The sequence below is a fragment of the Streptomyces sp. NPDC051020 genome (assembly GCF_040683105.1).
Classification (GTDB): domain Bacteria; phylum Actinomycetota; class Actinomycetes; order Streptomycetales; family Streptomycetaceae; genus Streptomyces.
This window is the reverse complement of record NZ_JBFBCG010000040.1, coordinates 1-55,749: the sequence shown is the minus strand read 5'-3', so window position 1 is coordinate 55,749 and position 55,749 is coordinate 1. Positions and strand designations below refer to the sequence as shown.

At 69.0% G+C, this 55,749-nt stretch carries 50 protein-coding genes and 13 pseudogenes (1 of these 63 only partly in view); 20 read left to right on the top strand and 43 right to left on the bottom strand.

Features of this window, described 5'->3' with window-relative positions; translation table 11 throughout:
• The 8 genes from AB0N06_RS22210 to AB0N06_RS22175 all read right to left on the bottom strand — a co-directional run.
• Positions 1–146, bottom strand: partial view of an ornithine cyclodeaminase family protein gene (locus AB0N06_RS22210; RefSeq protein ID WP_366136404.1) — the 5' portion only. It extends 802 nt beyond the left edge of the window; 146 of the gene's 948 nt are visible here — the first part of the coding sequence; the start codon lies at positions 144–146; its stop codon lies off the left edge, out of view.
• A 10-nt stretch (positions 147–156) separates the two neighbouring features.
• Positions 157–1,179 (bottom strand): proline racemase family protein, encoded by a 1,023-nt coding sequence (locus tag AB0N06_RS22205; protein WP_366136403.1) that lies wholly within the window; start codon positions 1,177–1,179, stop codon positions 157–159.
• Positions 1,176–2,177, bottom strand: coding sequence for a proline racemase family protein (locus AB0N06_RS22200; RefSeq protein WP_366136402.1), 1,002 nt, complete (start codon positions 2,175–2,177; stop codon positions 1,176–1,178). Before AB0N06_RS22200 ends, AB0N06_RS22205 begins: the two co-directional genes overlap by 4 nt.
• A gap of 26 nt (positions 2,178–2,203) precedes the next feature.
• Positions 2,204–3,115, bottom strand: a complete 912-nt coding sequence (locus tag AB0N06_RS22195) for a dihydrodipicolinate synthase family protein (protein ID WP_366136401.1) — start codon at positions 3,113–3,115, stop codon at positions 2,204–2,206.
• A 119-nt stretch (positions 3,116–3,234) separates the two neighbouring features.
• Positions 3,235–4,674 carry an FAD-dependent oxidoreductase gene (locus AB0N06_RS22190; protein WP_366136400.1) on the bottom strand — a complete coding sequence of 480 codons (1,440 nt, stop codon included), beginning with the start codon at positions 4,672–4,674 and terminating at the stop codon, positions 3,235–3,237.
• Positions 4,655–4,975 (bottom strand): (2Fe-2S)-binding protein, encoded by a 321-nt coding sequence (locus AB0N06_RS22185; RefSeq protein ID WP_366136398.1) that lies wholly within the window; start codon positions 4,973–4,975, stop codon positions 4,655–4,657. The genes AB0N06_RS22190 and AB0N06_RS22185 overlap by 20 nt, the downstream gene beginning before the upstream one ends.
• Positions 4,972–6,138 carry an FAD-dependent oxidoreductase gene (locus tag AB0N06_RS22180; RefSeq protein ID WP_366136397.1) on the bottom strand — a complete coding sequence of 389 codons (1,167 nt, stop codon included), beginning with the start codon at positions 6,136–6,138 and terminating at the stop codon, positions 4,972–4,974. The genes AB0N06_RS22185 and AB0N06_RS22180 overlap by 4 nt, the downstream gene beginning before the upstream one ends.
• A gap of 60 nt (positions 6,139–6,198) precedes the next feature.
• A complete protein-coding gene (locus tag AB0N06_RS22175) occupies positions 6,199–8,529 on the bottom strand; it encodes a collagenase (protein WP_366136396.1) in 2,331 nt (776 codons plus the stop codon).
• A 130-nt stretch (positions 8,530–8,659) separates the two neighbouring features.
• Here AB0N06_RS22175 and AB0N06_RS22170 point away from each other — a divergent pair.
• A pseudogene (locus tag AB0N06_RS22170) lies at positions 8,660–8,944 on the top strand (aminopeptidase P N-terminal domain-containing protein); the annotation flags it as partial.
• Between the two features lie 100 nt (positions 8,945–9,044).
• Here AB0N06_RS22170 and AB0N06_RS22165 read toward each other — a convergent pair.
• The 3 genes from AB0N06_RS22165 to AB0N06_RS22155 form a co-directional block, all read right to left on the bottom strand.
• Complete coding sequence (locus AB0N06_RS22165; RefSeq protein WP_366136395.1) at positions 9,045–9,770, bottom strand: dienelactone hydrolase family protein; 726 nt, start codon at positions 9,768–9,770, stop codon at positions 9,045–9,047.
• A 93-nt stretch (positions 9,771–9,863) separates the two neighbouring features.
• Positions 9,864–11,117, bottom strand: coding sequence for an alanine racemase (locus AB0N06_RS22160; protein WP_366136394.1), 1,254 nt, complete (start codon positions 11,115–11,117; stop codon positions 9,864–9,866).
• A 207-nt stretch (positions 11,118–11,324) separates the two neighbouring features.
• Positions 11,325–11,750 (bottom strand): amino acid permease, encoded by a 426-nt coding sequence (locus AB0N06_RS22155; RefSeq protein ID WP_366136426.1) that lies wholly within the window; start codon positions 11,748–11,750, stop codon positions 11,325–11,327.
• 248 nt (positions 11,751–11,998) lie between these two features.
• Here AB0N06_RS22155 and AB0N06_RS22150 point away from each other — a divergent pair, with 248 nt between their 5' ends.
• Both AB0N06_RS22150 and AB0N06_RS22145 read left to right on the top strand, forming a co-directional pair.
• The gene (locus AB0N06_RS22150) at positions 11,999–13,645 is read left to right on the top strand and encodes a helix-turn-helix domain-containing protein (protein ID WP_366136393.1); all 1,647 of its coding nucleotides are present in this window, start codon (positions 11,999–12,001) and stop codon (positions 13,643–13,645) included.
• A gap of 132 nt (positions 13,646–13,777) precedes the next feature.
• The gene (locus AB0N06_RS22145) at positions 13,778–15,013 is read left to right on the top strand and encodes an aminotransferase class V-fold PLP-dependent enzyme (RefSeq protein WP_366136425.1); all 1,236 of its coding nucleotides are present in this window, start codon (positions 13,778–13,780) and stop codon (positions 15,011–15,013) included.
• A gap of 189 nt (positions 15,014–15,202) precedes the next feature.
• Here the strand turns inward: AB0N06_RS22145 and AB0N06_RS22140 are convergent, their stop codons facing one another.
• Positions 15,203–15,406, bottom strand: a complete 204-nt coding sequence (locus AB0N06_RS22140; protein WP_366136392.1) for a hypothetical protein — start codon at positions 15,404–15,406, stop codon at positions 15,203–15,205.
• A gap of 42 nt (positions 15,407–15,448) precedes the next feature.
• Between AB0N06_RS22140 and AB0N06_RS22135 the strand changes: the two genes are divergently transcribed.
• Positions 15,449–15,727, top strand: coding sequence for a beta-galactosidase (locus AB0N06_RS22135; RefSeq protein WP_366136424.1), 279 nt, complete (start codon positions 15,449–15,451; stop codon positions 15,725–15,727).
• Here the strand turns inward: AB0N06_RS22135 and AB0N06_RS22130 are convergent.
• The 3 genes and pseudogenes from AB0N06_RS22130 to AB0N06_RS22120 all read right to left on the bottom strand — a co-directional run.
• Positions 15,724–16,596, bottom strand: a complete 873-nt coding sequence (locus AB0N06_RS22130; protein WP_366136391.1) for an LLM class flavin-dependent oxidoreductase — start codon at positions 16,594–16,596, stop codon at positions 15,724–15,726. The two genes, AB0N06_RS22135 and AB0N06_RS22130, sit on opposite strands and share 4 nt — an antisense overlap.
• A 91-nt stretch (positions 16,597–16,687) precedes the next feature.
• Positions 16,688–17,062, bottom strand: a pseudogene (locus AB0N06_RS22125) (RNA polymerase sigma factor); the annotation flags it as partial.
• A gap of 518 nt (positions 17,063–17,580) precedes the next feature.
• Positions 17,581–17,719 (bottom strand): annotated as a pseudogene (locus AB0N06_RS22120) (LysR family transcriptional regulator); the annotation flags it as partial.
• Positions 17,720–18,009: 290 nt separating this feature from the next.
• Between AB0N06_RS22120 and AB0N06_RS22115 the strand changes: the two are divergent.
• The 3 genes and pseudogenes from AB0N06_RS22115 to AB0N06_RS22105 all read left to right on the top strand — a co-directional run.
• Positions 18,010–18,135, top strand: a pseudogene (locus AB0N06_RS22115) (Appr-1-p processing protein); the annotation flags it as partial.
• A 77-nt stretch (positions 18,136–18,212) separates the two neighbouring features.
• Complete coding sequence (locus AB0N06_RS22110; RefSeq protein WP_366136427.1) at positions 18,213–18,506, top strand: hypothetical protein; 294 nt, start codon at positions 18,213–18,215, stop codon at positions 18,504–18,506.
• A 124-nt stretch (positions 18,507–18,630) separates the two neighbouring features.
• On the top strand, positions 18,631–20,280 hold the full coding sequence (locus AB0N06_RS22105; protein WP_366136390.1) for an ADP-ribosyltransferase domain-containing protein: 1,650 nt from the start codon (positions 18,631–18,633) through the stop codon (positions 20,278–20,280).
• Positions 20,281–20,467: 187 nt separating this feature from the next.
• Here the strand turns inward: AB0N06_RS22105 and AB0N06_RS22100 are convergent.
• Positions 20,468–20,650 (bottom strand): annotated as a pseudogene (locus AB0N06_RS22100) (ISAs1 family transposase); the annotation flags it as partial.
• A gap of 24 nt (positions 20,651–20,674) precedes the next feature.
• Here AB0N06_RS22100 and AB0N06_RS22095 point away from each other — a divergent pair.
• A complete protein-coding gene (locus AB0N06_RS22095; protein WP_366136389.1) occupies positions 20,675–20,887 on the top strand; it encodes a hypothetical protein in 213 nt (70 codons plus the stop codon).
• A gap of 68 nt (positions 20,888–20,955) precedes the next feature.
• On the opposite strand, the gene AB0N06_RS22090 is transcribed toward AB0N06_RS22095, so the two are convergent.
• Together AB0N06_RS22090 and AB0N06_RS22085 are read right to left on the bottom strand one after the other, a co-directional pair.
• On the bottom strand, positions 20,956–21,429 hold the full coding sequence (locus AB0N06_RS22090; protein WP_366136388.1) for a hypothetical protein: 474 nt from the start codon (positions 21,427–21,429) through the stop codon (positions 20,956–20,958).
• A 266-nt stretch (positions 21,430–21,695) separates the two neighbouring features.
• Positions 21,696–21,863, bottom strand: a pseudogene (locus tag AB0N06_RS22085) (ISL3 family transposase); the annotation flags it as partial.
• Positions 21,864–22,010: 147 nt separating this feature from the next.
• On the opposite strand from AB0N06_RS22085, the pseudogene AB0N06_RS22080 reads away from it, so the two are divergent.
• A pseudogene (locus AB0N06_RS22080) lies at positions 22,011–22,361 on the top strand (hypothetical protein); the annotation flags it as partial.
• Between the two features lie 219 nt (positions 22,362–22,580).
• Positions 22,581–23,261, top strand: a complete 681-nt coding sequence (locus tag AB0N06_RS22075; protein ID WP_366136422.1) for a DUF5701 family protein — start codon at positions 22,581–22,583, stop codon at positions 23,259–23,261.
• Between the two features lie 10 nt (positions 23,262–23,271).
• Here AB0N06_RS22075 and AB0N06_RS22070 read toward each other — a convergent pair.
• Positions 23,272–23,457 (bottom strand): annotated as a pseudogene (locus AB0N06_RS22070) (IS5/IS1182 family transposase); the annotation flags it as partial.
• Positions 23,458–23,462: 5 nt separating this feature from the next.
• On the opposite strand from AB0N06_RS22070, the pseudogene AB0N06_RS22065 reads away from it, so the two are divergent.
• A pseudogene (locus tag AB0N06_RS22065) lies at positions 23,463–23,711 on the top strand (carboxymuconolactone decarboxylase family protein); the annotation flags it as partial.
• A 294-nt stretch (positions 23,712–24,005) separates the two neighbouring features.
• Here the strand turns inward: AB0N06_RS22065 and AB0N06_RS22060 are convergent.
• Positions 24,006–24,911, bottom strand: a complete 906-nt coding sequence (locus AB0N06_RS22060) for a hypothetical protein (protein WP_366136387.1) — start codon at positions 24,909–24,911, stop codon at positions 24,006–24,008.
• Positions 24,912–25,136: 225 nt separating this feature from the next.
• Positions 25,137–25,874 carry an aminotransferase class I/II-fold pyridoxal phosphate-dependent enzyme gene (locus AB0N06_RS22055; protein WP_366136386.1) on the bottom strand — a complete coding sequence of 246 codons (738 nt, stop codon included), beginning with the start codon at positions 25,872–25,874 and terminating at the stop codon, positions 25,137–25,139.
• Between the two features lie 63 nt (positions 25,875–25,937).
• Between AB0N06_RS22055 and AB0N06_RS22050 the strand changes: the two genes are divergently transcribed.
• Positions 25,938–27,128, top strand: a complete 1,191-nt coding sequence (locus AB0N06_RS22050; protein WP_366136385.1) for an aminotransferase class I/II-fold pyridoxal phosphate-dependent enzyme — start codon at positions 25,938–25,940, stop codon at positions 27,126–27,128.
• Between the two features lie 188 nt (positions 27,129–27,316).
• On the opposite strand, the gene AB0N06_RS22045 is transcribed toward AB0N06_RS22050, so the two are convergent.
• Together AB0N06_RS22045 and AB0N06_RS22040 are read right to left on the bottom strand one after the other, a co-directional pair.
• A complete protein-coding gene (locus tag AB0N06_RS22045; protein ID WP_366136384.1) occupies positions 27,317–28,120 on the bottom strand; it encodes an alpha/beta hydrolase in 804 nt (267 codons plus the stop codon).
• An 81-nt stretch (positions 28,121–28,201) separates the two neighbouring features.
• Positions 28,202–28,564, bottom strand: a complete 363-nt coding sequence (locus AB0N06_RS22040; protein ID WP_366136383.1) for a MerR family transcriptional regulator — start codon at positions 28,562–28,564, stop codon at positions 28,202–28,204.
• Between the two features lie 76 nt (positions 28,565–28,640).
• Between AB0N06_RS22040 and AB0N06_RS22035 the strand changes: the two genes are divergently transcribed.
• The 5 genes and pseudogenes from AB0N06_RS22035 (at position 28,641) to AB0N06_RS22015 (ending at position 32,186) form a co-directional block, all read left to right on the top strand.
• The gene (locus AB0N06_RS22035; RefSeq protein ID WP_366136382.1) at positions 28,641–29,873 is read left to right on the top strand and encodes an MFS transporter; all 1,233 of its coding nucleotides are present in this window, start codon (positions 28,641–28,643) and stop codon (positions 29,871–29,873) included.
• Between the two features lie 333 nt (positions 29,874–30,206).
• On the top strand, positions 30,207–30,533 hold the full coding sequence (locus AB0N06_RS22030; protein ID WP_366136381.1) for a hypothetical protein: 327 nt from the start codon (positions 30,207–30,209) through the stop codon (positions 30,531–30,533).
• Positions 30,526–31,065, top strand: a complete 540-nt coding sequence (locus AB0N06_RS22025) for a hypothetical protein (RefSeq protein WP_366136380.1) — start codon at positions 30,526–30,528, stop codon at positions 31,063–31,065. The genes AB0N06_RS22030 and AB0N06_RS22025 overlap by 8 nt, the downstream gene beginning before the upstream one ends.
• Positions 31,066–31,106: 41 nt before the next feature.
• Positions 31,107–31,340, top strand: a pseudogene (locus AB0N06_RS22020) (IS982 family transposase); the annotation flags it as partial.
• Between the two features lie 351 nt (positions 31,341–31,691).
• On the top strand, positions 31,692–32,186 hold the full coding sequence (locus AB0N06_RS22015; RefSeq protein ID WP_366136421.1) for a hypothetical protein: 495 nt from the start codon (positions 31,692–31,694) through the stop codon (positions 32,184–32,186).
• Between the two features lie 333 nt (positions 32,187–32,519).
• Here the strand turns inward: AB0N06_RS22015 and AB0N06_RS22010 are convergent, their stop codons facing one another.
• The 5 genes from AB0N06_RS22010 to AB0N06_RS21990 all read right to left on the bottom strand — a co-directional run bounded on the left by AB0N06_RS22010 (position 32,520) and on the right by AB0N06_RS21990 (position 35,414).
• Positions 32,520–32,813, bottom strand: coding sequence for a hypothetical protein (locus tag AB0N06_RS22010; protein WP_366136379.1), 294 nt, complete (start codon positions 32,811–32,813; stop codon positions 32,520–32,522).
• Positions 32,814–32,865: 52 nt separating this feature from the next.
• Positions 32,866–33,417, bottom strand: coding sequence for a hypothetical protein (locus tag AB0N06_RS22005; RefSeq protein WP_366136378.1), 552 nt, complete (start codon positions 33,415–33,417; stop codon positions 32,866–32,868).
• Positions 33,418–33,872: 455 nt separating this feature from the next.
• On the bottom strand, positions 33,873–34,373 hold the full coding sequence (locus AB0N06_RS22000) for a hypothetical protein (protein WP_366136377.1): 501 nt from the start codon (positions 34,371–34,373) through the stop codon (positions 33,873–33,875).
• Between the two features lie 105 nt (positions 34,374–34,478).
• Positions 34,479–34,715, bottom strand: coding sequence for a hypothetical protein (locus AB0N06_RS21995; RefSeq protein ID WP_366136376.1), 237 nt, complete (start codon positions 34,713–34,715; stop codon positions 34,479–34,481).
• Between the two features lie 78 nt (positions 34,716–34,793).
• On the bottom strand, positions 34,794–35,414 hold the full coding sequence (locus AB0N06_RS21990) for an XRE family transcriptional regulator (RefSeq protein WP_366136375.1): 621 nt from the start codon (positions 35,412–35,414) through the stop codon (positions 34,794–34,796).
• 107 nt (positions 35,415–35,521) lie between these two features.
• Between AB0N06_RS21990 and AB0N06_RS21985 the strand changes: the two genes are divergently transcribed.
• Complete coding sequence (locus AB0N06_RS21985; protein WP_366136374.1) at positions 35,522–36,865, top strand: MFS transporter; 1,344 nt, start codon at positions 35,522–35,524, stop codon at positions 36,863–36,865.
• A 413-nt stretch (positions 36,866–37,278) separates the two neighbouring features.
• A pseudogene (locus tag AB0N06_RS21980) lies at positions 37,279–37,449 on the top strand (ATP-binding protein); the annotation flags it as partial.
• Between the two features lie 101 nt (positions 37,450–37,550).
• Here the strand turns inward: AB0N06_RS21980 and AB0N06_RS21975 are convergent.
• From AB0N06_RS21975 to AB0N06_RS21960, 4 genes are all read right to left on the bottom strand, one after another.
• Complete coding sequence (locus AB0N06_RS21975) at positions 37,551–37,802, bottom strand: hypothetical protein (protein WP_366136373.1); 252 nt, start codon at positions 37,800–37,802, stop codon at positions 37,551–37,553.
• A gap of 219 nt (positions 37,803–38,021) precedes the next feature.
• Positions 38,022–39,194 (bottom strand): aromatic acid exporter family protein, encoded by a 1,173-nt coding sequence (locus AB0N06_RS21970; protein ID WP_366136372.1) that lies wholly within the window; start codon positions 39,192–39,194, stop codon positions 38,022–38,024.
• Between the two features lie 195 nt (positions 39,195–39,389).
• Positions 39,390–39,806 (bottom strand): SsgA family sporulation/cell division regulator, encoded by a 417-nt coding sequence (locus AB0N06_RS21965; protein WP_366136371.1) that lies wholly within the window; start codon positions 39,804–39,806, stop codon positions 39,390–39,392.
• A gap of 85 nt (positions 39,807–39,891) precedes the next feature.
• The gene (locus AB0N06_RS21960; protein WP_366136370.1) at positions 39,892–40,293 is read right to left on the bottom strand and encodes a hypothetical protein; all 402 of its coding nucleotides are present in this window, start codon (positions 40,291–40,293) and stop codon (positions 39,892–39,894) included.
• Between the two features lie 470 nt (positions 40,294–40,763).
• Between AB0N06_RS21960 and AB0N06_RS21955 the strand changes: the two genes are divergently transcribed.
• Entirely contained in the window at positions 40,764–41,351 is a 588-nt protein-coding gene (locus AB0N06_RS21955; RefSeq protein WP_366136369.1) for a hypothetical protein, read from the top strand.
• A 238-nt stretch (positions 41,352–41,589) separates the two neighbouring features.
• On the opposite strand, the pseudogene AB0N06_RS21950 reads toward AB0N06_RS21955, so the two are convergent.
• From AB0N06_RS21950 to AB0N06_RS21900, 11 genes and pseudogenes are all read right to left on the bottom strand, one after another.
• Positions 41,590–41,778 (bottom strand): annotated as a pseudogene (locus AB0N06_RS21950) (transposase); the annotation flags it as partial.
• A 107-nt stretch (positions 41,779–41,885) separates the two neighbouring features.
• Positions 41,886–43,043, bottom strand: a complete 1,158-nt coding sequence (locus AB0N06_RS21945) for a nuclear transport factor 2 family protein (RefSeq protein WP_366136368.1) — start codon at positions 43,041–43,043, stop codon at positions 41,886–41,888.
• Positions 43,044–43,499: 456 nt separating this feature from the next.
• Positions 43,500–44,531 carry a hypothetical protein gene (locus AB0N06_RS21940; RefSeq protein ID WP_366136367.1) on the bottom strand — a complete coding sequence of 344 codons (1,032 nt, stop codon included), beginning with the start codon at positions 44,529–44,531 and terminating at the stop codon, positions 43,500–43,502.
• Positions 44,532–44,881: 350 nt separating this feature from the next.
• On the bottom strand, positions 44,882–46,954 hold the full coding sequence (locus AB0N06_RS21935) for a discoidin domain-containing protein (protein WP_366136366.1): 2,073 nt from the start codon (positions 46,952–46,954) through the stop codon (positions 44,882–44,884).
• A gap of 1,517 nt (positions 46,955–48,471) precedes the next feature.
• Positions 48,472–49,260: a VOC family protein gene (locus AB0N06_RS21930; RefSeq protein WP_366136365.1), complete on the bottom strand. Its 789-nt coding sequence runs from the start codon at positions 49,258–49,260 to the stop codon at positions 48,472–48,474.
• A 170-nt stretch (positions 49,261–49,430) separates the two neighbouring features.
• Positions 49,431–49,946, bottom strand: coding sequence for a transposase (locus AB0N06_RS21925; RefSeq protein ID WP_366136364.1), 516 nt, complete (start codon positions 49,944–49,946; stop codon positions 49,431–49,433).
• A gap of 126 nt (positions 49,947–50,072) precedes the next feature.
• A complete protein-coding gene (locus tag AB0N06_RS21920; RefSeq protein ID WP_366136363.1) occupies positions 50,073–53,510 on the bottom strand; it encodes a phosphocholine-specific phospholipase C in 3,438 nt (1,145 codons plus the stop codon).
• Positions 53,511–53,589: 79 nt separating this feature from the next.
• Positions 53,590–53,862, bottom strand: coding sequence for a hypothetical protein (locus AB0N06_RS21915; RefSeq protein WP_366136362.1), 273 nt, complete (start codon positions 53,860–53,862; stop codon positions 53,590–53,592).
• Between the two features lie 75 nt (positions 53,863–53,937).
• Positions 53,938–54,477 carry a helicase associated domain-containing protein gene (locus AB0N06_RS21910; protein ID WP_366136361.1) on the bottom strand — a complete coding sequence of 180 codons (540 nt, stop codon included), beginning with the start codon at positions 54,475–54,477 and terminating at the stop codon, positions 53,938–53,940.
• A gap of 460 nt (positions 54,478–54,937) precedes the next feature.
• Positions 54,938–55,414 carry a hypothetical protein gene (locus AB0N06_RS21905; RefSeq protein ID WP_366136360.1) on the bottom strand — a complete coding sequence of 159 codons (477 nt, stop codon included), beginning with the start codon at positions 55,412–55,414 and terminating at the stop codon, positions 54,938–54,940.
• Positions 55,415–55,474: 60 nt separating this feature from the next.
• A pseudogene (locus tag AB0N06_RS21900) lies at positions 55,475–55,749 on the bottom strand (hypothetical protein); the annotation flags it as partial.

Genomic DNA, 55,749 nt, shown 5'->3' with positions numbered 1-55,749 from the left:
CCCGCCGGTACCGGGACGCCCGCGCGGGGCGGGCAGGTCTCCGGGTCGAGGCCCGCCCTCAGGACCTCCGCCACGGCGTCGGCCGCGGCGGAGGGGGACAGTGCGCGGGCGATGTCGTCCGCGTCGATGAACAGGAGGTCTTTCACGGCCGGCCCCTCACAGCAGGAATCCGGTCGCCAGGCTGTCGCCGGGCTCCACTACGAAGGTGTGCTCCCCGGTCCGGTGCGCGGTGCCGGTGACCTCGGTGACGATGCCTTCGCCCGTACCGGGGACGACCCGGCCGGTGAAGACGGTGCCGATGACCGACTCGTGGTGCAGGGTGTCGCCCGGGCGCAGCCTGCCGTCCTCGGCGAGCAGAGCGAGGCGGGCGGAGGTGCCGGAGCCGCAGGGCGACCGGTCGATCTGGCCGTCGGCGAAGACGGTGACATTGCACTGCGCGGGGCCCAGGGGGGTGTCGGGCAGCTCCTCGTACAGGATCACGCCGTAGACGCCGGACAGCAGCGGGCTGTCGGGGTGCCAGGTGGCGGGGTGGCCGGCCAGCGCTGCCCGGATCTCCTGGCCGGCGCGCACGAGCTCGTCCAGCGAGGCGACGTTCACGTCGAGGCCGAGCTGCGCCGCGGGCACCGAGGCGTAGCAGGCTCCCGAGTGCGCGATGTCGACGTCGGCCATGCCCCGGCTGGTGGCGACGGGGATCTTGCGGGCGGCCACCCTGGCCGGGACGTTGCGGAAGGTGATGCCGGTGGTGCGCCCGGCCGCGCGGTGCACGGTGGCGGACACCCGGCCCGAAGGAACGTCGATACGGACCTGGACGGAGCCGTCGTCGGGCGCGGCGACCAGTCCGCTGTCCACCGCCCAGGCACCGAGCGCGATCGTGCCGTGTCCGCAGGCGGTGGAGAAGCCGTCCTTGTGCCAGAAGAGGACGCCGAGATGGGCGCCGTCGTCGTCGGGCGGGACGACGAACCCGCCGTACATCCCGGCGTGGCCGCGGGGTTCCTGGACCAGCAGCCGGCGGATGTCGTCGAGCGGGCCGGAACGGGGGGCGGTGCCGGATCCGCCGGCGCCGATGGTGTTGGCGCAGCGCTCGGCGACCGTGTCGCCGGGGATCGCCGGCAGCCCTTCGGAGACGATGCGGAAGGGTTCGCCCGCGGTGTGGTAATCGGTGGTGCGTACGACGGTCACAGCAGGAAGCCTCCGGGGAACGGATCGCTCGGATCCAGGAAGTACTGGGCGGTGCCGGTGATCCAGGCCCGTCCGGTGACGGTGGGGACGACCGCGGGCAGTCCGCCGACGGTGGTCTCCTCGATCAGGCGGCCGGTGAACTCGGTACCGATGAAGGACTCGTTGACGAAGTCACGGCCGAGCGGGAGCTCGCCGCGGGCGTGCAACTGTGCCATACGGGCCGAGGTGCCCGTACCGCACGGCGAACGGTCGAACCAGCCCGGGTGGATGGCCATGGCGTGCCGGGAGCGGACGGCATCGGAGCCAGGGGCGGCGAGATAGACGTGCTTGACGCCGCTGATCTCCGGGTTCTCCGGGTGGACGGGCCGGTCGGTGGCGTTGATCGCGTCCATGATGGCCAGCCCGGCGGCAAGGAGGTCGTCCTTGCGGGCACGGTCGAAGGGCAGGCCGAGGGAGTCGAGCTGGACGAAGGCGTAGAAGTTGCCGCCGTATGCGATGTCATAGGTGACCGTGCCGTGTCCCGGCACTTCCACCTTGCGGTCGAGCGCAACGCAGAAGGCCGGGACGTTGGTGAGAGTGACGGACTTCGCCGCACCGTCCTCGACCCGCACATCGACGCTCACCAGTCCCGCCGGGGTGTCCAGGCGGACCGTGGTGACCGGTTCCACGACCGGCACCATGCCGGTCTCGACGAGCACGGTGGCGACGCCTATGGTCCCGTGGCCGCACATCGGCAGCAGCCCGGACACCTCGATGTAGAGCACGCCGTAGTCGGCGTCGGGCCGGGTGGGCGGCTGGAGGATCGCGCCGCTCATGGCCGAGTGGCCGCGGGGCTCGTACATCAGCAGGGTGCGGATGTGGTCGAGGTGTTCGATGAAGTGCAGCCTGCGCTCGGCCATGGTGGCGCCGGGGATGACACCGACGCCGCCGGTGATGACGCGGGTCGGCATGCCCTCGGTGTGCGAGTCGACGGCATGGAAGACGTGACGGGTACGCATGAAGTCCCCTTCTCGGCCGGTTGTTACTACTTGAGGCCCTCGGCGAGTGCCTTCTCGGTGGCGGCGCGCACGGACGCTTCCTGCGCGCCGGTGAGCGGGAATCGCGGCGGTCGGACGGCGCCGCCGGTGCGTCCCGCGATGTCCATGGAGAGCTTGATGGCCTGGACGAACTCGGTCTTGGAGTCCCAGCGCAGCAGCGAGTGCAGGGACTTGTAGAGCGGCAGCGCGGTCTCCAGGTCGCCGGCGACGGCGGCGTGGTAGAGGGTGGCGCAGGTGGCGGGCAGGGCGTTGGGGTAGCCGGCGATCCAGCCGACCGCGCCGGCGAGGGCGAGTTCGAGCAGGACGTCGTCGGCGCCGATCAGCAGGTCGAGGCCGGGGGCGAGTTCGGCGATCTCGTAGGCCCGGCGGACATCGCCGCTGAACTCCTTGACGGCGACGATGCTGCCTTCCTGGTGGAGCTGGGCGAGCAGGGCGGGCGTCAGGTCGACCTTGGTGTCGTACGGGTTGTTGTACGCGACGATGGGCACACCGGCCTTCGCCACCTCGCTGTAGTGGGCGCGTACGGCGGCTTCGTCGGCGCGGAAGGCGTTCGGCGGGAGCAGCAGAACGGAGCCCGCACCGGCCTCGGCGGCCTGCTCGGCCCAGCGGCGCGACTCCGCGCTGCCGTATGCGGCGACACCGGGCATCACGCGGGATCCGTCGCCCGCGGCCTCGACCGCGGTACGGACGACGCGGGCGCGCTCCTCGCTTGTGAGCGTCTGGTACTCGCCGAGGGAGCCGTTGGGCACGACGCCGTCGCAGCCGTTGGCGATGAGCCAGGCGACGTGCTCGGCGTAGGCGTCGTAGTCGACGGAGAGGTCGTCGCGCAGCGGCAGGGTCGTGGCGACCATGATTCCGCGCCAGGGGTGGTTGCGGGAGGCGGTGGGCTCTGCGGTCATGACGTGAGACTCCTACTCATCATGTGAGGTGTGACATTTTATTAGGGGTGCGCGGAGGCCACAAGGACCCGCCGTGCCCGCACGGCCGCCACGGTGAGGCGGCCGCAGGCTTCTCGGCGTCAGTCCTCCGTGCCGGCTTCCGCCGGGGGCGGCAGTTCGGCGAGGTGCTTCAGCGGTACCGGGCAGGACAGCGGGCGCCGGTCCGCCGCGGGTTCCTCCCCTGCCAGACACGCCACCGCCTGACCGCACATCCGGCCCTGGCACCAGCCCATGCCGGCGCGGGTCAGCAGCTTGACGGCCCGGGCGTCACGCGCGCCCAGTTCGGCCACGGCCTCCCGGATGCTGCCGGCCGGGACCTCCTCGCAGCGGCACACATCGGTGGCGTCGTCCAGCCAGTCGGTCCAGCCCGGCCGCGGCCGGTGCGCGGCGGCCATCGCGTCGGAGAAGGCGCGCAGTCGTGCCCGTCGCCGGGCGAGCCCGGCGGCGGCCCGCGGGTACGGCGTGCCGTGCAGCTCGTGGGCGATGGACGCGGCGGCCAGTTCGCCCTCGGTCAGGGCGAGTTCGGCGCCGCCGATGCCACCGGTCTCCCCCGCCGCCCAGACACCGGGAACGGAGGTGCGCTGGTCACCGTCGAGTTCCAGGGCGAGGGTGCCGTCCGGGGTGCGACGCGTGGCGCAGCCGAGGCCGGTGGCCAGTTCCAGCTGGGGGACCAGACCGTGGCCCACCGCGAGCGCGTCGCACGGAATGCGCCGGCCGGTGCCGGGCACGGGCCGCCAGTCATGGTCGAGGCGGGAGACGGTGACGGCCTCGACCCGGTCCTTGCCGTGGGCGGCGGTGACCGCGTGCCGGGTCAGCAGTCGGACGGAGTGCCGCAGCAGGCCGCCTCCGTGCACGGCGCCCTCGACGAGCTTGCCCGGGTTGCGTACGAGGGAGGGGACTTCACGCGCGTACGCCGTGTAGGAGGCGGCCTCCACGACGGCGGGCACCCGGGCCCCGGCGGCGGCGAGCGAGCCCGCCACGGCCAGCAGCAACGGGCCGCTGCCGGCCACCACGATCCGCTTGCCGGGAAGCACCAGGCCGGACTTGAGCATGGCCTGCGCGCCGCCCGCACCCACGACCCCCGGCAAGGTCCATCCGGGGAAGGGGAGTTGCCTCTCGTACGCGCCGGTGGCGAGCAGCACCGCGGAGGCACGGACCGTGGCGGCCGTCTCCTCGGGACCGGCGACGGCGTGCAGCCGCCAGCCGTCCGGGTCGCGAACGACCGTCCACACATGATGGGCCGTCAGATGAGTGACCTTGCCGTACCGCTGGTGATCCCGCAGCCTGTGCGCCCGTCCGGCGAAGGCGCGCCAGCCGTGGTGCAGGGCTTCCGGGCGCCGGGCGCCGAGACCGGGCGCGGGGTGGCGGTAGAACTGCCCGCCGGGTCGCTCTCCCGCGTCGAGCAGGGTGACGCGCAGGCCCAGGTCGGCCGCCGCGACGGCGGCCGCGAGCCCTGCGGGGCCCGCGCCCACGACGGCGAGGTCGGTCGGCGCGGTCGGTTCAGACGGCGAGGTCGGCATGGCCGGTCCCCTCCTGGGTGGTGAGGATGTCGCCGGGCCGGGCGGGGACCAGGCAGGCACGCTGATTGGGGCGGCCGTTGACGGTGAGCAGGCAGTCGTAGCAGGCTCCGATGCCGCAGAACGCTCCGCGCGGCGCACCGCTGCCCCGGGTGGTGCGCCAGGCGAGGATGCCGGCGTTCCAGAGCACGGCGGCGAGGCTCTGCCCGGGCAGCGCGGTCAGCGGACGGCCGTCGAAGATGACCTCGAACGACGCCTCCGGTTCCGCCCGTACGAGCGCCTGCGGTGAGGGGTCGGGGCTCATCGGTCGGCTCCTTGACGGTCAAAGCGTTCCGGGCGGAACGGGGTCAGGTCCAGGTCGGGCCTCTCGCCGCGCAGTACGGAGGCGATGAGCAGCCCGGTGGCCGGGGCCAGGCCGATGCCGGCTCCCTCGTGGCCGCAGGCGTGGTGAAGGCCGGGCACCCGCGGGTCGGGGCCGATCGCCGGGAGGTGGTCGGGGAGATAGGGGCGGAAGCCGTGGTAGACGCGCATCGCGTGGACGTCCGCGAGGACCGGGAAGAGGGCGGCGCCCTGGGCGGCGAGGCGGCGCAGCGCCTCGGTGGACAGAGTCCGGTCGAAGTCGACGCGTTCACGGGTGGCGCCGATGAGCACGGGCCCCGAGGGGGTTCCCTCGACGACGGCGGAGGACTGCAGGGCGGCGGAGCCGCTGGCGACGTCGGCGATGTAGTCCGCGGCGTACACCTTGTGGCGGACGACCCGCGGCAGCGGTTCGGTGACGAGGACGAAACCGCGGCGGGGGAGTACCGGCAGGTGTGTGCCGGCGAGTCCGGCGAGCTGTCCGCCCCAGGTGCCGGCGGCGTTGACGACGGCCGGGGCGAGGAGTTCGCCGCGCGGGGTGCGTATGCCGCGAACGGCGCCGTCCGGGCCGGTCAGGACTTCGGTGACCTCTTCGCCGAAATGCAGCCGGGCACCGTGGCGGCCGGCCGCGCGCAGCAGTTCGGCGGCGGCCCGGGCGGGCTGGACCTGGGCGTCCTGGGGGTAGTGGAAGGCCCCGGCGAGGCCGGGGGCCAGATGGGGTTCGAGGTCGTGGAGCCGGTCCGTGGTGACCTCGTGGGCCTCGACGCCCGCCCCGCGCTGGCCTTCGGCGAAGGTGCGCAGGGCGGACAGGGTGGCCTCGTCGGGCGCCACGACGAGGCCACCCTTGGGCTCGTACTCGGTCTCCGGTGGGAGGGCCGAGCGCAGTTCGCGCCAGAGTCGGGTGGACAGCAGCGCGAGGTCGAGCTCGGGGCCCGCTTCCTTGTCGGAGACGAGCAGATTGCCTTCCCCCGCGCCGGTGGTGCCGCCCGCGACGGGACCGCGGTCGACGACGGCGACGCAGAGGCCGGAGCGGCTCGCGTAGTACGCGCAGGCGGCTCCGACGACGCCGGCACCGACGATCACGGCGTCCAGGGAGTGTCTCTTGGGCACGACAGTAATATGTCACATTGCCATGTGCCCGCCAAGGGTTTCACACCGCGGATCTCGCGATCAGCTGCGCAGCGGACCGTCACAGGAGTAACTGGACGTTCCGGCGGCGCCGTTGGTCCAGATCTCGACCGGGCCGAAGGAACAGTTCATGTCGGCCAGGTTGTTGGCCGCGGCCCCGGCGCGCTCGAGGATGAAGTAGTCGACCGTCTCGGACATGTCCTTGAAGACCTGGTCCGGGTTGCGGGAGTCCTTCAGGTTCGCCGTGATCCTGCCGGTGCAGATGAAGCGCCGCTTGCCCGTGTCGCCGTTCTCGACGCAGTCGGGGTTGTTCCAGGTGGCCGAGGAGAAGGTGGAACGCACCGACTCCAGCGAGGAGTCGCGCAGCTGCCCGTTCGGCGTGAAGGTCGTGTTGGGCACGAAGAGCTGGTCGACCTTGGCGATCTGCGCGTCCAGGAAGCGGTCGTAGTCGCGCTGCAGATAAGGGTCCGCGCCGAGCCGGTTGCGCCAGTCGTCGAAGCCGGCCGGGTCGTTCGCGCGCAGGTGCCCGTACATCTCCCGCAGCAGCGAGGGCCGCTCGGTCCACAGGAACTCGAAGAAGGTGCCCGCGTACGAGTAGAAGCGGAAGCCGTCCCTGTCGTAGGTGGCGTGCAGCAGCTGGTCGACGGTCATGCGCGGGCGGCCGCCCGCCGTGTCGTCGATGACGGAGCGCACCAGGGACTTGCGGACGGCGATGCCGTCGTCGCGGGTCGCGCCGTCGAAGAACTCGGCCGTGCCCTCGTCCATGGCGGTGGTGCGGTCCCCCTGGTACCAGGGGCCCTCGCCGAAGTTGCCGGGCACCGCGAAGCGGCCGTTGAGGTAGTGCACGTACTCGTGGCGGAAGAGCTCCTCGAGGGTGAGGGAGGAGTCCTGCGGGACCCGGCGCTGGTAGGTGTAGAAGGTGGCGCCGCGCTCGATGTAGATGCCGCCGTTGTTGGTGCCCATATCCGTGAGGATCGGGTGGTAGTTCTCGTAGTCGGCGCGGGAGGCGTACAGCACGATGTTCAGCGTGGAGTTGGTGTCCCCGGCGAGCGGCTGGTCGGAGCCGACCACCCGGTGGAACTGCGCTTTGACGCGCTTGCTCGCGTAGTAGAGCTGGTCGACGGTGGCCCGGTCGAGTGCGGTACGGACCTTGATGGCGCCGTTGTCGTACGCGTACGTGTAGGGGAAGAGCTGCTTGTCGATGTCCTCCTTGCACACGCCGTACGGCTTGCACGCGTCGTAGTAGTTGAGCCAGGACACGACCTTGGCCCACTGCTCGCTGCCCGCGCCGAAGGTGGACTTGGCGGTGTCCAGCACCTGGCCGAGGCCGGCGACGGTCTCGTCCCTGAGTGCGGCGATCTGGCCGAAGCGGCCGAACTCACTCAGCGCGTCGCGCGCCACCCAGGCGTTGGCCGTGCCCTTGAGGTGGCCGTATCCCGCGAAGGCCTTGAAGACAGCCCGGTACGAGGCGTCCTGGGCGACCGCGGCATGGAACGCGGTGTCGTTGTTGCCCGGGTAGACGCCCAGGTAGTTCACGGACAGCGCGGCGAGGGCGGCTCCGGCCCAGTTGCTGTCGAGGTTGGTGGCGGTGTGGCCCGGGTCCATGGTGGCCAGGACCTTCTTGATGAGCCCGAGCTGGTGCTGGCGCAGACCGGGGGCGCTCGCCGCGTAGAGGGCCTCGCGCAGGGTGTTCGCGTTGGCCGGGGTGACGTCGAAGGTGCGGGCGGCGTTGCCGAAGTCGGCCACCGCGGCGCGCATGGCGTCGACGGTCGGTGCGTCGGTGACGTCGATCTCGCTCCGAGAGAAGTCGTGGTACGCCACCGCGTGGAGATAGGTGAACATCTCCTCGAGGTGCGTGCCGTTACGGCCGTCGTGGGAGGCGGCCAGGCTGGATATCCGCCGGGAGACCGCCTGGACATGGGCGTCCGACATGACGTTCGCGAGACGTGCGTCCCAGGTCCAGATCAGGTCGCGCAGACAGCCGTCGGCGGTGACGGCCGGGTCCGCGAGGAAGTCCGCGAACTGCTCCGGGCTCAGGTTTTTGATGCCGTCGAGGGTGCAGGGGACCCCTGCGGCGAGGGCGGTGGAACGAGGTGCGGCCGGGGCCTTCCCGGGAGTGACGGCCCCGGGGATACGGCCCGCGGGCCGGCCGCCGGGCGCCGGGGCGGGTGCGACGGTGACCTGGGGGGCCTTGGCGAGGTGTTCGACCTCGTCGAAGGGGTTGGGTGCGGCCGGGCCCGGCCGCGCGGCGAAGGCCGCCGGGACACCGGCCGGTGCTTCGGCCGCCTGGACGGCGGGGGCGGCCGGCAGGGCGCAGGCCACCGCGACGGCGGTGGCGAGCAGGGTCGTGCGCACGGTTCTGAGCTGGGACACCGAATGCTCCTGTGTGGGAGGTGATGTGGGGGTGTGCAGCGGTGCGAAAGGTGCGGATGGCGCAGAAATGGCCGGTGACCTAGGGTCCGGCCACGCCATGTGACCCGTAACATAGTAATGTGAAATTGCACTGACAACCCCTCAGTCAACATCCGGGCGATCCCATGGCCGAAAGCCCCACCGGTACACCGGCAGTCACGACCTCCCCGTCTCGCCCGAACTGGCCGCATTCTTGGGTGAGATCCGGTCGGCGACGCCGCTTCCCACGGACGCGCGCGTGGTGGGCCACTCCGTCACCCCGGCCCGCCGCGCCCGGCTCTCCGCCCGCTTCCCCGGCGAGCGGCTCATCATCCCGGCCGGCGAGCTGAAGGTCCGCTCCAACGACTGCGACTACCGCTTCCGCCCGCACAGCGCCGTGGTGACCGGTAAGCACTGGTCAGTGGGTGGCCAAGCTTGGTAAGTGGTGACGGTCGACCGGCGTGGTTCGCGGTCCGGAATCGCAGTTGCCGACCAGATCACTCCGTTACGGGCAGGCACTCGGCGAGCAGGTCGACGACGTCGCGCCAAGCTCGCTGCGCGTGCCGTGGGTGGTAGCCGACGCCGGGGAGCACGGTGTGGTCGACCGGTGGATGGTGGAAGGCGTGCAAGGCGCCCCCGTAGACCACGAGGCGCCAGTCGACGCCCGCGGCCTGCATCTCGGCGGTGAATGCGTCCCGTTGCGCGGGCGGCATGATCGGGTCTTCCGACCCGACCCCGGCCCACACCGGGCAGCGAATGCGCGCCGCCTCGCCCGGTCGGCCCGTGGTCAGTGCGTTGACTGTCCCGATCGCGCGCAGGTTGACGCCGCCGCGCCCGAGTTCCAGCGCGATGGCGCCCCCGGTGCCATAGCCGACGGCGGCGATCCGGTCGGGGTCGGTCCGCGGTTCGGCGCGGAGCACGTCGAGCGCCGCATGGCCGATGCCTCGCATCCGCTCGGGTTCGGCGAGCAGCGGCATGCAACGGGCCAGCATCTCCCCGGGGTCGCCCAGATAGCGCCCGCCGTGGAGGTCGAAGGCCAGCGCCACGTATCCCAGCTCGGCGAGCGCATCGGCCCGGCGGCGCTCGACGTCGCTGAGCCCCATCCCCTCAGGCCCGACCAGGACCGCGGGCCGGCGGTCGACACCGGCCGGGAGTGCGAGGTGCCCGGTCATCGTCAGGCCGTCGGCCGGGTATTCGACCGTGCGCGTTGTAACCGTCGTCATAAGCCTGGACTGTAGTGATCGCCGAGCCCGGTCGGGCCGGTGTTCTGCCGCTGGCAGAAGGCAGGTCTCTGGCGTATTCCGGTCCCACCCCCGTCAGCGGTTCAGCTGAGCCGTCAAGTCCCGGTCCGCGGAGCGTGCGGCGGCGAGGTTCTCGTCGTGCTCGGCGAGTTCGGAGCGGAGGTCGAGTCTTCTCGCCGACTCGCTGAGTGCTGTGGCGATCGACGATCGGCGGAAGTCGGAGCGCCAGACGTCGATCACATCACCGTGGTCGTTGGTGATGAGGTACTCGGGCCACCGGTCAAATGCTGAGCACGGGTGCGAGATCCCGAACTCGACGACATCCGTCACCTCAAGATTCCATGCGTCGGAGAGCACGGTGTGGTGGTCGTACAGCGCGCGCACACGTCCGCGGACATCGGACTTGTCCCGTCCGGCCGCCGTGCTGGCGGACAGAAGGATCGGCGTCTCGGTGTCGTAGGGAAGGTCGCGCTTCCCGGCTCCGACCACGGCGGTGCCGTCCTCGGCGGCGGACACGACGACCGCGCGCACGGCCAGGGCTGGGACGAGGCCGGGAATCGGGCTTACGCGGGCGTAGACGCCATGATCGTGCGTGACATAGCAACCGGACCTGAGCAACCGGATTGTGCCCGGAACGTCGTCATCCGTCGGGAGGAAGTCGACGACACGGTCAGGAAAGGCCGATCCGCCCATCGAGTACACGGGGCGGTCGGTCTCGAAGAGTCCGGCGACGTCGACGTAGACGTCGCGGACCCGGCGGCAGTGTTCGTCCACGGCCGCAAGCGTTTCGTCGGTCCTTGTGTTCGGGGCGACGCCTTCGTACCCGGCGACTCCCACGAGCCGGAGTCCGGGAGCCGCTCGGACGAGCTCCGCTGTGCGGCGGGCCTGCTCCGGGTCGCGGATACCGGTGCGGCCACCCGGGGTGCCGATGTCCAAAAGCACTTCGAGAGCGGGGCCGTGCGCGCCGAACACCTGTTTCGCTGCGGCGATTCCGGCCGCGGAGTCGACGAAGCACCGGATCTTCCGTTCCGGCTCGGCGGCGAGCCAGGCCCGAAGTCGCGCCAGTCCGAATGGATCGACGATCTGGTTCGCGATGAGGACGGTGTTGTGTCCCCAGCCGAGCACGGTCGCGACCTGGTCGACGGTGGCAACGGTGACGCCGACGGCGCCGGCCGCGATCTGTCGTTCGATGATGGGAGCGGACATCGTAGTCTTGACGTGGGGAGCAAGCGCGACGTCATGGGTCTTGCACCAGTCGGCCATGACGCGGATGTTGTGGTCGAGGGCGGCGGCGTCGAGACGCAGCTGGGGGTATGCGGCGGGAATCACGGCTGTTCCTTCAGGTGGCTGCTCGGCAGGGTGTCAGCGCAAGTGGATGGACTCAGGGCTTACAGCGCGCTCGGTGCCGGGCCGGGACGTGCTCCTTGCGGGCGGCGTTTCGCGACGACATCCGGTAGCCGCCGATGAGAATCGCTGCCCAGACCGGCAGGGCGTACAAGGCGATGCGCCGGCCCTCGTCGAACGCGAGGAGAATCGTCAGAGCTGCGAGGAAGGCGAGGGTGGCCCAGCACAGGGGCTTGGCGTAAGGGGGCCGGAACGTACTCGCGGGTGCCTCACCGCGTTCGACGCGACGTCGGTAGACGAGGTGGCAGACGACGATGACATCCCAGCTCCAGATTCCCCCGAGGGTGGCGACCGACGAGATGTACGAGACGCCTTCTCCGGGTCGATCGCGTTGACCGCGACGCCGACGAGCATCAGAGTGCCGGAGGCGATGATGGCGGCCGCAGGCACGTGACCACGGCTGGTCTTCTCGAACACCTTGGGTGCGAGCCCGTCCTCGGCGAGCTTCTTGAGTAGGCGTCCGTTGCTGTACAGCCCGGCGCTGCACGCCGACAGAGCGGAGGCGAGGACGACGAAGTTCATGACGCCGGCGGCCGCGAGGCGAGGCTTTCCGCCCATGACGACATGGACGACATGGACGACGCGGAGACAGCGCACCGCGCGTCGCCGGATGTACCGGTGGTGGATGGGGTCGTGAACATGTAAACACTGCCTGCTTTCGGGGGTGGGGTGTCGATGTGCACCAGCGTGCTGCACGTCACCACGGCCTGCATCGTGCGGCCGCACCAATCACGACCGACGTGTGGTGCGGATTCACGAACGACGTACCGTTGGGTGCGGCAGGAAGCAAACGAAGGGTGCCGATCATGACCAGCCCTGGGGCCAGGCTCGACAACGTCGTGAGCAACCTCGCCGGCACCCTGCTGGAGGTTCTTGCGGGGACCGTCGACGGAACGACGTTGATCACCGACGTCGTCGTCGACGATCCGCGGGAACAGGTACCGGTTCGCCCCGGGGCCATGCTTCTGTGTACCGCCGCCGACGTCCGAGATCTGCCGGCCTTGCTGGATCGTGCGGTCACACGCCAGGCGCCCGCCCTCGTGGTGCGTGCGCCGCTGGATCTCGAGCCGGAGCTGCGTGCTCGCGTCGAACGCAGCGGTGTGGTCCTGCTCGGCCTCGCCGGAGGAGCAACGTGGGCACAGTTGGTCGTCCTGCTCCGCTCGCTGCTCTCCAGCAGTGCGAGCGGCGAGGAACTGCTGGCCGGAATGCCCGCGGAAGACTCGTTCGCCCTGGCCAACGCGATCGGATCACTGCTCGACGCGCCGATCACCATCGAAGATCGCGACTCACAGATTCTGGCGTTCTCCGATCGCCAGAATGAGGCTGATCAAACACGGATCGAGACGATTCTCGGACGTGTCGTCCCCCAGCACGCTCGCCTCGCGCAGGAACGAGCGGGCGTCTACAAACGGCTCTACGCCAGCGAGAAACCTATCTTCATCGACACACCGCAGATCGAAGGAGTGCCAGGTCTTCCGCGCGTGGCGATAGCCGTACGAGCAGGTGACCAAGTGCTCGGCTCGATCTGGGGGGCTGTCCCTGGGACTCTGAGCGACGAGAAGGAGCAAATACTCGTCGATGCCGCGAAAGTGGTTGCGCTGCAGCTGCTGCGGCACCGTATCGGTGTAGACATCGACCGGCAGGTTCGCGCGGACCTCATCGCAACCGCATTGACGGGAGGCGCCCCGGCGTCGGGCGCGATCGAGCGTCTTGGACTGGCGCACCGGACCGTGACGGTGCTCGGCCTGTCCCTCCCGAAGGGGAACTCGGCCGACACTGCCGTCTCAGGGCAAACGCGACGGCAGACCTTGGAACGGATCACCGACTCCTTCGCATTTCACCTGTCGGTCGCGGCACCCGGCGCGGTTGCCGCATTGGTCGGCGACGTGTGTTATGCGATCGTGCCGGCGCCGATCCGGAAAGGAAAAGAAAACGTCACGGCCATGGCCCAGCGGGTTTCGAACGATTTCCTCAACCGTGCACGGGACAGACCTGGAGGAGTGGCGATCGGCATCGGTCGCGACGGCTCGTCATCCGATCCGGCCGACCTCGCTCGCTCGCGGCACGATGCGGACAGAACCCTACGTGTCCTGCGCCAGGAACCAGCCGGCCGAGTCGCGATGTTCGCCGACGTCCAACTCAATGCACTCTTGCTGGAGATCGGTGACCAACTGCACAATGAGGGCGGACTGCTGGACGGCCCCATCGCCCGGCTGCATCACCACGATCGAGAACACGGAACCACGATGGCGGAAACCGTGGCCCAGTGGCTCGACCACCTCGGCAACACCCTGAACGCGTCTGCGGCCATGGATGTGCACCCCAACACATTCCGATACCGCCTTCGCCGAGCGGCAGAAATCGCGCGACTGAACCTGAATGATCCCGACGAACGCTTTGCGGCGATGCTCGAGTTCCGGCTCATTCGGCAACGACCGTGCCCTTGGGGATAACCCCGTCTGCGCAGGTCATGCGGCATGCTCGTACTCGTGGACGCAAGTCATCAGACCTCTTTCTGCAACTGTCCGATGTGTTGACCGTGGCGTCCGCCGAGTCGACGAAGCCAAGGGGAGATCTTGAACCACCTGAGCGAGACCCGTGTCATCATGGCGCCCCGCCCCCTGCTGCTGGCCGACGGCCGGCCGGCGATCGAGGCGTGGTCGCTGCTGGCCGCGCACCAGCACCTCAACCACGGGTCGTTCGGGGCGGTCCCGCTCATCGCGCAGCAGGAGCAGGGCCGGCTGCGCGAAGAGATGGACCGCTCGCCCGGCACCTGGTTCCCGGCCCTCCCGGCACGCGTGGCGGCGGCGCGGACGGAGATCGCCGCGTTCCTGCGGGTCCCCGCCAACGACCTCGCCCTCGTGCCCAACGCGAGCGGTGGCGCGAGCGTGGTCTACGCGAACGTCCCGGCGAGGCCCGGCGGCGAGATCGTCGTGACCGACCACGGCTACGGCGCGGTGACCATGGGCGCCCGCCGTCTCGCACGCCGCTGGGGCGGCACCGTCCGGACCGCGCGGGTCCCGCTCGACGCCGGCGAGGACGAGGCGTACGAGGCCGTGGCCGCCCAACTCACCGGCGTCACCGGGCTGATCGTCCTGGACCACATCACCTCGGCCACCGCCCGCTGGATGCCGGTGGAGCGGATCGGCGCGCTGGCGCGGGAGCGCGGGATTCCGCTCCTCGTCGACGGCGCGCACGTGCCCGGCCTCGCCGAAGACCCGCTCGCGGGCCTGGACTGCGACGCGTGGATCGGCAACCTGCACAAGTTCGGCTGCGCGCCTCGCGGTACGTCGGCCCTGGTCGCCCGGGGACCGCTGCGGGACGCTCTCTACCCGCTGATCGACTCCTGGGGCGCCGAGGAACCGTTCCCGCACCGCTTCGACACCCAGGGCACCATCGACGCGACGAGCTATCTCGCGGCCCCGACCGCCCTCGACTTCATCGACGGCGTCTGGGGCTGGGACACGGCCCGTACGTACATGACGGAACTCGCGGACTACGCGGAACGCCTCATCGCTGATGCCTTCGCCGAGGCCACCGGCGTCGGCGCCGCCGTGGACGTCGGCATGCCGGTCAACGCGCTGCGCCTCGTACGGCTCCCCGACGGTCTGGGCACGACCCACGCCGCGGCCGACGCGCTGCGCGACCGGGTCGCCGCCGAACTGGGCGTCGAGGCCGCGTTCACGAGCTTCGGCGGCGCCGGGTACTTCCGCCTGTCGACGCACGTCTACAACACCGCCGCCGACTTCGAGGACTTCGTCGAGCGCTGCGTTCCCGTGCTCGTCGACTGGGCCCGCGCCCCACAGGCCATGTCCCAGTGACCTCCGTCGCCCCCGCAGATCCCTGACCTACATCACCGTCACCGATCCCCTGGAACCGGTAGGACAACAGTGTTGAGCAGAAGAAAGACCGCCACGGCGCTCTGTCTCGCCGCCGGAAGCGCTCACCGCACTCAAGACGTACTTCGCCCTGTTCAAGAAGGCGTCGCCGCCATCGTCCGTCGCCTGGGGCTACCCGGAGATGGTCGCGGGCTTCTGCAACGGCTCGACGGCGTTCCTCCTCCAGGACCCGGAGGTCATCGCGGCGCTCGGCGAGTCGAAGGCGATCAGCCGGCAGCAGTGGACCACGGCGCCGCTGCTCACCGGGCCCAGCGGCAAGGCCGTCCAGCCGGTGGCGACCGCGGGCTGGGGGATCGCCGCGGGCAGCAAGCACAAGGCCGGAGCCGCTCGACGTGACGGCGTGACCGTCCGGCGGGCATCGGGGAGTACCCGGGCTATCGGTTCCGGCGGGAGAACTGGGCGCCCAACCTGCGTGAGCTGCGGGGCCGCAGCGTGGACGTGGTCTCCTTCTACCTCCCGCGGTGCTTCCACGAGGTGAACAACGGGCCCACGCCGCGCTACGACTTCACCGCTGCCACCAACCCGCAGCGTGACGTGCATGCGCTACTGGCCGCCGCAGCCGAAGCGGATCCGGGTGTCCTGACGAAGCCCGGGCCGTTCATCCACCTGGAGCTGACCTCTCAAGTTGACAGCTAGCGCGCAAGCGCGCCCAACACGGTCCCGAGCTGCCGCACAGGCTCGGGGCCGACCATCCGCAACACGACCGTTCCGGCTCCGACCGCTGCCAGCTCGCGGACGCGTTCTGCCGCGTCCGCGGCGCTACCGGAGACGGTGAACACCTGCTCCGGCGGACGGCCGAGCCAGGCGCCGTGGCCCTCGACACTGGGCCGCAGTATCTGCGCCACCTGCTCGGCGTCGTCTCCGACGCAGCAGAAGGCGAGCACCGTCAGACTGTGGGCGGCGGAGGCTCCGCCCTTGTGGATCAACGCCCGCGCGCTCTCCACATCATGCGGTCCGTGGCCCTCGGCGATCAGCGTGCCGTCCGCGACTCGCCCGGACAGTTCCAGTGAGCGAGGCCGCACCACGCCCGCGATCACGGGCGGCGGCTCGACGGGTGGATGTACCAACTGGATGCCGTCCAGTCGCACCTCCCGCCCCTTCAGCTCGACCAACTCCCCACGCAGCAGCGCGCGTACCGCGTTGATCGTCTCCTCCAGCAGCGCGAGCGGCGAACGTGCCGCGACGCCGACCGAGGCCATCCACTCGGGCACCCCGTGCCCGATGCCGGCCACAAGCCGCCCAGGGAACACCCGCGCCAGCGTCGCCAGCTCCATCGCCAGCAACGCCGGACTGCGCAACGGCGCAGGCGTGATCCCGATGCCCACCCGCAGTCGCTTCGTCGCTCCCAGCGCCACGGCAGCCGCCGCCACGCCGCCGTTCCACCCGAGGTCCTCGACCACCCAGAGGTCGTCCACCCCCAGCGCCTCGACTTCTCGCGCGAACCCCGGCAACGCTTCCGGGGCCCAGTCGCGGTCGTACATCACGCCGATTCGAACAATCGTCATACGCCGTAACCTATGCCCCGTCCGGGCGAGGGCGGGTGAGACTGCGGCAAAGGCACTCGCTCCGAGGCTGGCCGACGCCCGCTGGTCGCCGTGCGGCGGCGACCCGCTCGGCGTCCAGTTGCCGCAGGACCGCGTTCTCCGCGGAGGGTGCCGGCTCGCTGCTGGCCTCTTCGGTGGCCGACATCGAGGTGAGCAGTCGTAGGTGCCGCAGGCATTCATTGCGTACGATGCGGAACATCCAGGAGGCCAGGGCGCCGGAGGCGCGGAGCGTGCCGATCTTCCGGTAGAGGATGATCAATGCTTCCTGTGCCGCGTCCTCGGCGTCCTGCGGTGTGGCACACAGCGACAGTGCGAACCTGCGCACGTGGGGCTGCGATTCCATGACCACGGCGGTCAGAGAGGTGATATCGCCGTCCTGAGCAGCCTTGATCAGCCGCTCGTCCGGCCAGGAGTAGCTTCGGCTCATGTGCCCTTCTCGTATCGGTGATCCGCCGCGATGACCAGTGCGGGTCAACCACGGCTCCGGCTCCTCCGCTTGAGCAGCGTCACGCTGCAGATGCAGACGAGCAGTACTCCGGCCACGGCAATGATCGCGATCATCATGCTTCGTTCCTCCTGGTATCTACCGGCCCGCGCGGCCGGTCCATGGACAAGAGGCGGCGGAAGCGGAAAAGGATTCAGCTCCGCTGCGGCCTGATGGCGCTCGATGATCTGGCCAGGCTTGCTCGCCCTGATCTCTTGGTCCGGTTGAGGCGGTTCATACCGCGATGGCCTCGGGACGCTCCACGAGGTGACCGCGTTCGAAGCGGGCTCCGGCCTGGACGAGTGCGACGAGGTGGAGTTCGTTCACCGCCCGCGGCGAACTCCCGATATACCGCCTCACGGCACAGACCCACACCGACAACGCCCCCGCCCTCGACGTCCTCGCCACATCCGGCTTCGTACGTGAAGGCATCAGCCGCGCCGTCTGTCTCCGTCGCGGCCGCCGCCGAGGCGGCGCTCCAGGCTCCGGATCGTCTGGCTGACCCTGGCGCGCGAGACGTGCAGCCGCTCGGCCGAAGTGCAGATCGTCGGCGAGTATCAGGAAACTCTCGATCTCCAGTCTCAGCCGCAGCCAACACATGTAGCCCACCGGAAGATTCCTGCCGGGCTGCAACAGGACGGACAACTCTGTCGAACGGCGTTGTCAGTGGCGCGCGGTAGCTTCGGGATTGTTCGAGATCACGGGGTGAGAGGGGTGAATTCGTGGGTGTCAGGCATGCGTTGAGCGTCGTCCTGGTCGACGTCAACGACGAGGTGGTGACGGCCTGGCGGTCCGCGTTCGCGGACACGCCGGAGGTCGAGATCAGGTGGGGTTCCCTTCTCGATGTGGACGCCGACGCCTGGGTCTCCCCCACCAACGAGCGTGGCCGGATGGATGGTGGGGTCGACGCCGTCGTCAAGCGGTACCTCGGTGCGGGCATCCAGGTGCGGGTGCAGCGGGCGATCCGCGACCGGTTCGGCGGACGGTTGCCGGTGGGCAGCGCGGTGTGCGTTCCGTCCGGGGCGGACGTACCCCGGTACCTGATCTCGACGCCCACCATGCGCCAGTCGTCGCAGAACGTCAGCGACACGACGTGGCCCTGGCCTGCGCGGCCGCGTTCCAGGCGGTGCATCTACAGAACCGGGCGAAGCCGGGCAGCATCCGGTCGGTGGCCCTCGTCGGGATGGGCGCGCAGACCGGGCAGGTGCCCGCGAAGGTGTGCGCCAACCTGATGTGGACGGGCTACACCCTCTTCCACGACCACGGTTTCGCGGACTACGACGAGTTGCGGGCCGCCGTACTGGGGCAGCTCGACGACATCGAGGGAGCGGGGTCCGCACGGCGGGTCCGGATCAACGTGCCCCAGCGGCCTTCCTTTCGTCACTGACCCGAAGACCTCGCAGGCCGGTGCCGCCCAGGGCGCGGACACCGGCGACGACCCTGCCGCATCTGTTCAGCATGCCGGGGCGCCCGTGGAGGCGTCCGGTTCGAGTACCGGGAGTTCCACCCTCGTGAGTGATGTCGACGTGATGGCCGCGGGCGATGCCGGTTGCCCGGCCGGGGATCCGCTGGGACTGGCCGGCCTGTTCACCGGTGGCGGCGAGCCGTGGCTGCCGCTGCTCGGACCGGTGATCGAGGCGCAGCCGGGAGCCGCCGACTTCATCGGCCCGAAGCGCAGCCCGGAGGTCGTTCCGGTGCGCGAGCTGACGTTCCAGGCGTTGAAGCCGCATCCGCCGGAGAAGTGGAAGGTGGTCGTCTTCGGACAGAATCCCTATCCGCGGGCGGAGAGCGCGACCGGCATCGCGATGTTCGACAACACCTTCAACGACTGGAAGGACAGCCAGTTCGGCCGGGTCGTCAGCATCCGCTGCCTCATCAAGGCGGCCGCGATGTGGAAGTACGGCATCGTCAAGAAGACCCCGATCGCCGACGTCCGCGCCCTGCTGAAGAAGGAGGACACGGTTCAGCCGCCCGAGTGGTTCCAGGCGATGCTCACCCAGGGTGTGCTGCTGCTGAACGCGTCCCTCACGGCGAGCGCGGACGGGGCGATGGCGACCGATCGGCACACGTCGTTCTGGCGCCCCGTGGCCGAGCAGATCCTCCGGGCGAAGCAGGACGCGGTGGAGGAGGACGACCGGGGGGTGGTGTTCGCCTGGTGGGGCGCGCACGCCCGGAGTCTGAAGAGGGTCGTCCAGCGGCTGGAGAAGAAGTACCCGGGGGTGCAGGTCCGTCACCTGGACCACGCCAATCCGGCCGCGCAGGGGGATCTGTTCTGCGAGGGCGACCACTTCGCCCAGGTGAACGACGCCCTGGCGGCGGTGGGGGCCGAGCCGGTCGACTGGCTGCCACGGAAGGGCTGGGACCAGGGGACGGGCAGGGCCGGGCCGGAGGACGGTGGTGTCGCGCAGCGGATGGGGGCATTCATCGCGTCCACGATGGAGTTGCACCAGCTGTATCTGGAGCGGCTCACCAGCGTCAAGGACGAGGGCCTCGTCCTGCCGCCCGTCACCGGGGTGTTCGAGACGCCGCTGATGGACTTCCTGAAGGCCGTCGAGCCGGTCTCGCGGGTGCTCGCGCACCTGGATCGGCACATCGATCTGTCGAGCCGGTTCGGGGAGACGAAGGCCGCGGAGGCGGCGTCCGCGGGCGCGCTGTCCGGGGAGGCCGTGGGCGCCTTGTCGGCCGACGCGATCTCGGCCCTCTACCTGTACACGTGCGAGTCGGGCTTCTACCGCGAGATCAACTCCGTGCTGCGCTCGTCGGACCGCGAGCGCGTGGTGCCGTACCTGCCGTACCTGCGGTTGCTGTTCTCGGCGATGGAGGCGTTGCCGGCGCAGACGCGGCCGTTGTGGCGTGGTGTGGCGCTGGATCTGCGGTCCCAGTACCCGCTGGGGCGGACGGTGACGTGGTGGGGCGTGTCGTCGTGCACGTCCGAGCTGGGTGTGGCCCGCGCGTTCCTCGGCGGGCGTGGCCGGCGGACGCTGTTCGAGGTGACGCCCGCGCGGGCGGTGGGGATCCGGCGGTTCTCCGCGTTCACGGGTGAGGAGGAGTACATCCTCGCGCCGGGGACGCAGCTGAAGGTCACGGAGGTGAAGGCCGAGCGTGGGGGTCTGTGCACCGTGCGGCTGACCGAGCTGGAGGGGGCCGGCCTGGTGTCGTAACGTCCCCGGGCCGGGCATACGAGCGCCCTGTGGCGGGCCCAGGGCCCCGGGGAGAGTCGCTTTCGACCGGTTTGATTATGGAATCCCGTGGAGGGTGAGGGTGGCGCGGGCGAGGTCGCGCAGGGCGCTCATGACGGCGGGGGTGCGGTGGCGGCGGATCTGGCTGCAGTCCTCGGCGAAGATCAGCGGTCAACGCATCGTGGTGGCGCACGGCGGTCAGTACGAAGACGCGACTGCCGTCTGGGCGGACTGCTCCGCGCAGGCATTTGCCGTCCACGGCGAAAGCCGCACGAGGCGGTCGCGGCAGGACCGTCTCGAGCTGGGCGGTGCGGTGGGCGCGGCGTTGTTCGCGTTCAACGGTTCCGTCCGGTCCGGTCGCGCTCACCGGGTGGGGTTGGAGTGTGGTGAGCCCGGTGAAACCGGCGGCGGTGAGCGCCGCGGGGTCGACCCGGGCGAACGCATCGCGCAGGCAAGGCAGCACGCGGCCTCCTCGGGCGGGCTGGTCATCACCTGCCGGGCCTCCTTCGGCTTCACGGCGAACAGGACCTCGGACGACGCCCAGATCCTCGCGGCCGGTGCCATGGGGCTGCTGCGCCGCTACGAGTAGGCCTGCGCCGCCGGATGACTCCTGGTGATCCATTGTCACAAGCCGCGGCCGAAGCATGAGTCGGCGCGTCACTGCTCATCGAGGGAGGGCTGTCGGGCGAGGAACTCCTCGAACGCCGCCTTCTGCTTCGGATCCATGAAGCCTTGGCGGACATTGCGGGCCTGCTCTTGGAGCCAGTGCGCCTCGTTGGGGTCCAGGAGCTCGGCGACCACCACACCTCCGCGAGCGACCGCCGTGCGCCCTCCTACGCGACGACGAAAGAGCGTGAACGCGCCGAATTCCGCTGGGTGGGCCAGTTCCGGCTCTTCGGTTTCAGCCCGGTGCTCGTCCCCAGCGTCACTCGTCGGGTAGGCGGTGGGGGCCCAATGCTCCCAGAGCGCCAGCGTGGCCGCGGGCACTAGCACGGCGCGCTCCGCCTCTTTACGCCCCTCCCACATGAACGTGACGGTGACGGGCTCGCCGACCGCCTCGGCCAGCCCGAGCACCCTCTCCATCTCATCGTTGATCGGGTAACCCGCCACTACATCGATCTGAATTCCCATGGTGCCTGAGGCTACTGGCCGCTTCCGACATGCCAGCCCAATGCTTGTGCGCCTCGTCGACCACGGCGCAAAACCGGTGATGTCGCCGACTGAGCGCCTGTCCGAGGCAATACTGCGACGGAGAGCAACCGCTCCAGACAATGTGGGCCAGAGCCCGAGTCGTGAAGTCAGTTGCTCACGGGTTTGGGAGGCACCCAGATCCACGGTCGGGTCGTGTTCACGAGTTTTGGGTTCTGGCACAGATCTTGGGGAGCGGTCGCGGAGGGTTACTGAAGCAGGATCATCTTGCGGAGTAGTTCGAATCCGGCGCGACCGTAGAGCTGCCTTTTGATCTTCTTGATGCGGTTCACGGCGCCTTCGGTGCCGCCGGAACTCCAGTGCAGGGTGAGTCCGGCGGTCACGGCGTCGAGGTCGCGGAGCAGGTGGAGGGCGAAGTTGGCGAGGCCGGGGCAGTTGGCTGGCCTCGACGGCGTCGATCCAGGCGGGGAGCGTGGGGCCGAGGCGGTCGGTCAGGATCTCGCCGAAGTCGCGGACATGTCCGGCAGCGGTGTCCAGTTCGGGACAGCGGGCCAGGGAGGCCGATGCGGTGTTCGTCGGCGACGGCCTCACGACCCGGCACGTACTCACCGGACAGCGCGGGCCGCAGCCGGCGCCGTTCACCGATGATCGGGAGCAGGCGCTGGCGTCGCTCGACCGGCTCGGGGAGGTGCGGGCGAAGTGGGTGCTGCCGGCGCACAGCACACCCTGGAACGGGGGCGTGCGGGAGGCGGTCCGCCAGGTCCGGGAAGGCATCCGCGACCGGCCTGGTCAGGCTTTACCACGAGCGCTGGGAGATCGAGACCAGCTACTGCGAGCTGAAATCGACCATCCTCGGCGGGAGAGTCCTGCGCGGACGCCACCCGGCAGCCGTCGCCCAGGAGACCTGGGTGCTCCTGGTCGCCTACCAGGTACTACGCACCGCGATGAGTGACGCAGTCCTGCACCGGCCCGACATAGACCCCGACCGTGCCGCATTCACCATCGCGCTCAACACGGCACGTGACCAGATCATCCGCGCCGCCGGCATCATCTCCCACCGCAGTGGCGGGAACGTTCCGGCGGGCCGCTTCGTTGCCCCTGGGCCCATCCACATCGCTACCCCTGGGAGTATCGTGCCCGAAACCACGCACGCCACCTCCACTGTTCTCCCCGCACTCCCGGCACTGAGCGCGCAGGCCGAGCGACTCATCGAGCTGGGGGTGCACGAGTTAGCAGGGCTGCCTGCCGTCGTGCTTCGTACCTTCGCCGCAACCGCCGAGGCCCCTGCGGGCGGCGACGGCGCCCTGCTCGCTGTTCACCCGGACCAGGCCCCCGCCTCCGCCCTGGCGCCGCTGCTCCGCCGTGACGGCAAACCGGGCTTCGTCGTCACTGACATGCCCGATGTCGACCTCTTCGCCCCGCTTGACACGGTCGCGCTGCCCGACACTCCGCTCTACCTCCTCACCGGCCTCAACCGCGGCGACCACATGGCCAACTGGAGCCCGGACGAGGCGCTGCCCGCCCTCGCCGCGGAGGCCCGAACCCCGTTGCTGCTCACCGAGGGCATCCACTGGGTGCTGCAGCAGCCCGCCGTCCTGGAGCGCAACCACTGCTTCATGACCATCGGCTCTCGGCTGCGCAAAGCCAACAGCGTCCTGGACGCCCGCACGCCGGCACTGTGGATCAGCAACGGCACCGGGCGCGACGGTCGCGAGCGCCGCAACGCCCCCAAGGTCGGCTGGTGCTGGGCGGGTAACCGTCACACCTGGCTGGGATTCGCCTCCGCAACGGGCCGCCGGGTCCAGGACTTGTAGGGAGCCGTGATCAGGCGGGGCGGAGGCTGCGCAACCAGATGACCGTGCCGCGTAGCTGAAGCCCCGCCATGTAGCTGTCGGGCCTCTTGCCGAAGCGCGTGGCCAGCCCCCTCCAGTCCTTGATCGTGTTGATGCACCGCTCCACGGTGTTGTGCTCCTTGTACAACTCGGCGTCGTGCGAGACCGGGCGCCCGCCGCTTGGCCTGGCGGGAGGCCACGGTGTTCACCGAGGCCGAGCGCGCGGCGCTGGAGCTCGCGGAGCAGGCCACCCGCATCGCCGATGCGGCCGGAGGCGTCCCGGACGAGGTCTGCGCGAACGCCGCCAAGCACTACGACGAGGACCAGCTCGGCGCTCTGGTGGGTGTCATCACCATCATCAACGCCTTCAACCGCGGGAACGTCATGCTCCAGATGCCCGCCGGCGACTACCAGCCCGGCCAGTTCGGATGACAAGGCGTGCCCTCTGAGCTGGACGGGTCCGCGCCGGACCGGTCCGATGGCACTCTCCCTGAACGAGCTCCACTGCGGTGGGAAGTCCACCGCTGAATCTGAGCGCTCTACTTGGCGACCACCGCCAGCTGGAGCGCTCAGGCGCATTCTGGCGGCACGGCCGGGTAGCAATCGCGAGACGTTGGTCGAGGAACGAGCGTCTTCGCTGCCCGCCGAGCCTGACTTCGGCATGGGGCTCACCCCGGGCAAGAACGTCCCTGATCGCATCGGCCGGCCCGGAACCGAGCCGCCGGATCACAGGTCCGATTGCAAGCGCTCGGCCCGGGTGTGGGCGGCCTGGGCGTCACGGCGCGCCTTGCGAGCAGCACGGCCGGCTTCCGCGGCCTGGCGACGTGCTGCCTCGAGTTCGCCGCGGGCCGCGGCATGTGCCTCTTGTGCGGCCGCCAGCTGCCGGGTCACGGCGGACGCCCCTTGCTCCGCTTCCTGAAGCAGCGTCTCGGCCTGCTCAAGCTGGGCTTCCGCTCGTCGGAGTTCTTCTTCCTGTTGCTGGGCCTGCTGCTCGGCGGCCTTGGCGTCCTGGCGGGCCTGAGCGAGCTTCCTGCGTCGCTCCTCCTCGCGCCGGCGCTCCTGAGCGCCCGCCCGCGGCCGGTCTTCGGCGCGTGTCGCTGCCTCGGGCGCGGGCGGAGGTGCGGGAGTGGGCCTCAGCGTCGCTCCGGAAACGACGGTCGCGGTGAAGCCGACGGGAGGCGTCAGCCCTTTGACCAGTCGGCCGGAGGCCCATTCCTGTGCGGCCTCGGCGTCGGCAAGGACCGCGTGCAGGGTGGCCTCGAGCTCGTGCTGCACCTCCTCGCTGACGGGGTGGCCCGCCTCCACGGTGAGCTGTCGGGCCTGCCGAGCGAGCTCACCGACCAGGCGGTGCTGCTGACTGCTCAGCTCGCGCAGTTGGTCCGGGTCAAGGAGTTCGTGAGCCTGGCGCAGGCCTTCGCCGAGCCGCAGGAACCGGGCCACCTGGTCAGGCTGGGTGCGGACGAGGAGGTTGCTGGCCCACGCTGCGAGGATGGGTCGTCGCAGCGCAGTGATCTGGGTGGCCAGTGCCCGGTCTTTCGCCTTCCGCGCGGCGGCCGCGTACTCAGTGCGGGCGTCGATGAAGTCCTGCGGCCACAGCCCGTACAGGTCGTGCGCAATACGTTCCAGATCCACGGCCCTGCAGCGCCCTTTCATCCGACAGGAACGAGTCTGTGCTTTTCATCAGGTCGCGCCCCGCAGAGTGTTGGACCAATGATCACGACACCCCTCTGCACGGTGTGACCCCAGAGTTGCTCACTTGATTCCCCAAGCGGACACGCGTTGACCTGCGATAGGGCGCAGCAGCGGAGGGGCCGCCCGGTAGCCAGCCAGCACCGCGGAGCGAGGGGGTCCTCCCCCTCACAGTGCGCCCGGCGGAATATTCCCGCCGGTGCCACGAGCCGCCGCCGTCCGGAGACTCCCGGGGGGCGTCCTCGGACGGAAGCAGCCCAAGCCGCCCGCCCCCGGCAGGGGCCCGCTTAGGGCGCCGACGTAGCTGGGGTTCTCGGTGACAATAAGGCCGGCATTGCGGCCGAAGAGTGTGAACAGCAGGCTGATTGCCTGCTGCGCTCCGCTGGTGACGAGCACTTCGTCGGCCGTGGTCGGCAGCCCGAGCCGGGTGTAGCGGGCGGCGATCTGGGCCCGCAGCGAGGCGAGGCCGAGCGGCTGGTAACCGAAGTCGGTGACCAGCGCGCGCAGGTCGGTGGTGTGCGCTGTCAGGCGGGGTAGCGTTTCAGTGTCGGCGACGACTGATCCGGACAGGTCCACAACTCCGGCTGCCGGCTCGTGCGTCAGTTTGGCCGACGGCATGGTCGCGGCGGGGACCGCCGGACCGATCCCGTGGCCGGAGGCGACGACCCGGGTGCCGCTGCCGCGCTCGCTTTCCAGCAGGCCCTCTTCGCGCAGGAGCCGGTAGGCGCCGATCACGGTGGTGCGGCTGATGCCCAACAACCGTGCGAGGTCGCGCTCGGAGGGCAACTTGGAACCGGCGCCGACCTCACCCCGGCGCACGGCGTCACGCAGGCCTCCGGCGAGCCGTTGGTAGAGCGGTCCAGTTGAGCCACTGATGAGTCCAGCTGACAGGGTTGAGGCATCCACGCAGTCCAATGTTGCTCTGATTGGATATCGAAAGCAACGCCAATCGAACGGCATGCTCGCGCCATGGACTCTTTCCTGGCCTTTGAGACACTCCTTGCCCATGCCGATGTCGATCCGGAAGAACTGAGCGTCGCGCCCCCCATCCATCAGGCGGTGAACTATTCGGCCCCCACGGCAGAGGACTTCGACGCACTCAACGAGCAGTCTCAGCCTCAGCGCTACTACCGGCGCTACGGCAACCCGACGCAGGCCCGGCTGGAGCGTGTTGTCGCGGCCGTCGAGGGCGCCGAGGCAGCCCTGGCCACGGCGTCCGGCATGGGGGCGATCACGACGATCCTGGTCGCCCTGCTGTCCCAGGGCGACCATGTCGTCGCCCAGCACAGCATGTACGGCGGCACGCTGAGTTTGCTGCGGGATGTCGCACCCCGCTTCGGTGTCCAGGTGACCTTCGTGGACCAGACCGACACCGATGCCTTCGCCCGGGCCCTCACGCCGGACACCAAGATGATCATGCTGGAGACGCCCAGCAATCCGCTGCTCCAGCTGACCGATGTGGAAGCGGTCACCGCGCTGGCCCGCGCCCGGGGCATCCTCACCTTCGCCGACAACACCGTTGCAACCCCCTTCTGCCAAAGGCCGCTGGAGCAGGGCGTGGACCTGGTCATGCACAGCGTCACCAAGGCCATTTCCGGGCATGCGGACGTGCAAGCCGGGATCGTGCTCGGCAGCAGCGAGCTGATCGAACGGCTCTGGAAAACGCACACCATGGTGGGCTCGGTCGTCAGCCCGTTCGACGCCTGGCTCGCGCTGCGCGGCCTGCGGACGCTGTCGTTGCGGGCGGAGCGGCAGAACCAGTGCGCGCAGGCCGTGGCCGAGTACCTGGTCGGTCACCCCGCGGTACGAGCGGTGAACTATCCCGGGCTCCCCGGCCACCCCCAGCATGACCTCGCGAAGCGGCAGATGCGGGGCTTCGGCGGACTGCTGAGCTTTGAACTTCGTGGGGGCCAGGCGGCGGCCGAGCAGCTCATCTCAAAGCTGCGCCTTACGGTGCGGTCCCCCAGCCTGGGCGGCATCCGCTCGACGCTGGTGCGGCCCGCCGCGATGTGGTCGAACGAACTGACCGAGGAAGAACTTGCCGAGGCCGGAGTCCCCGGCGGCCTGATCCGCTTCGCCGTCGGCCTTGAGCACGAAGCAGACCTGATCGCCGATCTCAGTCAGGGGCTCGCCGCACTGGCCTCGGAGCATGCCGAATAATGGCGGAACTAGGGCCGATACTCTCGTTGTAGCCCGGCTGCTGTGCGGTCGCGAGGGTGTCCAGGTTGTTCGTCACACAACGACCTTGGACACCCTCGTTCACGTCTCCACGGACACCCCTTGGAACCAATCGTCTAGTGTCCTGCGCCGCGGCGGATCACGACAGAACATCTACGGAGTCACGGCCTTCAGTTCGGTCTTGGAAGCGTGTCGAGCCAGCCTGCGATCAACTCGCGGACCGCCGGTGCGCACTCGACCTGCGGGTTGTGACCGGCACCGTCGAGGACCACAGCGGTCATGCGGGGGTAGTGGTCGAGCAGGGCAAGCTGGTCACGCCAGCCCACGAGGGCGTCCTGACGTGTGGTGAGCAGAAGATGCCGACCGTGGTGGACCATGCCAGGGCTCTCCGGCCACTGCGGCAGGAGGAAGTCCGCGTCGAGTTCGGCGGCGGCATGGCGGTCGTGCGCTCGCCAGCCGGGGAGGATGTGCTCCTCGAAGAGAGCCCAGCTCTCCTTGGTATGGCGGGCCATCACGGCGCGGAACAGTTGAAGGTCCTCTTCGAGGGCGAGGCGGGCAAGGAGTGCGTCGTCACGCTCGACCACGGTGCTGTCGGGCAGGGTACGTTCGGCGCCCCAGCGGACGACGGGAACGAGGAGCGCGGAACCGAGAACCTGCTCGCCGAAGCGCGCAGTCACGGCGCGGGCGATCTGCCCGCCGAAGGACTGCCCGAGAACGGCGAAGGGTCGGTCGCCGACGGTGGCGCGGATCCAGTCGATGACGGCGTCGGCCATCGTAGTCGCCGAAGTCGGGCCGGACAGGCGCGGACTGTTGCCGTGCCCGGGCAGGTCGGGGTACAGCCTGCGCCAGCCGGGCCGGCCGGTGAAGGCGGGCTCCAGCGGCAATAGCAGCCGGTGATCGATGGTGTAGCCGTGGATCAGGACGATCGGTGTGCCGTCGCCGAATTCGGTGTGCCAGAGGGCGGAGTCGTTCATGGCTCAAGCCTGCAACCTTGACGCAGGTGTCAAGGTCAACCGAGCCGTACGGCATGCTTCCGTCTGGTGTCGAGTGAGTGGTCAGGCGAGGCTCTTGACCACCGCGAGGTATTCGCGGATGGCATCGCGGTTGCGGGTCAGGCAGTCGATGCGGCGCGTCATCTTCTCGCCCTCGCCTTCGAGGGTAGTGATCATCTCCGGTGTGGCGTCCGCGAAGTGGATCTTCCGTGGGGCATCGAGGCACGGAAGTATCTGCTTGATGATCCGTGTGGGCAGTCCGGCGTCGAGCAGGCCGCGGATCTGGAGCACGCGGTCGACGAGGTAGTCGTCGTAGTCGCGGTAGCCGTTGGTCTGGCGGCGCGGGGTGATCAACCCCTCACGCTCGTAGTACCGCAATGATCTGGCGGAGGTCTCCGTCAGGCGGGCAAGTTCGCCGATGCGCATGTGAGCAGCCTCACGTCTGGTCGGGGCAGGGTCAGGTGGACCTTGACATTGATGTCAACCCTAGACGATGAGCCCCATGGATCAGCTGCATATTTCGCCCGGCCTCCACCCACGCATGTCAGCGGACCGTCTGCCGCTGGCGGGCCTGCTTGCGCTCGGCACAGCCGGTTTCGTCACCGTCATGACCGAGGCCCTCCCGGCGGGCGTCCTCCCGGCCATGAGCGCGGACCTCGGCGTGAGCCAGTCGCGTGCCGGACAGACGGTGACGCTCTACGCGCTCGGTTCCGTCCTGGCGGCGGTCCCCCTCACCACCGCCACCGCCTCGTGGCCGCGCAGACGCCTGCTGCTCACGGCGATCTGCGGCTTCGCCGTGGCCAACGCGGTCACTGCGTTCTCGACCAGTTATCCACTCACCATGGCCGCCCGCTTCCTCGCCGGCCTGGTCGCGGGGCTGCTCTGGGCTCTGCTCGCCGGCTACGCACGCGGCATCGTCGCCCCGGAGCGACGCGGCCGAGCCATGGCCGTCGCCATGGCCGGCACACCGGTTGCTCTGTCCGTCGGGGTACCGGCGGGGACGCTCCTGGCCCAACTGATCGGCTGGCGTTCCACGTTCGGGTTGATGAGTGTGCTCGCCCTGATGCTGGTCGCCTGGATGCTACGGGAGCTTCCGGACTTGCCGGGGCGGAGCGAGCGTGCCTGGGCCACGCCGGTCGGCAGGGTGCTGAGAGTCGCGGGCGTGGCTCCCGTCCTGCTGGTGACGGGCACGTTCGTCCTGGCACACAACATCCTCTACACCTACATCGCGGCTCTCGCAGCGGCGGCGCGGATCGAGGACCGCGTGGATGCGGTGCTGCTGGTCTTCGGAGCATGTTCGCTCGCGAGCATCTGGATCACAGGACTCCTGATCGATCGGCACCTGCGACCGTTGATGATCACGGCAGTCGCGCTGTTCGGCACCGCGGCGCTCGGTCTCGGCATGTTCGCCCACCTACCCTGGCTGTTCTTCGCCTGCTCAGCCCTGTGGGGTCTGTCCTTCGGCGGTGCAGCGACTCTCCTGCAGACGGCCGTCGCCGACGCGGCGGCTCACGCCTCGGACATCGCTCAGTCGCTCCTCGTGACCTGCTGGAACGCCGGCATCGCCGGCGCAGGCGTGGTCGGCGGAATGCTGTTGGACCGTGAAGGGCCCGAGGCGCTGCCATGGACGGCACTGGCTCTACTTGCGGTTGGCCTGACGGTGACCGTTGCCGCGAACCGGCACGGGTTTCCCAGCCGCGCCCCACAAGGCGCGAGGCCAAACGCCGACCGGTGAGCTCAGGGATGCGTACCCGGCCCAGTTCGACATGCCGAACAAGGTCACATGAAAGGTGGGAAAGTCAACAGAGCAGGTTGCCCCATGCCTTAGCTTGGCGTTTAAGTGCGCCACGAGCGCAGAGAGTGAGGTTCGTGTAGGTAGACCCACTTGATGCGGTGCTGTGCAGATGATGAAGGTTTTGTGGCCCTTCGGCGTCGCCCTGCGGGGGGAGGCGTCAAACCACCTCAAGCTGCGTTGGCTGAAGACCGTCGTGGTGAGAGTTGAGGAAAAGGCGTCCAAGAGGCGTCAGGTGGGGACCGGAAAGGCGAGCGAAAGCGAACCGCTGACGAAGTGTCGAAACAAGTAGCTGACATCAAAACCGGGGCGGTTAAATGGCGCCGGGATAAGCCTGGCGGGGTCCCGTCTATTGGCCAGGCAGTGTCCGGCATTGAGGCGGCGCGAGTCCGGTCTGCGGCTTCTGCATGGACGGAGGGCCGCGCCTGGCAGTTCGGCTATGACACCTTCGGCAACCTGAAGTCGGTCACCGACCCGAAGGGTGTCTCGACGCCCGCCGAGAGGCACACAAAGCAGCGGTGGTGTGCCGACACCCACGGGGAGCACCCCATGACGCGGACCGACGAGGATCGAATGGACACAGAGCGAGGTACCGATGAGTGAGCCGACCGACTTGGATGCCCTGCGGCGGCTCATGCCGCCGCCGACGGACGGGGGCACGACGGTCGACCGGGACGCCCTCACCGCGTCGTGGGGCAAGCCGTTCCCGCCCGACTTCCGGAGCTTCATGGAGGTCTACGGCGCCGGCGCGGTGCAGAACTACCTGTCGATCGGCAGGCCGGAGCCCAAGGTCCCGCTGGAGCAGGCACCGCGGGACGGCATGGTGATCGAGACGGCGAACGCCGAGGCCGACTGGGAGACGGAGGAGAAGACACCCGAGCTGGAGGGCACTTCTCCGGTGCTGATCACCTGGGGGGTCGACGCCACCGCGGACATGTTGTGCTGGGACGCGTCGGACGACGATCCCGCCAAGTGGCCGGTCGTGGTCTACCAGCGCAACGGCTCGCTGTGGGGCCGCTACGACTGCGGGATGGTGGAATTCCTCGTCCGGAACTTCCGTGCCGCATGGCCGGAGAACCCGCTGGGCGGCGAGTTCCTCTGGGACGTGAGTGAGGTGACGTTCCAGGCGGAGTAGGCGGCACGCACGACATGGGCGAGGGAGCCCAAAGGTCGGTTGTGACGCCAGATCTGGACTCTCTCGCCACCGCACTGTACGTGAAGACCGACGACCTGCTGAAAGGATCGCCGCACCTGGCCCCGTGTCGGCCCAAGGTCGGTATCGAGCCCAGGCTCGGCGACGCCGAGCTGGTCACGCTGTCCGTGATGCAGGCCCTGCTCGGTTTCCCCTCCGAACACCGCTGGATTCGCTACGCCCGCTCCCACCTGCGGCACCTCTTCCCTTACCTGCCCGGGAGGGCTGTGCCGATGCGACCACGGTGCCAAGGTCGTTCGGGAAGCGCTGCTGCGCGCTCAGGGCCCGGACAGACTCACCCTGGCTCTTCCCCGGCGGCCAGCCCTGCCGCCCGATCAGCGCCTGGGCCATGGGAGAGCGACTCCGCGGACTCGGCATCCGGCTCGCGGAAGCCCGCTCAATCGCGTTGTTCCAGCTCGCGACCGAACTGCCCGCCGCAGTCCTTGCACGCACCCTCGGCATCGACATCACCGTCGCTGTCAAATGGCAGCGAGCCGCCGGAGACTGGGCCGCCTACGCAGCCGACATTAGCCAACGAACCACCCGCCACCAGCAAGGAGAAAACGTACGTGTCCCTCGATGACCAGAGTGCTTGGGCTCTGCTCCGGCAACTCGACGACCCCGACCACATGGAGTTCCCCCACGGTTACGATCACGCTGCCGTCCGAGCGCGGTTCGACCAACTCGCAGCCTGCTTGGACCAGCAACTCCAGTGCACCTGCACCGTCGACCGGCAGGTCCAGGACGCAAGCCACCACGGGACGATCTCCATCCCGGTGACGGCCACCGCCAGCGGGGATCACATCACGGTGACCGTCAGCAACTTCGGGAACCTGGCAGCCGTGACGTTGGGCAATCCCGGAAGCTACGACGAGGACGAGGAACGCGAACTCTTCCAGGCCACCGACCGTCACCGGGTCGACAACGAACTCGAAGCACTCGGCTACATCACCATCTCCGAGCACCTGCTCTGGACGAGATACGACGGTGTCAGCGACCTCGTCTCCTACTACCCGCCCGAGCATCCCCCAACGTGGTGGACCCGCTTCTTCGACTATCTGTGACCGCGTCTCGGGTGCACCGGCCGAGGCATTCCGAGGGTTGCAATACCCGACTCCACCATTAGTAGGAGCGGCCCCGGCCGCCGACACCCTTGATCGCGCTGCTTACCGAGATACAGCCGGGCGACCTCCTGCGCGTCACCGGCACCATCGTCCAGCCCGACGACCCCGACGCCCTGGAGGTCCTGGAGGTGGTTCCGGTCGGTCAACTGCTCGTGAGCCCGATCTTGTGGACGTTCTCTCATGATCGAAGCAATCGGGCCAATCAGAGGTGGCCGCTCCTCCCTCGACCGCAGCGCCGACAACGTTCAGGCTGCGCCCTCCTTCTCTTGCTGATCAATCCGCCTTCCGCGGCCCCACGGCCGCTTCGGCGCGGTCGAGCAGGCCGTGCATGACGTCCACGGGGAGGGCGGGGTTGGCGGCCGCGCCACGGGCGATGTCCGGGTCGCGGTCCGCGGACGAGACGTACGCGCGGGGGAACTTCCGGACCTGGTCGGCGCACCTGTCGCCGCGGACCGCGACGCCGGCTACGTGCCGCGCGCCGCCGAGCCGGAACCGCAGCTGGTGGTCAAGGAGTTCGCGGCGGCCCACCTTGCCCGGCCGCATCCGTCCCGAGCCCGGCCTGTTCACGATGCCGCACCAGTGAATGAGGACTTGGCCGGGCGGGCTGAACGGGTGCTACTCAGCAGATCGTATGCTCACCGATGATCTCGGCGCCCACCTGCGCAGCAAGCCACACGGCGCGCTCCTCCTCGCCAACATGGACGAAGAGCGTGTGCTCTTCCGTCCATGGGCTGTCGAAGTCGGTGCCGTTGTGGCGCAGGCTCACCTGAAGACGGGCGTACTTCCAGGTCCACTCCAGCCCGAGGTCCGGTACTTCCGGCCAGCGGAAGGTATCCCAGTAGACCTCGAGCCGGTCGTGGACGCCGAGCGCTGCGCGGGCCGCGCTATGTGCTTGTTCCGGACCGGAGAGCTCCATGAAGAGCAGGTCGGGCCCGAAGGGGAGAGGGAAGTCTCCCGGTGTCGCCGCATCCTCCTCGACCGCTTCGCCGACCTTGGCCTCGGGGACTGCCTCCAGCAGCCGCCTGACCTCTGCCCGGCTCAACACCTCAGCCCAGATCTCGGTGCCACCCCGTGAATCCGGCGCCGACAGTGCCAGGAGCCGGTCGGCAAGCGAGGAGATCGCATCAAGGTCAGTCGTCCTCAGCAGCGGAAACGCCGCAGTATGTCCCATGGGCATCAGTACTATCGCTCTTCCCCGCCCCAGGACTACCGGTGAACCCGGCTGGCCAGCTGCACTGCGCCGTCTCCTCGCGCTTCGCGCACAGGGCCAACTGACCCGCTCCCACGTCCACACCACCGCACAGTGCCTGAACGTCTCGGACCGCACCGTATGGCGGTGGCTGGCCGATGCACCACTGCTCCCGAGACTGCTGAGGCCCCAGGAAAACGCCGCTTTGTCCGGTTCGAGATCACTCCTGAGATCCGGGTGTTGCTGGCGTACTGGCACGGCAACGCCTCCGCGGTCGTCGACTTCAGACCGCTTGCCTTGCTTCGCTCGCCCCGACCCTCACCGAGAAGTTCGGCCGGCGTCGACGTATCAGCGCCTCCGACGACGTCCGGCTGTCGGCCGTACGCGTGCGCGTCCGGCCGACAGCCGAAGGCCGCCCAGTGTTGCTCCGGCAGTGCTCAGGGATGGGCGACCGACGGACTCACGGCGTCGAACACCATGACCCCGGCCTCGGGATCAAGGAAGAACGTCGCTTCGAACGCTCCCCCCGTCACCTGGGAGGTGAATCCCTCACTCACCTTCCAGGCCACCCCCCGGGGCACCCTGGAGGAGATCCCCGCCAGAGTGGCCGGAGCCTCCCCGGTCGGCACCCAGTCGTGCTCCTGCTGGAGCCGCTCGGCATCAGCCTTGGCCAGCTGCGCCACGCCCGAGACACGGAAGTCCGTGGGGCCCGCCATCTCCGACGGCCTCCCGAAGTCCTTCGTGACCCATTCGACGGCGGTGATGTCCCCGAGCTCCGGGAATCGCTCGAGAACCGGCTCCTTGTCCCGCTCGATCGGCTGCGCCGGCTCCGCCGTCTCCGGCGAGCGGGCCGAGGACCCTGCAGGGCTTCGGACACTCGCCGTGTCGGCCACACCGCTGCCGCAGCTGGTGATCAGTGCCAGTGCCGCGACCAGCATGACTCCCCTGCGCGTCCGACGGACGTCACCGCGGGCCATTGGTCATCACCGTGCTGCTTCCCACGTCTCCCCTGTTCCATGTGACGACTCGGGTGAGTGATCCGTTCACCATGAACGGTTTCGCCCAGCCGGGCGTAGCGAAGCGGCATTTCTCGTTGTCCGACGCACCCGATGCCTGTCCTTCATATCCTTGTTGAAGTCGTAGCGGTCCACGGCGTGGACCGTGATCGTCATCGTGAACTTGTCGCCCTGTGACGTGACTTCGGCGCTGCCCCCGATCTTTTCATCACCCAAGGTCTTGTCCCAGTTTTCGGTCTTTGTGTACAGGCCGGCGCCCGTCATGCTCCGCAGAACCTGTGCCAGAACGTGAGTTCGGACAGCACTTTCGTTCCCGAGTCCTGCTGAGCCGGGTCGTGCGGGTCAACGCGATGTCGGCTGTGGGGGTGTGGTGGTCGTCAGAGTGGGATCGGTAGCTGAAGGTCTTGCGCGGACGACTGCTTGGTCGCCCCGGGGCCCGAACAGGTGCAGGATCTCCGCAGCGGTGGTGTCCGCCGGGCCGAACCAGTGCGGTTCTGTGGTGTCGAACTCGGCTACTTCGCCAGGGCGGAGCGTGTATTCGTGGTCGCCGAGGATGAGGCGCAGCTCGCCTGCGAGGACGTAGAGCCACTCGTATCCCTCGTGGGTGACCAGCTTCGGCTCGCGGGGCGCGAGGATGTGCTTGAACACCTGCACCCGGCCCGGGTACTGGGTCAGGGGCACGAGGACGCTGCCCTCGGTCTTGCGCAAGGGCGTGAGATGCACCCGGGGGTCACCGGTGGCCGGTGCGGCCACGAGTTGGTCGAGTGCGACGCGGTACGCGCGCGCAAGGGGGATGAGCAGGTCCAGCGTCGGGCGCCGTCCGCCTGATTCGAGGCGGGACAGCGTGCTCACCGAGATGCCGGTCGTGGCCGCCAGCGCCTCCAGCGTGAGTCCTTTGTCGCGGCGCAGCGTGCGCAGTCGCGGACCGATGCCGTCGAGGATCTGCTCCAGTTCTGCGTCCATGTAGGTCAGTCTGCACTTGTTTGCGGTCTTCGCAAAAATGCTGGTCGGTGGCGGTCGCTCTGCCTGAGCCTGGCCGGGCAGGTGCTCCCCGATGTGAGAGGCGAACCATGACCGCGACGACGATCCACCCAGTTCAGGCCGTTCTGAGCGCGCGCAGGCGCTGGAGCGTGCTGGCGGTCTGCTGCCTGAGCATGTTCCTGGTGGGCCTGGACACCACCATTGTCAACGTGGGCCTGCCTGCCATCGGGCGCGGCCTGGGGGCCGGCATCCGCAGTCTGGAGTGGACTGTGGATGCGTACACCATCGTCCTGGCGGGTCTGCTGATCTCCTCGGGCGCGCTGGCGGACCGCTTCGGACGCCGGCGGGTGTTCCAGTTTGGGCTGATCGTGTTCGGTGTCGCCTCGTTGGTCTGCGCGATGGCGCCTTCGGTGGGCTGGCTCGTGGCGTCCCGGGCCGTTCAGGGTGTCGGTGCCTCCATGCTCAGTCCCGTGGCCCTCGCGATCGTGGTGAACACGATGCCGGACCCGAGGGAGCGGGCCCAGGCAATCGGCGTCTGGGCGTCGGTCTTCGGGCTCAGCATGGCTGTGGGCCCGGTCATCGGCGGCGCACTCCTCACCGGGCTCGGCTGGCGGTCGCTGTTCTGGATCAACGCTCCGGTCATCCTGATCGCCCTGGTGCTCAGCGTGGTGTTCGTGCCCGAGTCCCGGGGGCCGCGGGCCCGGCGACTCGACATCCCGGGGCAGGCCCTGCTGAGCGTGGTCATCGGCGTCGGCGTCGGCGTCCTGATCGAGGGGCCGCGCATCGGCTGGACGTCGCCGGCGGCGCTGGCCGCCTACGGCTTCGCGTCCCTGGCGGCGGTCGCTTTCGTGTGGGTCGAGTCCCGCCGGTCCGAGCCGCTGATGGATCTTCGACTGTTTTGCAGTCCGCTGTTCAGCAGTGCCGTTCTCGGGGCCGTGGCCGTCTTCGTCGCCCTGAACGTCACGTTGCTGCTCAACACCCTCTACCTGCAGCACACCCGGGGATTCTCGCCGCTGGCCGCCGGGGTGGCGACCCTGCCCATGGCCGCCGGAGCGACCGTCTGCGCCCCTTGGTCCGGCCGTCTGGTCGGTCGTCTCGGACCGAGGCTGCCGCTGACCATGGCCGGCTTTTTCTTCACGGCCGGCGGACTGTGCCTGGTCGGGCTCGACCGGCACACGAGCCTGCTCCTGCTCCTGGTCGCCTACCTGCTCGTCGGCATCGGCTTCGGCTTCGCCAACGCGCCGATCACCAACACCGCCGTCAGCGGGCTGCCCCCGGCCCGCGCCGGCGTGGCCGGCGCGATCACGTCCACCGCGCGACAGGTCGGGTCCGCGCTCGGCATCGCCCTCGCCGGCGCACTCGTCGCGCATGCCGACCCGGCAGGGCTCGCACAGGCCTCACGCCCGGGCTGGATCCTGGTGGCCGGCTGCTGACTCCTCCTGTTCCTCCTGGCCCAAGCGGCGAGGCCGAAAGGGTGAAGAAGTGCTCTCGGAACTCGGGAACTGTTCGAACTGGGATCAGTAACGGCCCGCTGCTCAAACTGCCGAGCAACCGCTGTCCGTTGTGGCGAGCAGAACCACCGGGTGCGAGTCAGCGGGCTGCCGCGCGGACACCTCGTCCTGCTGGACAGGAAGAGGTGTCCTTTTCTCCTTGGGCCGGGTGGGCAAGCCTGTCGGTGCCAGGGGACCGCCACTCGACCTGCCGTGGACAGGACGACCGGAGTCGGAGATGCCGGGCGGTTCACCGAGACCGGGCTGGCTTTGTTCACGAGAACGGGTTCTGGCTCAAGTAAGCCCGGCGACCCAAGAACCTCCCTCCACGTTCATCCCGACTGCGTCGGGTATACAACGAAGCGCCTCACGGTGCACGCTGGACCAAGACGTTCACCGACCCCCGGCTCTGCGCGGCCATCGTCGACCGCCTCACCGTCAACGGCACCATCATCGAGACCGGCACCGACTCCTACCGCCTCGCCAGCACACGAGCCCGAGCCGAGGAACCCGCCAAGGCCGGTTGACATCTGCTGCTGCCTGTCTCGACGGCCGCCGCCCTGACGGGCGGCGGCCGTCCGGCATTCGCGGTCACGATCGTGCTGCCCTGTCTCGAGATTCGAGCGGCTCAGTCTTCAGGGCTGTCGTCATCGATGGGACGCAGGCGACGTCGGGCCTCCTCTAACCGCTCGTCGTAGTCAGGGAAGAACAGGGCGGGAAGCATCTTGTCCAGCTGGCCGGCGATTCTATGGATCGGTGCCCATGCCGCTGGATCGTCGACTGTGTTGCTGAGGTTGGTCATCTGCAACCGCTCCAACCAGTGCGACAGGATCGTCGCTTCATCGCGGGTGAGCTTGATCGTGATCTCTGGGTCTTCCATCCCGGCCCCGCCCCTTTGAACAGGCGACTCAATGTTCGACGGCACAACCTACTGATCGCCAGGTTCGTGAGATCGACCAGCCTTCACTGGGACCGGACACGATGAGGCAGCACCGCCTGTCTCTGGTTCATCGCCGACGGCCCCTACGTGGTCGAAGTCGGCGAGGGGAACAGCACCCGGATCGTCGTCTCCGTGCCACTCGATATGTGTGAAGAGTGGTCAGTGAGTGTCCGCGCGGTCCAGGTCGGCCAGCAGCCTTTCCACGTCGGTCATGAGTGAACCGTAGACGTGCCAGGCACCCGGCTCGGTGAGGGTGCCCCGGCCGATCATGTCGGTCATGGTGTCGTGCCAGGCCAGCGCGCCGTCGATTGCTCCGCGCAGGCGTTCACGGGCAGATGTGTCCGGTGATTCCGGTGATTGCGGTGAGCCGGCTGCGGGGCCTGATTCGACGAATGCCTGGACGGCCGCTCCTGCCAGGTGGAGGGTTTCGGCGTACCGGTCGAGGAACTGGTGCCCCAGGTGGTGATCGGCGTGGTGGTCGTGCGCGTTGTCCGCCAGGGTCCGTGCGATTCCGCGTACTTGGATCGACACGCCGCGCAAGGCCGCGAATGTGTCGTTGAAGGTCGTCTCCTTGCGTCGCGTGTGCGCGACGCAGCGTGTGTTCCATCGCAGGCTCTCGTCGGCCTGTCGCACCTTTTCCTCTGCGCGAGTGAGGCGTTTGTCCAGGTTGCGCGCCTGGTGCAGCCAGTTGTGGGCCTTCGAGGTGAGCTGTCGCCGGGAGAGGCCGGTACCCATGTCGTGCAGCAGTGTTCCCATGGAGCGGGCCAGGTCGCGTACGGCGGAATCGGACTCGTTCAGGTAGAGCGGAGGCAGGACGAGCGCGTTCACCGCGATGCCCACGGCCGCGCCGGTGAGCGTTTGGAGCGCGGGGGATACGAGACTGCCCAGGGGATCGGTTGCGGTGGCGGCCAGCGCGACGACTGCGGTGGAGGCGATCTGGAGACGGTCGTCAGCGGTGCGGCGGGGGCCCGCCAGGACCGCGATGACCGCGATGACCGCGACGGCGCCCGCGGTCGGTCCCAGCAGCCGGGCCGTCGCGAGGGCGAGGACCAGCCCAACAACCCTCGCCACTACACTTTGTGTCGCCTTGGTCACGGATTGGTAGACCGTGGAGGCGTTGACCATGAGCAGGGCCGTGGCAACCGCCATGTAGGGCCGCCCCTCGGGGGACCAAGGGGCCACGATGCCCCAGGTGAGCAGTGCAGCGATGAGGGTTTTGGAGCCGTGCACCACGTGGTCGGCCCGTGTGGTGCGGAGTCGGCCGGTGAGGCGACGTATCGGCTGTGTCATCGCCACCGGCACGCTCCCCAACTGGATGATTGAATCTTGCACGACATTGATAATGGCATCGTTTGTCCCGTTTTGACCTCGTGACGTCGGCCACGGTCACTCGTGGCGCCACCTGGGTGCGCTGCCGTCGCTGTCGTCGCTCTGGCCCGTCACGGTCGGCGTCGGGCGGGCGGCCGGGCGGGCCCTCAGGTGTGTGCCGAGGGCGAGCCTCCGGGGGGCCGCGATCAAGGGGGAGGTTCAGGGTGCTCCGTCCAGGAATTGAGCGAGGTGGGTTTCGAGGTCCAGTGCCTCGGTTTCCCTGCCGACAGGCACGAGCTGGTAGGTGCGGTGCAGCCACCGCTCGACCGCAGGGAGTGAGGCCGTGAGGTGGGCGGACCCGTGGGGGGAGGACAGGAGAAGGTGCAGGAGAGCCTCGGGGCCGGTCTCGGCGGGCCAGACCCGCACGTCGCCCTCCCCGCTGAGGGCCTGAGTTCCTGCGGCGAGAAGGTCGCGTGCGAAGACCCACGGGATCAGGCCCTGGAGACCGTCCCGGAAGAGGAGCTGCACGGCGAGCGGGTCCTGCGATCTGTAGAGCAGGCGGGTCGGTATGGGGATCGGCTCACCCAGAGGGGACGCGAGTTCCATGTTGAGCATGTGCTCTACGCAACTGGTCATGGTTCGACGTGTGTTGGGGCCGGGGGCGCCGGGCCCGGGCGGCAGGATCGGTGCCCGGACCCGGCGCTTGCCATGGTCCGTGCGGTCAGCGGAAGATGCCGTGGTCGAAGCCGTGCGCGTTGCCGGTCACGGCGACCCATGTGCCGCGCTCCCACTGGTAGAAGCGGTGGTTGTCGAAGCGGTAACGGTGACCGTGGTCGTCGCTGTACCAGTACCGGCCGTCGCGCTCCCAGCGGCGGTGGCCGTCCCAGCGCCGGTCGCCGTGGTGGCCGTTTCGGTCGCTCCGGCCATCGCGGTAGCCGTCTCCTCGGTCGCCATGGTGGTTGCCGGGCGGCGTGGTGCTCGGGGCGTGGGAGGAAACCGTGGCATGGCTGACCGCAGGGTTCGGAGCTGCCGAGGCGGCGCCGCCTGCTGTCAGCAGGGTGCCGGCTACGGCGGCGAGGGCGACGGCCGTGGTGGCGGCGCGACGTCCGAAGGTGTGATTCATGGTCTTTCTCCTTGTTCTGCGCCGGAGCCCTGTGGGTGGGGCCCTGGCGGCGCCCCGTGGTGGTGGGGCACAGGTGACGCTACCCCCAAATAAGTTGAACATTGAACTTTATCTTCTGTGACATATTTCATCACCTTTAGGGCTTTCTTCGGCTCCCAGACCGTCCCGGCTTCCGGTGCGTCCAGTAGGGTCTTGCGTCGCTCCTCCAGCTCACCGGCCCGCAGGGCTTTCCCCTGCTGGTGCGCCCACCGCCCGAGGCATATCGGCCCGACGACGGTGGAGGACGGCGGCCGGGCCGGTCGTCATACTTCGGGCGGCCGTGTGCGAACACCCGTAAGACTTAAGTGGGTTGGCGGCACCGTCTGGGGACGGAGGAGAGTTACGTCCGTGGAGCGATCCGCCCGCGGTCCGCGAGCTGCGATCTTCGATGCCGAACGGGCTGCCGGGCCCGCCGGATCGAGGAGGTACACATGTCCCACAGCGTCATGGGCGCGCCGATGGGTGTCGGACGGCTCCGTACCGCGTGGCAGGCCGCGCACGAGCCGGTGCCCGGAGTCTCGGTGTGGACGCGGCGGCTCGCGTACGCCGTTCCGCTGGTCGTGCTGCCGTCCAGTATCTGGCAGTTGCCGGCGGTGTTCGACAGCGGGTTGAGCGTGGGCGAGCGGTTGTACGTCCCGATGCTGTCGGTGGTGTCCGAACTGCTGGCGTTCACGGCGATCGGGCTGGTCGCGCGGTGGGGTGAGGTGTTCCCGGGGTGGCTGCCCGGGCTGCGTGGCAGCCGGGTGCCGGTGAGGCTCGCGGTCGTGCCCGCGGCGCTGGGGGCGACGGTGCTGACCGTGGTGTTCTCGCTGTTGAGCCCCATCACGACGGTCATGGGGATGACCATCCGCGGCGACGAACTCCCGCCCGACGCGCCCGGGCAGGGCACCGGGGTCGCGAGCGTGTGGTTCCACTCCTGTTATGCGCCGCTGGTGCTGTGGGGGCCGCTGCTGGCGGTGCTGACAGTGGCGTACTGGCGGCGTCGACGCGGGGGTGGCGTGTCGGCGGCTGCTCGCTGATGTCCTGTGTGGACGCCGCCGCACCCCATCCGGTGCGCAAGGACGAGCATCGAGCGCACCGCCCCCAGCAGCCGGATCCGCACCGCGGGCCGGAAGTCGGCCGCTGAGACCACCCGGTGCAGTGCACTCGATGGGGCCGGCGCGCAACGACGATGTCGTGCACTTTCTGCGTGAGTGCACGACATCGCTTCGGGAGTGCACGGCATCGTCGGGTGCGTATCGGTATCTCCGCACTGCCCTCGACCAGCCGATCTCGGAACTCGCTCAGCACTGAATGGTCGAACCCCGGGTCCTCGAGCTCCAGACCGAGGGCGTACGTCCAGTCGATACGGGCCCTGGCAGCCAGGACAGCCTGATGGTCGGAGAGCCCCTCGGCGAACTGCAGGAGCGACACCAGAGAGAGAACCGCCGCAGACAGTGCCGGCCGAGGGGTGTTCACGAGTACACGTGACGTGCGGCGACAAGAGGCTCTGAAGATCATTCCCCGTGTGCGTGGTGATCGTTCCCCGAGGGCAAGAATCGGTTCCCGCTCTCTCAGGAGTGGCGGTGATAAGCCTTGTTGGCGATGCGCCAGCCGTCAGCTGCACGGACCAGCAGGAAGATATCGGTGAACGTGTCTGCCCCGTGCGAGAGCGTCATAGTGGCCGTCGCGACGGTCTCGTGGACATCGATGGCGTCGATGCAGCGAGTGCGGGTCGGTTTGTCCGGGGCCGGCTGGCCCTGGAAGAGGGTGCAGTATTCGTCCAGGCGCCAGGAGACGAATTCGCCGTCTCGGATCCCTTCGATGTGGGCGGTGGGAAGGAACGCGTTGCGGAAGTGGGTGGAGTCGCCGGTGGCGTGTCCGCGGATGTAGGCGCGGAGCGGTTCGAGTACGGCCTCCTCCACGGCGGGGACCGTGGCGGCAACAGCGATATCGGCCTCAAGAGCAGTAGGGTTGTCGGCCAGGCCCGTTGCGCTGCGCAAGGGGGTGTTGGACGCGGCGGCCAGCAGAGCCATGTCCTTGGCCAGCGCACCGATCGTGAATTCGGCCGTGGCAGCTGTTGGCTCATCGAGGAGGAAGTGTCGCTTGCGGGTCACGAGCCCGCCGAGTTGGCCGAGTTCGAGGACGTCCAGCGTCTGGGTACGGGGCAGGGCGAGGGCGTCGGCTTGCCGCAGTGAGTCGCGCAGCGCGAGGACGGCTCCGGCGAGGCTGTTGTTGGCGATCAGTTTGAGCGCGGCGGCGGTGGAGGCGTCGTCCACGCGCCGAACGGTGCCCAGCGTTTCCAGAACCGGTCGAACTCGGTCAAGTGTCTCCTGGTCGGCGGCGGCGAGGATCTGCAGGGCTCCGGCGGCAGCAGACGGCACCGAGCCGAGCAGAGGCGCGTGGACGTAGGACGGGCCGAGTTTCCGGGCCAGCCTCGATGCTTCGGCGGGGGCGATGGTGCTGGTGTTGAGCACGATCGAGTCGGTTCGCAGTGAGCCACGGACATCGTCGAGGACTTGTTCGCAGGCCGGGCCGTCGAACAACGTCAGGAGGACGAGGTCTGCCTGGGCCACGGCCTCGTTCGGGTCGCCGGTCGTCTTGACGGTGCCTGATGTGCGCCCCGAGCGTGTCCAGCCGACGACGTCCCAGTCCTGGGCAACCAGGCGTGTCGCGATCGCGCCGCCCATGCGCCCCAGACCGAGGACGGCGATCGTGTGCGATGTGGTCATGCTCGCCACAGTGGTGCACCTCAGTGGATGCGACAAGCGCAGATTTCGCATGCCCGCCCTGCGGGGCCCGCATACTGACTGGGCATACTGCCGCCATGGACTTGACTGTGTGGCGGACCTTCGTGACCGTATGCCGGGCTGGCCGACGAAGTGCGCGATGGTGCGGGCGATGCCCGGAGCAGCGGCGGCGGGGGCGTCCGTGGCCCACGCGCGGATCGCCATGAGGTAGATGATGCCGACCTCGTCCAGGGCGAAGGAGTCGGCGCAGGGCTCGGTTGGCTTTGTTCACGGGTTTGGGCAGCGGGTGCTCAGTGGTTTGGGAGGCACCCGGACTGTGCCGTGTTCGATGTTCGTGAGAAACGACGGCACTCGGCCGTCGGCCACAGCGCCGCGCGAACGCCGCAGCCCTGGGGGAGCGGACGTCCTCAAGTACGGCATTGGTCATGGCCCAGTGGCCTACTGGATGATCCAGCGGTGCGGGTGGCTGGGCTCTTCGGGGCAGGCGAAGATGTTGAGTTCGCCCCAGCGGCCCACGGTGACCTCGGTTGGACGGGCGTACATGTGTGTGGGCAGGTCCTGTTCTTCCAGTGGCTTCCAGCTGCCGCTGCCGCCGTCCCATTCCGAGCTGTCGATGGTCAGCAGCAGGTGCATCGGTGTCGAGCAGGTTCGGCAGTTCATGGGGGATGGGTCGGTGGCGTGCCAGGAGGCGAAACCGCCGGCACGCCAGCCTGGTGGGGTGGACAGGTCGCACTGGTAGTTCATCGGCTCGGCGGCATCTTCGTCTGTCGACTGCTCGGCCTCCTCCTCCAGCGCTTCTTCCCAGGCGTCGATCCGGGTGCACAGGTCCTCCGGGAGGAGGCCGGCGAACGGGTAGGTGGCCACCTGCTCCGGGTGCAGCACGCACGGCTCGGGCACGTACCCCTCGAAACCGACGACCTGCGGCTGCGGCGGCGCTGTCTGTACCTCGGCGACCTCCCACGACCGGCGCCAGCGCAGGTCGAGCAGCATGCCGTAGCCGGTGGGGCCGTGTGCGTCGAAGGGGCACCAGAACACCTGGAGCAGATCGCAGTCGTCCGGCCCGGCCGGCAGGTCGGGGATGTCCCTCCGGTACAGCTGCGCAAGGCCGATCAGCGGCAGCGGACCGTTCGCAACGGCCTCTTCGACGCGGTGTTCCTGCTCCAGTTGCTCCAGCAGTCGCAGTTCCTCGTCCGTGGGGCCGGGGTTCGGTTCACGGAGCCAAGCGGAAGCCAGGATCTGCCGCTGCCGGTGGATGTCCGCCGGGCGCCGGCCACGCACGTGGCTGTGAGGCTCGGTGCATACCGGCCAGGGTTCGTCCGTCGGCCACAGCAGCGGACCGCCCACGGAACTGTCCGCCACGTCCGGTCGGCCCGGGCGCGGATGGAGCCGGGTGGTGGTGCCCCGGTAGGCCGACAGCTCCGGGAAGAGCGCCTCGACATCGAGCGGGCGCGGTGGTGTGGTCCTCGACATGCACGTGACCTTAGACAGCCGCCGAGCGCCGTGATGCAGCGCCCCCGAAGGCAACCGCCTCTACACCAGTGCTGTCAGAACCCGTGAACATTTCGATTCGCAGGCAGGCGTTGACTGCCTCCCCAACCGGTGCACGGCTGCCGTCCATTCTCGCGAACAGAGGTCACGTCCGCTGGAGTGGTGTATCGACGGCCACTCGGTTCGACCCGTTCCGCATTCATCCCGCACTCGCGCAGGCGCTGGCACCGGCAGGGCGCCTGCGCTCTTCGGGGCGTGCCGGGATGTCAGACCGGCCGGATCGGGAGAGTTGATCCGGCCGGTCCCGGCCCGGGACACCGCCGCCGGTGCCGTCAGTCGCTGTAGACGCCGACCTCTTGGAGTGAGTAGCCCCACTTGGTGCCGCGCTCCAGGCCGTGCATTCGTACGTAGCGCGCCGGAGTTCGGGTGAACCATGCTGTATCCAGGCCGCCGTCACCAGCGGCCGTGGACCATGCCGTCTGCCAGCTCTTGCCGTCCTGCGACAGTTCGATGCGGTACGACTTCGCGTATGCCGCCTCCCAGTCGAGGGTGACGCGCTTGACCGGCTTCGCGGATCCGAGGTCGATCTGCAGCCACTGGTCGTCCTGCCACTCGCTGGCCCAGCGGGTGTCCTTGTCTCCGTCCACGGCCTTGCCGGGAGCGAAGCTGACGAACGGGTTCCACCACTCCGACGTGGACGCCGAGGCGGCCGCACCCGAGGCCAGATTCACCCCGGACCTGTGCTTCTCGGCGTTCCCCCAGGTGCGCAGGTACGACTCGGCACCCGTGAAGAGGTCGTCGACGACCCCCTGGCCGCCGACGATCCGGATGTCCTCGATCCAGTCCGGGACCATGCCGTAGTGCGCCGCGCCATCGGTGTTGAAGTCCCACGTGCGCTCACCGGTGGTCTGCTTGTCGATCACCGAGCCGCCGTCCGTGCTGCGGAAGGGGTACTTCACCGGGTTGGGGGTGTCCCCGCCCCGCGGGCCCGGCCAGCCGCCGACGCCGTTCATGTCGGTGCCGTAGCCGTAACCGACCTGGTACTTCTCGCGCAACGCGTCCGTGCGCCCGGCCTCCGCGCTGAACGCCGCGGAGCCGCTCATGTACTGGGCGGCGAACCCACCGAGCTTGTAGAGCCGCTCGGTCCACCCCAGGTCCATCCAGCTGTGTGAGGAGATGACGCCCGGGTACGACTCGGACTCGAGGACATCGAAGGCCTGATCTGCGGCCTTGACGCTCATGTGGTCGACCTCCAGCATCATGTGGCGCTTCATCAGCCCGCGTACCGCGTACTCACCCAGGCTGGTCAGCCCGCGGGTGTTGCACTGCGCGCCCGAGGCGTACGAAGGAACGGCCACCCCCTCCGGCAGTTGCTTCTCCGCCTCCGTCGCCACCGCGTTGCCGATGGGGTTGTCGTGCTGCGGGCCGTGGCAGGTCTCCGTCTTCCAGAAGGTGCCGGTCGACAGGAACTGGCCCACGTTGATCGCCGTACCGAGGGCGCCGGAGTCGTAGCGCACCCCGCACAGGGCGTTGTCGAACTTGTGGCACAGGAACATGCTGCTCACGCCCAGTTCGTGCAGCTCGTCCAGGCCGCGGTCGATGTCTTCCTTGCTGCACTGCGCGATGTCCAGGATCTGCTTGCAGCCGAACGGCTCGGAAGTCTCGACCCCCAGGACGACAGCCAGCTTGCCCTGCTCGATGACCTCGCGGGCCTGCGCACTGTTGGTGACGATCCGGAACCAGCCCTTGCCTGGGCCGCCGTACATCTTGTCGATGAAGGCCTGCATGTCGTACGACTTCTTCGCCTCAAGACGGATGGCGGTCATCTCGTCGCAGCTGCGGTCCTTGAAGAAGTAGACCGAGCAGATCACGCCGTTGGTGACCAGGTCGTTGACCAGCACCCGCTGGCCGCCGCGCCATGCCCGCTCGATTTCGGCGTAGTAGTTCTGCTGGTGGGTCAGCGAGTCGTGGGCGGGCCAGTCCTTGAAGGTGGGCCACCCATTGGGGTCGTGCTTGCCGTCGCCGCCCTTGGTGACGAAGTCGAAGATGGCGAGCGAGCCGTCGGGGTAGTGCTCGGGGCAGTCCTTGAGCGCATCGGCGACGCCCTGCTCCGAGAATGGCTTGCCGCAGATCAGCCGGCCGCCGAAGCCCTCGTTGGCCATGATGTGGTCGTGGGCATCGACGAAGCCTCTTACGCGGCCCTGGGCGTCGGTGCCCTTGAAGGGCTCGCCCGTGACGTCGATCTGCGCGTCTGGCGTGGGCCGTGCGGTCGGCGTCCACCAGCCGGGGTCGGGCTCCGCCGCGGAGCTGGGCATCGGGCCTAGTACCAGGGCCATCACGGCGAGGAGCAGTGACACTACCGTGAGGGATCTGAGTCTGCGGCACGGAGGTTGAGCCATGGTCATCACTCACTTTGATTGACATGTGCACTCAAGTTACTGACGGGTTTTCAGAATCGTGACCACCGTCGGCGGAGTCAACGGTCTGAGCCAAAAAACATGAGGATTTCTCAGCTTTGCTGAACTCGTCTTCGAATTCATTCAGTTGAGGGTTGGTCGAGAAGTCGAGTGGCCCGGCCGGACAGACCCGCGTCCGGCCATCGTCAAGCCACGCTGCGGATGCGGTTGACGAGGAGGCCGCCCATGAGGATGACCAGGGACGCGGTGGCTGGAGCACCTGCTGCAGGAGGCGGACATCGCTCGCTCTCCCAGCAGGCCGAGTTCGCTGCCTTCACCAGCCTGGCGCCGCGTGCCCTGCTGGGCGAGGGATCGAAGGCCGGTGCCGCGATGCGGCGGTTGCGGCAGCGCCGACCTCGCCCAGCTTGCCGGTATGTCCCCGACCGTGTTCTCCCGAAGCCAGGTCGTCGAGGCGGCTTGGCTCGAGGAAACCGACGGGCTCGCACCCGCCCGCTTACGACGGCCGGCTGCACCCCTGCGACGCCTGCTCAGCGAAGGCTGGGTTGTCCGGCCGCGACTGATTCTTCGCATTGGCAATCCATGCTGCGAGGATCGCAAGGGTACGCAGCATGGCATGCGCGACCTTCGATTCGTTTAACAGGACACACCAAAGTGGCTTGTTAAACGTGATTCTGACGCTTCCTCGTTCGAGGGGAGAGGGTGTGTTCTGGTGCGGGTGCCAGGAATCGGACATTCACAAACGCTACTTAGCCGTTCGGGTGCGAAGATCGCGGCGTGGCGTCGTGGCGGCCGTAGTTTCGTCACGCTGTTGCCCGCGCTCAAGAGCCAGGAAGTCACGGCCGCCTCCAACGGCCGGTACCGCCTGCCGCGGTGAGGTGCTTGGTGAGCAGGTCGCCAAGGCGCAGTCGGTTCAAGGTTTCTCCGCCGCCTGCAAGAGAGCGTCCCCGGCCAACTACTGATGACACCGAAAGGACTTTTGCCCGCATGCCTCTGAAGACCACGCTCCGCCGAACACCGCTCATAGCGCTGGCCGAAGCCGCCTGATCACCGGGCTCACTGCGGAGTCCGCCCCGGCCGCCGCGCCGCAGGGCAGTGACGGGCTGTGCTCCGTCATTGCTTTCGGCACCGCTGGTGTCTCCGCCCAGAAGGGTGGCCGCCAAGCCCTACGTGCTGCTCCGCCGGGCCCTTGAGCGGAACGCAAAGGCGGCCGTACTCCGGCCGCTCGGGCAGCAGGACCGCGTATGGGTCCCCGAGCGGTTCGGTCAGCCATGAGGGAAGCGCGGGCACAGGTCTCCCCGGTGATCACAGAGCGTCGCAACTCCATGATCACCGGGACCTGTGCCCGTTCTGTTGCCGGTATCCCCAACCGCACCTATCCGCGCGACCTCTTACCGAACTCCTTGCCCGAGCACTCCGCGAACGGGGCCGCGACGTCGAAGTTGAGCACCTCCACGTCCTTCTTCCCCGCCGTGCTGAAGACGACCGTCTCAGGCGGCCGTCGAGGGTCAGGCCGTGGGGCTCGTGATGACCGCGAATGGGGCCCCGAACGGGTCGAGCAGCATCGCGAAGCGCCCCACGCCCTCGGCGTCCGTGGCTGGGATGATGACGGTGGCTCCCCCATCCGAGGCCCGCGAGAGTGTGGCGTCGCAGTCTTCGACCTCGAAGTACGGGTGCCATTCGGAGGTCGATCCGGCGTCCAGGTTCCCCTGGGCCAGCTGCATGAGGCCGCCGTGCATGGTCTGCGCGCCGCCGCCGGCGGGACTGGCGATGGTGTAGACGACACCTTCGCCCATGGGCATGTCCCGGGTCTCCCACGACAGGACGCTGCCGTAGAAGTCCTTCGCCGCCGCGGAGTCGGTGGTGTACAGCTCGATCCAGCTGACGCTGCCGGGCTCGTTGACGAGCTCCAGGCCGTCGGTGTCCCCGGGCTGCCACACGGCGAAGTCGGCGCCCGCCGGGTCGGTGAAGCCAGCCATCCGCCCGGCCGTGAAGACGTCCGTCGGAAGGAAGCGAACCGAGCCGCCCGCCTGCTCGACGGCCTTGGTAGTGGCGTCGGCGTCCACGGTGCGGAAGTACACCGTCCACGCGGAGCTCGCACCTTCCTCCGTCAGCGGGCCGACGGCGGCCACCGTCCGGCCGTCTTTCCGCAGGAAGCCGTAGCCCCCGGCCTCGGGTCCCGCGGAGACGAACTCCCAGCCGAACACGCCCTGGTAGAAAGCGACGGCCGCGTCGATGTCGGGGGTTCCCAGGTCGAGCCAGTTCAGCCCGCCCGGGACCTGCGTGGAGGTCAGCATGAGGTGCTCCCGTCGTGTGTGGTCTCCTCCAGGGCCGGCGGCCCTGGAACCTGCCTTCAGGGTGGCAGCGGGCGCCGCCCCGAGTGGCGCACCAGACGCTTTGGGCCAGCCATTCGGCCCTGCCCCGACTGCGAGTGAGTCAAACAGGACCCTGATCTGCCACCGTCGACTCACCGAATGAGATGACTTCTTAGCTTGACTCTGTCGGGGATCTTGAGGTGGTCGAGGTTAGCTTCCGAGGGTTCGCCAGGACTTCGACCGGGGCATTTCACGCTGGTCCAGGAAGGTCTGAAAGGCGGTCGGCGGCGGGGTGAGGGAGCTTCCTCGGTCACTGGTCGGCCGCTGAGGCGCTCGATGTTCACGGCGATGGCCGTGAGCACGTGTTGCAGGTGGGCTTTCGGCTGTCCTCGGTAGCGGCAGTGGCGCATGCCGTGTCCGTGGGCGAACTCGTTGATGGTGCCTTCCACTGAGGAGCGGACCGCGTAGCGGGCCTTCCAGCCGGGGGTCTGCTGCTCGGTGCGGACGCGGACTTGCAGGTCGCGGAGCTCTCGCGGGGGCAAGCCCACGTTCCGGGCGCTATCGCGGGAGCTGGTGCACCGGGGCGGTCCGGACACGGCTGGCACTGGCCCTTGGTGAATCGCGCCACGATCAGGGTCGGATAACGCCCAGCTGCTCGATGGACTCATCCACGAGCACCGACAAGCAGCCTGATACAAAACACCTGGTCAACGCGCCAATCCGAGGATTTCACGCGGTACAGGCCCCGCGCGGGGACGACCATGCGTCCCCGCGCGGGTCAGGCTGCCGGCCGGTCAGGCGTCGGCGATCGGGCTGGTGCCCAGGCGGACGTTGTCGATCGCCCAGTACCAGTTGTTGCCCGCGTTGAAGATCCGGAAGTTGACCTTCGCCGAAGTGGCCTCTGCCGGGACGGGGCAGGAAAGCCGGACGAGCCGGTTCTCCTGGTCCTTGCCCTGGTTGGTGTTCCCGGAGGTGGCGCTGCTGTAGTGCAGCAGCTGGACCTTGGCGCCGGTGTCGAACTCGACGGTGACCTCGGCCTCCTGCGGGCTCTCCTGCCGGTAGTGGGAGTCGAAGCCCAGGTGGAGGGTGGAGGTGCCCGACGGGATGGTCACCGCCGGGGTGGTCAGGGTCGAGTCGAACTTGCCCCGCCCGGACGGGCTGCCCGTGTCGTCCCAGTCGTCAGGGTCGGCGACGGCGACGACGCCGAGGGCTCGGCTGAAGTTGGGGCGGTCCTGCCCGCCGGGGAACCAGAACTGCTTGGACAGGAAGGTCCAGCCCTGCAGCTCCCGGGTGCCCTGTGGCATGGCCGACGCGTTGGTGACCGTCCAGCCCGCGGGGGTGGTCCGGGTCCAGCCGAGCAGGCCGGGCCGGCTGAGATCGGCCGCCGGGGCGAGCGCGGGGGCGACGGACTCGAAGTCCTCCGCGAGCAGGTAGCCGATCATGACCGGTCCGGTCTTGGCGGACAGGGACGCGGCCGCCTCCATGGCGCCGCCGCGCAGCTTCGCCGTGACGGTCGCCTTGAGGCTGCCGGAGGCGCGTGCCGCTGAGACAGGCACGACGACGTCCCACTCCAGGCGCGCGGACGAGCGGGCCGGAACGGACGCCGGCACGTCGCCCTTGGGGGTGGCAGTCCAGCCCTCCGGAAGGGCCAGCGTGGCGGCCAGGTCGGTGAGGGGGGTGCCGCCGGCGTTGGCGACGGTGGCGGTCACGGTGACCGACCTGCCCGGCGAGAGCACGGTGCCGTCAGTCCCGGGCGAGCTCGCCGGGCCGGTCAGCGTGACGCTCATCGCGGGGGCGACCTTGGTGTGGACGCGCGCGTCAGCGAGCCTGAGCAGACCGTCGCCGTCGGCGTACGCGGCGACGACCAGTCGGCCGGCGGTGGCGTTCTCGGCCGGTGTGACGGTGAAGCGCACATCGGCCGAGTCCCCGGCGCCGAGCACCGTCGGCGCCGCACCGGCCCGCTCGACCGTCCAGCCGGAGGGGGCGAGCAGGGCGAGCGAGAGCCCGTCGAGCCGGACGCTGCCCTGGTTCCTTACGGTGACGACGACATCGGTCGGGTTGCTCTGCGCGAACGGCGTGTCCAGGGACGGCAGCGACCCGGGCAGGCCGATCGTTGCGGCCAGCGCCGGAGCCGTACCGGTCGCCGGGTCGGTGACGCCGGGCTTGCCGTCGGCCAGGTGGCCGGTCATGCGGCGCAGGAACGCCGGGTCGTCCTGGTCGACGACGACGACGTCGTACCACCCGTGATCCGGGAGGTGGATCGGCACGGTCTGGGTCTCGCCGGGCGCGAGGGTGACGGTCTGGACATGGTCACCGGCGTTGCGCGGGTAGACCGACTCTCCGACCAGGAGCGTGCGGGTGGCGGTGGAGGGGTTGGAGCACAGGACCTTCACCTGGCCGGGGACGGCCTGCTCGACGAGGTACGCCTCGGCGCCCACGCCGCTGCCGCGCAGCTCCCAGACGGACCAGCCGGGGCCGCGGACCTGCAGGTCGTAGCCGTCGGCGCCGTACCCGACCGTGTTGTCGGCGGTCCCGCCCGCGGAGACGGTCCACGCGCGCGGGGCGGTGCCGTCACCGGGGTAGGCGGTGAACGTGGCGGCGGTGGTGCCCTCGTTGCCGAGCCGGAGGCGGACGTCGGAGCCGGTGACGTCGGCCCGTAGGGACAGCCGGTACGGGGAGGGGCGCGTCGGGCGGGTGCCGGCCTCCTGCTCCGGGAGCGACTGGTTCTTCGGCGGTACGGGGTTCCAGCGGCCGACCCGCGCCGGCACCGGGCCGGGCTGCTCCACCTTGGGCTGCGCGTATCCGCGGTTGAAGTCGAAGGCGGAGGTCAGGTCGCCGAACACGCTGCGGCGCCAGGCGCTGATGTTGGGCTCCTGGACGCCGGTCCACTTCTCCAGGAACCGGATGACCGAGGTGTGGTCGAACGCCTCCGAGCAGACGAAACCGCCCACCGTCCACGGCGACACGATCGTCATCGGCACGCGCGGACCAGGGCCGACCGGCTTGCCGTTGAACCAGTCGTCGCTGTTGCCGGAGTCGGGCCGGGACGCGACCGGGGCGGGCACGTGGTCGAAGTAGCCGTCGTTCTCGTCGAAGTTGATGAACACAGCCGTCTTCGACCAGGCCTTCGGGTCGCTCGCGATGGCGTCGAGGAGGTCGTAGATGAGGTTGGCGCTGCCGACCGGGGTGGAGGAGCTGGGGTGCTCGGAGAGCGCTGCCGTCGGAACCAGCCAACTGACCTTCGGCAGCGTGCCGTTCTTGATGTCGGACTTGATCCGCTGGACGAGGGTGTCCGGCTCGGAGCGGTAGGCGCCCCGCATGAACAGTCGGCGCTCCGTCTCGGTCAGTGAGTCGACGCCCTGCTGGAACTGGGCCAGCGCGGCCTTCCGCTGCTCTGCGGTCTTGCTCCAAAGGCCGTCGTAGAACTGCTCGGTGGTGGAGTACTGGCCGCTCACCTTGGAAAGGATCTTCCGGCCGATCTCCTTCCAGGGCCGGAAGTACTCCACCGCGTTGTCGGTGAAGTTGTCCCACTCCTGGTAGATCTGCCAGGAGACGCCGGCGGCCTCCAGGCGCTCGGGGTACGTCGTCCAGTCGTATCCCGGGTGGGTGTAGGAGTACGCGGCGTTGGTGACAGCCCGGTTGACGCTGCCCGGCTCGTAGCCGGTCGTTCCGGTCCACAGGTAGTTGCGGTTGGGGTTGGTCGAGCCGTAGACCGAGCAGAAGTAGGCGTCGCAGATGGTGAAACGGTCGGCCAGTTCGTACTGGAGGGGGATGTCGCGCCGGTCGTAGAAGGCCATGGTGCTCTGGCCCTTGGCCGCGACCCAGTCGTTCCACCAGCCGTTCGCCCGGGCCTGGATGCCGTCCGAGAAGCCGTGCGCGAGCGAACCGAGGTACTGGATGTCGCTCTCGGGGCGGCCGGCGTCGACCGCCGCCTGCCGGGCCGAGAACGGCAGGACCTCGCCACCGCCGGACCGCGGCTGCTCGAAGGCCGTGGCCCCGGTGGGCAGACGCAGCGGCGTACGGTCGCCGAAGCCGCGCACACCCTTGAGAGTGCCGTAGTAGTTGTCGAAAGAACGGTTCTCCTGCATCAGAATGATCACGTGTTCGATCGCGCGCATACCGCCGCTGGGCATCGGCGCGGCCATCGCCTGAAGCAGTGACGGGGGCAGAAAAGAAAGTGCGGTGCCACCGGCGAGGGCACCGAGAAGTTTGCGACGAGAGATATCAGACATGCCGCGGAGGCTAGATCGCCTCCATGAACACGATGTAACCCTGAGTGGCGGAGCTTCGCCAACTGTTCGCTCAGCGACATCAAACGTTCCGCCCGCCGTTGCATGGCCAGGCGGTGATCCACGCCTCGATTACGGGCACCGGCAGCGCGCCGTAGCCCTGCCCGGCCCGGTAGGCGCCGGGCAGGCGGGCCAGGTAGGAGCCATCCGACCGGCGGTACTGGATGGTCGGGCGGCGCCAGGCGGAGGAGCGCACCAGGAACTGCGCGCCGGACGCGGCGACGTCGCGCAGGAACTCCGCCGCGTCGAAGCCGGCGTCCGCAAGTAGCAGCATGGAGGCGTTCAGGCCGCTCATTCTTTTGGTGATGATGTAGGTCGGTTGGTTGCCGGTTGGTATGAAGCGTCTGGTTTCACCGCCCTGCTGCGCCTGCTACGCCCAGTGGAGTCCGAGGTTGGCGAGGGCGGCGAGTTGGTCTTGGGTGAGTCGGTGGCGTCGGCTTTTTTGGTTGCTGAGGAACACGCCGAGTCGCACAGACGTGCCGTCTTCGAGGTGCTCGGTGTGCCCGCGCGGGACGACGGTTTTTCTTTCGCGTGCGATGTACTGGGTGAGTGCCTGTAGACCGCGTTGGAAGGCATCGGCGCCGCGCCCTGCTCCTGTTCTTGCGGGGCGTGGCACGTGGGCGGCAGAGGGCCGTACAGACGGCTTCACGCCCAGCTCACTCAGCCGCCGTTGCTGCTCCGGGTTGAGGCGGGTCCAGTCCCGGGCCTGGGAGGTGAGCCAGCGTCCGATGTCGTCTCCGCGAAGCGTCACGCTGGGCACGATCTCCTCCAGGTGTGACTGGGCAGCCGAGTTGGCACCGCTCGCCAACTTGGGTGCGGAATCGGCGCCGCCCTGATCGATGACGCTCTCGACGAGACCCGCCGCCGAGACATCGGCGTCGGGACGCAGCCGGTCGGCGATGCCCAGCACCCCCACCGGGACCTTGTCGAGTAGGACCAGGTTGCGGTCAGGGCTCCAAGGGTTGCGAAGCTACGACTGGGCGACCGTCGAGGTGGGGGTGCGGCACTCGGCCCGACGGGGCGCGGCTCTGGCCGCACCGGCTGCGGGCTTCGAGCATCTGTTGCACGGTTCCACGTCACCTCCACCGCTGCCAGGAACCGGAACCAGCGCAGCAGGCCATAGATGTAGGAGAGCGACAGGAAGCCGCCGTGCTTCCACAGGCCACGAGCTCGCGCAGGAACTCGCTCTCCGGCGCGATCGGCAGCCCTGCGCCGTCCAGCACCTGCCAAGGCAGGGAGGCATCTCGGGTCTCGACCACCCTCCCGACCCGCGGCACCACCAACCCAGCAGGGCTGTTCTCCGGAGGACAAGCATCCTGAGCCATCGCATCTCCGCCCACGTGTCATTGCTCCAGACGGAGACTCCTCGCTTACCCGATCGCGAAGGCGGAGGACACACCGATAGTGCGGTCAACGGGTCGGTGGACGGCCTTGCCCGAATACGACAGGCGGAAGGAGAACAGGTAGCAGGTCACCAGCTCGCCGGCGAGGCGGATCGTCACGTCGCCGAAGTCGACCTCCGCCTCGTGACCGGGCTGGTGGGTCTGGGGGACGAACGCCTCCAGCGGCGCCTTGCCCGAGTCGACCAGGATCTCGGGCTTCCGGGCCGCGACGTAGTAGCGGACCATCCCGTAGGAGACGTCGGCGCTGTGTTCCTCGACCAGCCGGTGGAAGATCCGGGTGACCGTATGACGCTGCTTGCGCGGCGCGTCCAAGTCCGCTCGCAGGATCTCGTCGATCACCGGCTTGTAGCGGTCCAGCCCGGTCGCCCTCGGCGGCAGCTTCTTGCGCGGCTCCGGCCAGGCCGAGTCCAACGCCTCGATCGCCTTCGCGGTTGGCAGTGGCATCTGGTCGAGCTCTTCGTCAGTGACCGGCACAACCTGGTCCCGGGTGAGCTCGTACCGTTCCTAGCCAGTGTGCATAAGTGAGTCCTGGGCCCACTGCTGCGTACTGGGCGCATCCCGAACGGTGTTGGATGCGCTGGGTCCCCGCTTTCGCGTCCCGCTCGGCGCCGGCTCTCCGGGGGGCCGGTCCGTTGTGGGTGGGCGGGTTCCCTCACGCCCCCGGTCACCTGGTCCGGCCTGGACGGTCCGATGCCCCGCACGATCGCTCCGGTCGTGCGGGGGCGGTGCCGTCCTTCCCCAAGCTCTCAACTCCGTTCGAGCAGGGGATACCCCATCCC

Bases quoted from the DNA above. Each gene is read 5' to 3' on its own strand.
- AB0N06_RS22200 (WP_366136402.1), bottom strand. From the start codon at position 2,177: ATGCGTACCCGTCACGTCTTCCATGCCGTCGACTCGCACACCGAGGGC.
- AB0N06_RS22195 (WP_366136401.1), bottom strand. From the start codon at position 3,115: ATGACCGCAGAGCCCACCGCCTCCCGCAACCACCCCTGGCGCGGAATC.
- AB0N06_RS22190 (WP_366136400.1), bottom strand. From the start codon at position 4,674: ATGCCGACCTCGCCGTCTGAACCGACCGCGCCGACCGACCTCGCCGTC.
- AB0N06_RS22185 (WP_366136398.1), bottom strand. From the start codon at position 4,975: ATGAGCCCCGACCCCTCACCGCAGGCGCTCGTACGGGCGGAACCGGAG.
- AB0N06_RS22165 (WP_366136395.1), bottom strand. From the start codon at position 9,770: ATGACGACGGTTACAACGCGCACGGTCGAATACCCGGCCGACGGCCTG.
- AB0N06_RS22155 (WP_366136426.1), bottom strand. From the start codon at position 11,750: ATGGGCGGAAAGCCTCGCCTCGCGGCCGCCGGCGTCATGAACTTCGTC.
- AB0N06_RS22150 (WP_366136393.1), top strand. From the start codon at position 11,999: ATGACCAGCCCTGGGGCCAGGCTCGACAACGTCGTGAGCAACCTCGCC.
- AB0N06_RS22130 (WP_366136391.1), bottom strand. From the start codon at position 16,596: ATGACGATTGTTCGAATCGGCGTGATGTACGACCGCGACTGGGCCCCG.
- AB0N06_RS22090 (WP_366136388.1), bottom strand. From the start codon at position 21,429: ATGGGAATTCAGATCGATGTAGTGGCGGGTTACCCGATCAACGATGAG.
- AB0N06_RS22050 (WP_366136385.1), top strand. From the start codon at position 25,938: ATGGACTCTTTCCTGGCCTTTGAGACACTCCTTGCCCATGCCGATGTC.
- AB0N06_RS22045 (WP_366136384.1), bottom strand. From the start codon at position 28,120: ATGAACGACTCCGCCCTCTGGCACACCGAATTCGGCGACGGCACACCG.
- AB0N06_RS22040 (WP_366136383.1), bottom strand. From the start codon at position 28,564: ATGCGCATCGGCGAACTTGCCCGCCTGACGGAGACCTCCGCCAGATCA.
- AB0N06_RS22035 (WP_366136382.1), top strand. From the start codon at position 28,641: ATGGATCAGCTGCATATTTCGCCCGGCCTCCACCCACGCATGTCAGCG.
- AB0N06_RS22025 (WP_366136380.1), top strand. From the start codon at position 30,526: ATGAGTGAGCCGACCGACTTGGATGCCCTGCGGCGGCTCATGCCGCCG.
- AB0N06_RS22005 (WP_366136378.1), bottom strand. From the start codon at position 33,417: ATGGGACATACTGCGGCGTTTCCGCTGCTGAGGACGACTGACCTTGAT.
- AB0N06_RS22000 (WP_366136377.1), bottom strand. From the start codon at position 34,373: ATGCTGGTCGCGGCACTGGCACTGATCACCAGCTGCGGCAGCGGTGTG.
- AB0N06_RS21995 (WP_366136376.1), bottom strand. From the start codon at position 34,715: ATGACGGGCGCCGGCCTGTACACAAAGACCGAAAACTGGGACAAGACC.
- AB0N06_RS21990 (WP_366136375.1), bottom strand. From the start codon at position 35,414: ATGGACGCAGAACTGGAGCAGATCCTCGACGGCATCGGTCCGCGACTG.
- AB0N06_RS21985 (WP_366136374.1), top strand. From the start codon at position 35,522: ATGACCGCGACGACGATCCACCCAGTTCAGGCCGTTCTGAGCGCGCGC.
- AB0N06_RS21975 (WP_366136373.1), bottom strand. From the start codon at position 37,802: ATGGAAGACCCAGAGATCACGATCAAGCTCACCCGCGATGAAGCGACG.
- AB0N06_RS21965 (WP_366136371.1), bottom strand. From the start codon at position 39,806: ATGACCAGTTGCGTAGAGCACATGCTCAACATGGAACTCGCGTCCCCT.
- AB0N06_RS21960 (WP_366136370.1), bottom strand. From the start codon at position 40,293: ATGAATCACACCTTCGGACGTCGCGCCGCCACCACGGCCGTCGCCCTC.
- AB0N06_RS21955 (WP_366136369.1), top strand. From the start codon at position 40,764: ATGTCCCACAGCGTCATGGGCGCGCCGATGGGTGTCGGACGGCTCCGT.
- AB0N06_RS21945 (WP_366136368.1), bottom strand. From the start codon at position 43,043: ATGACCACATCGCACACGATCGCCGTCCTCGGTCTGGGGCGCATGGGC.
- AB0N06_RS21940 (WP_366136367.1), bottom strand. From the start codon at position 44,531: ATGTCGAGGACCACACCACCGCGCCCGCTCGATGTCGAGGCGCTCTTC.
- AB0N06_RS21935 (WP_366136366.1), bottom strand. From the start codon at position 46,954: ATGACCATGGCTCAACCTCCGTGCCGCAGACTCAGATCCCTCACGGTA.
- AB0N06_RS21930 (WP_366136365.1), bottom strand. From the start codon at position 49,260: ATGCTGACCTCCACGCAGGTCCCGGGCGGGCTGAACTGGCTCGACCTG.
- AB0N06_RS21925 (WP_366136364.1), bottom strand. From the start codon at position 49,946: ATGAGTCCATCGAGCAGCTGGGCGTTATCCGACCCTGATCGTGGCGCG.
- AB0N06_RS21920 (WP_366136363.1), bottom strand. From the start codon at position 53,510: ATGTCTGATATCTCTCGTCGCAAACTTCTCGGTGCCCTCGCCGGTGGC.
- AB0N06_RS21915 (WP_366136362.1), bottom strand. From the start codon at position 53,862: ATGAGCGGCCTGAACGCCTCCATGCTGCTACTTGCGGACGCCGGCTTC.
- AB0N06_RS21905 (WP_366136360.1), bottom strand. From the start codon at position 55,414: ATGCCACTGCCAACCGCGAAGGCGATCGAGGCGTTGGACTCGGCCTGG.